Genomic DNA, 57671 nt, shown 5'->3' on the forward strand with positions numbered 1-57671 from the left:
GCCAGATCGGCCATAGGCGGTGCTCCTCCTGGTGCAGTTGTTTCCACAATTCTTTTACCACAGGAGCACCCCCTTTTGTCAAAATCGCCTGTACCACCTGGTAACGATCTGTTGGCGCAAGCGCACTGACTTTGCTTTTGAAGATGATTTGTGCTATACTCGTTCGCTGCATCAATGCGTTTTATCAGTGCTATTACTTTCTGTCCTAAGATAGGGCACGCTCAATAACTTATAAGGGTGCTATACTGTAAAGGGGATATGGTTCAACGTGAAGGCTCGGTTCAAATTGTAGAAAAGGTCTCGATAGCAAGGCAGGGACGATGGCCACGACCTGCTCGACCTCGCGAGACGGTCCAGGTGCGCTTCCCAGATGGGCGCATCTTTGAAGCGCCGGTGGGTACATCTTTGGAATCCTTTATTCGAGCGGCGTACAACGAAGATTCAGTACCTATTGTGGCCGCGGTGGTTGATCGTTACAAACTATGTGAGTTAACTCAGCCGCTAATGCGTGATGCAGAAGTGACTCCTGTTTCCATTGGCGACAGCGATGGCATGCGCATATACCGTCGTTCGCTGACCTTCGTCCTCGTGGTTGCTGCGCATCAGCTATTCCCGGGCGTGCAGGTCTATGTGGATCACTCGCTGACTTTTGGTGGGCTTTTTTGCGAAGTGCAAGGTCGTGCCCCGCTCACACCGCAAGAAGTAGCTCTGCTCGAGCAACGGATGAGGGAAATTGTTGCTGAGGATGTCCCCATCCGCAAACGGCGCGTGCCACTAGAGGAGGCACGTGCTCTGTTCCAATCTCGCGGCCAGGACGATAAAGTGCGCCTGCTGCGCTATCGGCAGAAGGATTACGTTACCCTCTACCGTTTGTACGACGTGGATGATTATTTCCATGGCTACATGGTGCCCTCCACCGGCTATTTGCGCCACTTTGCACTGCAATACTACTCCAATGGCTTTATCCTGCGTTATCCGCGCCATGAGCAACCCACAGTGTTGCAGCCGGTCGTGGATTATCCGAAACTTGTGGCAGTTTTCCGTGAATATGGCCATTGGTTACGTGTGTTAGGCATCAGGGACGTGGGTGAACTAAACGATGCTCTGAGTGCTGGTCGTGCTAGCGAGGTAGCATTGGTTTCGGAAGCCTTGCATGAGCAGCGGATTGCTCAAATTGCCACAGAAATCGCCAAGCGACGAGATACCGTACGCTTGGTGTTGATCGCGGGACCCTCTGCGTCGGGGAAGACCTCGTTTTCCAAGCGCCTGGCTATCCAGTTGTTGGCCAATGGTCTGCGTCCTGTGACCATAGAGTTGGATAACTACTTTGTGGACCGAGTGAACACGCCCCTGGATGAACAGGGCCAGTACGATTTTGAGCATTTGTGGGCGGTGGACTTGGACCTGCTCAACACGCAAATGCTCAAGTTGTTGGCCGGACAGGAAGTACGGCTGCCCCGCTATAATTTTCCGCTTGGCAAGCAGGAAGAAGGCGAATGGTTGAAGCTCAGCGAGGATCACATCATCTTATTGGAGGGCATTCACGGGCTAAATCCCGATTTGGTGCCTGGCGTGCCTAGAGAGCGTATCTACCGTATCTACGTTTCTGCATTGACGCAACTGAACCTAGATCACTATAACCGTGTGCCTACCACAGAAACTCGTCTTATTCGGCGCATCGTGCGCGATGCCCGCGAACGTGGGTACTCTGCATTGGAAACAATCTGTCGCTGGGAAAGCGTGCGCAATGGTGAGAAGCGCTGGATCTTCCCATATCAAGAGCACGCAGATGTGATGTTCAATTCAGCGCTGGCCTACGAGCTATCTGCGCTGAAACCCATGGCAGAGCCATTGCTCTTCCAGATTGATCCCAATGTCCCAGAGTACAGGGAGGCACGTCGTCTGTTGGCTTTGCTACGCTGGTTCCTGCCTTTCCCAACAGAGCTCATCCCATTTAATTCCATCCTACGCGAGTTCATTGGTGGTTCTAGCCTGCGCGATTTCATTGTCTGGCGACAAGGTGCCACGAAAGAGTAGTGACACTGTTAGCTTTATGAAAGAATTTTGGATCAAAGGGGATTCGTTTTATGCGGCCAATGTTCCTGTTCAATGTTGTTCCTTCGTTGCCCCCAGCCCTTAAGGCGCTGAAGGAGTTGGCTTACAATTTATGGTGGACCTGGAATCCAGAGGCGATCGAACTATTCCGCCGTTTGGATCGCGAGGGATGGGAAGCCTCCGGTCACAATCCCGTACGTATGCTGGGAATGATTGACCAAGATCGTCTCAACAGCGCAGCAAGTGACGATGGATTCCTTGCTCATCTGGAGCGCGTTTCCTCTGATTTTCAACACTACCTGACTGCTTCGAATACCTGGTACCGCAAAAATCATGGGCCACCCCCTGATCCCTTTATAGCCTATTTCTGTTTGGAATTTGGATTCACAGAGTGCTTGCCTATTTACTCTGGAGGTATGGGAGTACTGGCTGGTGACTATCTTAAATCAGCCAGCGATTTAGGGCTGCCGTTGGTTGCAGTAGGTTTGCTGTACCAGCAAGGTTATTTTCGGCAGTATCTCAATGCGGATGGCTGGCAAGGCGAACTCTATCCGGACAATGACTTTTACATGATGCCGGTGCAGCTCGAAAAACGCAATGGAGTACCAGTAACGATTGAAGTAGATTACCCTGGGCGACGTGTGAGCGCACAAGTTTGGCGTGTACAAGTAGGCAGGGTAGCACTCTATCTCTTAGATACGAATGTCCCACAGAATCGCGCTGAAGATCGGCGTATCACCCATCAGTTGTACGGTGGTGATGGCGAGATGCGCATCAGCCAGGAGATTATGCTTGGGATAGGGGGACTGAAAGCGTTACAGGCCTTGGGTATCAAGCCCCGTGTCTGTCACATGAACGAAGGACACTCTGCGTTCCTGGCAATCGAGCGCATACGACAGTTGGTGAATGAAAGCGGTCTGACCTTTGCTGAGGCAAAAGAGGTGGTCTGTGCGGGTTGTGTTTTCACTACTCACACCTCGGTACCGGCAGGAATTGATCTCTTTGCTCCCAATCTCATTGATAAGTACCTGGGGTCTTACTACGATGCATTGGGGATTTCACGATCTGACTTCCTAGCGCTGGGACGACTGAATTCTTCAAACCAGGATGAGCCATTGAATATGGCTATCCTTGCTTTGCGTCTAGCAGCGCAAAGCAATGCGGTCAGTCGCTTGCATGGTAGAGTCTCGCGTAGGTTGTGGCAGAATATCTGGCCAGGAGTACCCGAATGGGAAGTGCCTATTATCTCCATTAACAATGGTATTCACACGCGTTCTTGGATTTCGCAAGACATGGCCAGTCTCTTTGACCGTTATTTGGGCCTGAACTGGCGGGAACGACCAGCCGATCAGACCATATGGGAAGCAGTGGAAGAGATCCCCGACGAGGAGCTGTGGCGTCTGCATGAAAGGCGAAGGGTGCGTCTGGTTGCTTTCACCCGTCGTCGGCTGCGTGCACAGTTAGAAGAGCGTGGAGCTTCGCCGGCTGAGGTTGCACGCGCTGCGGAAGTGCTCAATCCAGAGGCATTCACCATCGGCTTTGCGCGTCGCATGGCAGTATACAAACGCCCCACTCTGCTGCTGCGCCATCCTGAGCGGCTAGCGCGAATCCTGGGGGATCAGGAACGTCCCGTGCAAGTCATTTTTGCCGGTAAGGCTCACCCACAAGACAATCCAGCCAAAGAACTGATCCGCCAGTTGATCCACTTAACACGGCGCAATGGATTGACGAATGTTGTTTTCATCGAGGATTATGATCTGAATGTGGCACGTTACCTGCTGCAGGGAGTAGATTTGTGGTTGAACAATCCCCGCCTGATGCAGGAAGCAAGTGGTACAAGTGGCATGAAAGCAGCGGCGAATGGCGTGTTGAACCTCAGTGTGCTGGATGGATGGTGGGCTGAGGCCTATCAGCCAGATATCGGTTGGGCGATCGGACGGGGCGAAGTGTACCAAGACCTGGATTATCAGGACGAAGTAGAGTCGAACGCCATCTACGACCTGCTTGAAAAGGAGATCGTGCCACTATTCTATACTCGTGGGCCGGATGGATTGCCACGTGATTGGATTCGTCGCATGAAGAATGCGATGCGAACTATTATCCCTAAATACAATACAAATCGCATGGCTATGGAGTATATGGAGCAACTCTACCAGCCTGCGGATAGCCGCTATCAGCGCTTAACTGCGGACAAATTCGCCCGTGCCAGGCGTTTAGCAGAATGGAAAGCCTATGTGGTTCAGCATTGGCCAGAGATACGGATTGTGGGCATAGAGACGGATGCTTCTGACGAGATTGCAGTCGGAACTGAGCTGGAAGTGCGTACAAGCGTGAACCTGAGTCACTTGACCCCAGATGATGTTTCAGTAGAGCTGTACGAAGGGGCTCTGAACATGGATCAGGAAATTGGAGAAGGTCAAGCCATTCCCATGTCCTATGTGGGGATGGAAAAGGGCTTGTCCTTATTTGCCGCTAAAGTGCAATTCCGAAGCAGTGGACGACGCGGGTACACTGTACGCGTTTTGCCCCGCCACGGCGATTTGTCCAATCCCTTTGAGCTAAGACTCATCACTTGGGGAGCATAGGGTAAAAGAGTGGATTGCCAAGCAAGTAGGAACCCCGCTTTCTTTGGGAAAGCGGGGTTTTTATCGTTCTTCCGCCACGATTGCTCACGGCACAGCGGGCTGGCTGGCCGGACGATGGAGAATGGCTTCTGCTTGTGCCTGTATGTTCCGCAAACGCTGCGCCGCTTCGGTTCGCTCTTGTGCTTCCAGATCTTCGGCTAGCGCTTGCAGAATCTCCAGGAAATCTGCATCCCATTCTGCTCGGCGCTCTTCCAAAAGCTTCTGCGTTCCCTCTGGGTAGTCTGTCGAAACCAACTCGTTTACCAGCCGCAATTCGGCTGGCAGTGCTTCTTGCAAGATAGTGCGCACGATCTCATTGATTTCTGCCAGGTGTTTTGCTTGCTCCACCGATCCTTCTTGCTGAGCATTGCGCAGAGCTGTACCTAAAATGGCTAGGAAGAGAGCATCAAGCTCTTCTCGTTTCTCGCGCAGAACACTGGCTGGGTCCGGGCTATTCAGAGCCTCCTGAAGCAATTGAATCTTGCTCTCGCGCACTGCTTGCGCTTCTCGATCCAATTGTTCCGTCATTTCGAGCAGTTCATCGCGCAACTTGCGCAATGCCTCGGCCTCGTCTGGAGCAGCCTTTTCGATGCGCCTCGTTAACTCCTGGAAGAAAGCATAGTCCAACAAAGGTCGGTTATACACAACAAGAGCCCACCGGGTTTCTTTATCTTTGGCTGCTACCAGCCTATCTACAACCACTGCTGTGGGTGTATCCATCGGCAAGGGTTCTGGCAGCAGAATTGGTACGCGTTCTAGCAACACATCGCGTAGTTGCAGCAGTTTTTCTGTGACCTGCTGTTGACCGGCCACAGCGCTGCTCTCGGCAGCCGCAGCCAAGATTAGGAGGAATGGATAGTCAATATCCGCTTTGTTCTGCTCAATCAATGCCCGCAATTGTTCTTCATCGTCCAATGCATTCAGTAGGTCCTGCAGGAGACGATTCTTCTTACGCTGCTTCTCGATCATTTCCTTGGTCACGCCGTCGGCCTGGAGAATTTCGTCTATCAAGCCTTGCCTGGTGAGCACAGTGCGTGGGCTCAGGAAGTAGCCCTTGCGCTCTTCTGGCGGAACGGTGCTCATCAGGGCATTTACTAGATTGCCTGTAAGCCGCTCGCGTTCCGCCATAGGTAAGTTCAGTTCTGGCGGGATAAATAGCAGAAGAAGCTCCTTCGCGGGGTCATGGTAGAGCAGAGGAGCGTTCACAACGCCGGGTGTGCCACACGAAGGGCAAATGACTGTGTTCAATTGCCCACGCAGAAGCAAGGCTTTGAGTCGAGGCTCTTGGCCCACATCCACGATGCTTTGTACTTGAGCAACGTATCTTGTGCCACAATTGGGGCAATTTACTTGGATGGGTAAAGTTGGTATCATGTAACTCCTATTCATCAATTAGCTGATATGGAAAAATACTGCAGAACTCTTTTCAGCAAAATAGATACAATATTGTAATACTAAATGCCTAGATTGACAAAGTTAACTAGTCTTTATAGTGTGGTTCTATTCGAGGCTTGCCAGAGATAATAGATTTCTGTCCTTGCTGACAAATCTTGTTCACTAAATCTGGCTTGTTCGGTGAGGAAAGGGATTCCTTACTCGTGGGCAAGTGTTAAACCCCATACGGCGTGCGCATTCCCTCGCAGCAGCGCCTGTGCGCAGGCGCGCAGCGTTGCGCCTGTTGTGAGCACGTCGTCCACGAGCAACACGTTCATCCCATTGAGACTGTCGTTAACACAGCGGAAAGCGTCGCGCACGTTCTCAGCTCTTTGTGCTGCATTCAATCCAACCTGTGGCGGAGTGGGGAGGATGCGCAACAAGGTGCGCTCAGCAACGGGTAATGTGGTATGGCGAGCCAGTTCCCTTGCTAAGAGTGCGGATTGGTTATAGCCACGCTCGCGCAGGCGTTGGGCATGTAAAGGCACCGGCACGATCACATCTACGGGCCATGGCTCTACATTCCAACAGTTATACAGGATTTCGCCCAATGTGTTGGCTAGAACGCGCCAGCCTTTGTACTTGAAGCTATGGATGGCTTCGCGCAGTGGACCGCTCAGTTGGGCAGCTGCTCGTACGCTCTGCATGGGCCGTGTTTCTTCCAGAAAGGCGGGCCAGGGTGGCTCGAAGAACAGGATCTGGTCAATGCAATTAGGACATAGCCAGTACCCATCTTTGCTACAGGCTACACAATGGGGTGGAAAAAGCAGATTGAGCACTGCTTCGATAAATGAAGGGCGTTTTGTCACAAATTGATGAACGATATTCACGTTGCAAACTCGTCTGTCAATGTTGACTCTTATGTTTCACACTTCACTGTTTAGACAAATCCCCCAGTACAAAAGTCACGCTGCCTGACCACGGCAAGAGTCCGCTACGGAAGACCCAACGAATGTGTTGAGCGTTGGCAGGGACCTGGTAGGCAGCAGCTCCATAGACCTTCTGCCCAGCGTCAAACCCGCCTTGGGGGACAAACCAGTTGTGCAAGCGCCCAGCCATCACGCTAGCGCTTGAATCCAAGACATAGGCATGGTTGTTTCTATCGAGCAACATCATCTGTTTCTCAGGCATGATATAACGAATCTGTCGGCTGTTGTTCTGCAACGTTAGCTCAACAGCGCAGAGAACCTGGCTTTCTTGCGGCTGATGCCATTGGTCGGCCGGCAAGATGGAAAAACTGTGCACCGTGACCAACCAGTCATCTATCTCGGCTGTCTGGCCCAGTGTATAGAGATGCTCTGTATCGTACTGCTTCGCGCAGGCCACACTCACGAAGAGGAGAAGCAAGCAGAGCAGTGCGCTTGTTGAGATTCCTCTGGGGGAGGTTAATTGATGGGATTGCTTTATCCATCTGTGCATCAGCGTTGCTCCATTGAGAACTTCTGGTGTATTATGGCATAGAAGGAGCAAGCAGTCAAAATCATTTTGCCAATTTGTCACTGCTGACATATAATCGGCTACGTGCTATATAGCCTTTTTGAGGAGACCAACTTCATGCCGCGATTGCTACTAGTGGTAGGCCTCATTGCTTTGGCCTTGGCTCTTCTTCTAACCGCTGCAGTTTCTGTGCTGCGCGGTGAGACGATCGTAGAAGTCTTTCCGGTGGATCCAGATATTCTGGAATTGCCATTGCCCACTGAGGAACCTTCCATTGCTTATGCCGCTGATGCATCTCCGACTGCGACTTCATATGTTCCAGCAGGCAAGCCCTCTGTTGCTACCCTGCAGCAGGGACTCGATGGCTACACAGGGTGTACAGATACGTATATCTACTATTACCTGCCGGACAGCAATTTCTGTAATACTGCTTCATTATATGTCGCCGCTACCAACAAAGCCGCGACTTTGATCCGGTTTGATCTCACCAAATTACCGGAAACGGTGGTTGGGCTCAATAGCGAATCGCATATTCACGAGGCTACCTTATTCCTCTATTCAATTCAGGGACAAGCTGGTACAGAGATCGGCATTTACCAACCCCGGCGTGAGTGGGATGCCTGTACTGTGACCTGGAATACGCCTTGGCAAGGGCCTGGGGCAGATGGGGCCTTGGACCGCGATGCGGAGCCTCGAGTCGAAGCGAAGGAGAAGGAGGTGCCAGGGTTCCTGGAGATCAATCTCATCGGCATCATCCAGGAATGGCTGCGCGACCCTGATCAGAATTATGGTTTGATCCTCAAGATCTTGGAGTACCAGTGGCCATCGCACCACATCTTCTTTTCCAGCGAGCACTCGACTGTTGATTACCGACCTAGATTGGTCATCAAGTACGAACTTGCCCTACCCACCCCTACGGCAACGGCGACGCCAACACCTAGCGTGACACCCACTCCAACACACACGCCCACAAACACACCTACTGGTACCCCAACTCTTATACCTACGCGCACCGCCAGCCCTACACCGCTTCCCACATTTTCTCCGCGCGTAGTAGAAGTGCACTGGCGTGAGCAGATGGATGTCAACACGCCCTATTCCATCACCGTAGTATTTCGTCCAGCCACAAAAACCGCGGTGATAAATCCCGCACACCTTTATGTGCTGAGCGTGGATGCCCAATTGACCGCACCCACTTTCGAAGTGGTCAACTGTTCCCCACAGGAGCAAATACTGGAGGATCCAGCAGGTTCGCTTGCGTGGTCATGGCAGGTCACGCCTCGAATTGTCGGTCCACAACCTGTATCTATTGATTTGCTTTTCGCCTGGAAGCAGGCTTCAGGGGCGGCTCCGGTCGTTGGCAAGGAACCAGGTGTCTGGTATCGAACCAAGATCATCAAGGTGAGCAAACCCATTGTCCCTTGGTCGTGGTTAGAAATGCTGCGTAACGCAATGACAGTCGTGGGCTTTATTTGTCTCGCTGGCTGGTATGTGCTGAGGAGGCGCAGAGGCTAGGGAATGATTTGGCATTTTATGGTGCATGAGGCATAATAAATTGCCATAGACAGCAAGTTCAAAGGCCATTGTGGACCTAAAGGCGCAAGAGCAACGGTGATCTCAAAGATGGGGTCGCCGTTTCTATTTTTGGGGATGATTGGAGGTAAAATGGACGAACGAGCAAAGGAGATTATGGCTAGGGCAGAGGCAGACCGCGTGTCTTTCATCAGCCTGCAATTTACCGATCTCTTTGGCACGGTCAAGAATGTGACTATTCCGGTGAATAGGTTAGCAGCGGCGCTAGAGCACGGGATCAATTTTGATGGGTCATCTATCGAGGGCTTTGCACGAATCTGCGAAAGCGATATGATCCTTCATCCCGACTTTGGCACCTACAGTGTATTGCCCTGGACTGCTGAGCATGAGCGGACAGCGCGGCTTATTTGCGATGTGTATGACACAGAGGGGCAACCGTTTGCGGGAGATCCTCGCCATATACTCAAACGAGCTTTATCCCAAGCACGAGAGATGGGATTCACATACAATACCGGGCCTGAAGTGGAATTCTTTTTGTTCAAATTGGATGGCAAGCCGAGCCCAGTTCCTCAAGACGTAGGTAGTTATTTCGACTTCTCGCCCCGAGATCTTGCCTCTCAAGTGCGCAATCAGATAGCGTTGGACTTGCAGGCAATGAGCATTGAGGTAGAGGCTACACATCATGAAGTTGCACCAGGACAGCATGAGGTTGATTTCCGTTATACGGATGCCTTGGCAAGCGCTGACGCTGTGGTTACTTTGCGCTACACGATCAAAGCAGTTGCTCAGAGCCAGGGCCTTTATGCCACATTCATGCCCAAACCCCTGTTTGGTGTGAATGGTTCAGGGATGCATACCCATCAGAGCCTATACACCTTGGACGGGCGCAATGCCTTCTATGATCCCGATGACCCCTACTATTTGTCGCGGTTGGCCTACAATTTCATTGCCGGGCAAATGGCACACGCCCGTGCTCTGGCTGCAATCGTGGCACCCACGGTGAATTCATACAAACGGTTAGTTCCAGGTTATGAGGCTCCTGTGTACATCTGCTGGGGACGGATTAACCGCTCGGCGTTGATCCGCATCCCTGCTCCTCTGCCTGGCATGGCGCAGCACTCCGCGCGCTGCGAATTGCGCTGCCCCGATCCCAGCGCTAATCCCTACTTGGCGTTTGCAGCAATGTTGGTGGCTGGTTTGGATGGCATTCGCCGTGACCTGATGCCTCCGCCACCGGTTGAAGAGAATGTCTATGAATTCGATTCACTGCAGTTGCGCTCGCACGAGATCGCTTCGCTGCCGGGCACTTTGGAAGAAGCGCTGCAGGAACTGGAGCGGGATCAAGTCATCGCAGAGGCATTGGGTGAACACACATTCCGCCGTTATCTGGATGTAAAGCGCCTCGAATGGGATGAATATCGCATCCAAGTCACGCCGTGGGAGTTGGACCGCTATTTGGCTTCCCTGTAAGACCTCTGATTGGGATGCGTGCCTGGAGAGCAGCATCTTTTGCAGGCAACTAGGATTTTGTGAGAGATTGAGCCATTTCCAGCAGAGTGAGGAATTCAGCGAGGATCATCGCGGTAGCTCCCCAGACTTTGTATGAAGCAACTTGATAAATGGGGACTTCAAATCTCTGGTTATCGCGAAAGTGCGTTTCCACCCGCCGTGTCGAAGGTTCGAGCAGAAGATCCAGAGGAACCTCGATAACCTCCGTCACTTCGTTTAGGTCAGGCCGCAGGGAGAAGGCTTGCTTGGCATAGCCGACATAAGGGTACACGCAGAAGCGACTGGATGGGATATACAATGGCGTAAGCGCTCCTAACACTTCGATGGCTTGTTCGGGGATGCCCAATTCCTCGCAAGTTTCGCGCAGCGCAGTATCTGCGAAAGTCTCATCCTGAGGTTCGCGCGCACCACCTGGCAGGGAGATCTGCCCTTTGTGCAATTCCACTGTCTGCGTGCGGCAGGTAAGGGGCAGGACAAGACTGCCCTCTTTTTCATACAGCAGCGCCAGGACAGCGCCTTCGCGCGGGCATGGATTGGGCAGGTCTGGCTGATCCCCCGGCCGCGGACGAACGGCCATGGTTTGTTGCGCTGCACGTCCAGGAAGCGGAAGCTGCATTGCCGCGCGGACTGCTTCTATCGCGATGGGTTGTAGCCTCGCCATAAGTAATATTTTACTAGCGATAGGGGATTTGCACAAAACAACTATGGCCCTTGCATGTCATATTCCTGCACGTATGCTATAATCCATGCCGACAGGCTGAACACGGGCTTTCGCACTGAGCTCTATTTGGATGCTCTTGCCCGTCGTATCGGATGAATGACGATGAATTTCATTGGATGGGTAATCGTTTTGGCTGTACTCTGGTTGGTACTGACTGGTGGGCTAGCATATAGCGATGCGCGTCATCTGGGAGTCAACCACACTGCGGCATTCCGTCTGGCTATTGCTGCTCTGTTGCGTCCGCAGGTTTATTGGTATCAGGAACGAGTGCAATACCTACCTTCTGCAGAGCGCTCTCGTTTGCAGATGAAGGAGGCGCGACGGCTTGGCTTGCAAAAAGTGGATAACCTGCGCTGCCCACTTTGTGGGGCGGAAATAGAGCAAGCCTGGGCCCTTGACCCAAGCAGACGCCTGACAGTGCGCAAACGTCCCACTGCTTGCCCAAGATGTGACTTCCGCCTCGATTCCTGTCGTCACTGTCTCCATTTCAAGGCAGATAGTGGCCTGATGCATGGTGATGACTGGACCCAGGGGCGCTGCACAGCTCATAAAGCCGTACAACCTGTTGAGGAATTCTGCCCACCTAGTGTGACTCGAGAATTGCAGAAGCGCGGTTATACCCATTTACCTGCACCAATGCGCATTGTGGATTCCTATGTGCCTTTGGAAAACTGCTCAGCCTTCGTCTTCGATGAGCATCGCCTTAGGGCGAATGGTGTACATTGTCCTGGCCTTAGGCAGCGGGGGCTGTTAGACAGGACTGCAAATGACCCAGTATCGTGCTCTACCAGTGACAATGCTTGGCTGGTGTAAGAGAGGAGCCTCTTGGCATGCGCATTAAATCTTCTCTAGAGGATTTCATCGTCGAGGAAATAATCGTTCTGCCGATTCAACCCGATGGTGTGTATACCTTATATCGTCTGTACAAGCGTGGGATTACCACTCTGCAAGCCCAAACGCAGCTAGCTTCTCTATTGGGGGTGCCTCGTTCAGCTGTAGCGTTTCCGGCGCTGAAGGATAAGAATGCCCAGGCTACACAATATGGCACAGTGAAGGGAAGCCACCCGTCTCAAGTACAAGGAGCGGGATTCCGTGTCGAGCGAGTAGGGATGAGCGTACGTCCTCTTTCACCGCGGGACCTCATCGGCAACCGCTTTACCATTGTCTTGAGGGATTTATCGCCGAAACAGGCTGCGGACATTCCCGGGCGGGTGGCACGTGTGCAGCGCTTTGGTTTCCCCAACTACTTTGATGAGCAACGGTTTGGTTCGTATGCTGCAGGCCAAGATTGGGCAGGCAAACGCATTCTTTTGCGCGACGCAGAAGGCGCATTGCGTGCCCATTTGGCAGAACCGTTTGCGGGAGATCCACCTCAGGTGCGGACGTTCAAGGCAAAAGTGCAGCATCATTGGGGTGAATGGGCAGAACTGCTAAAAGAGGCACCGAAACCTTCCAATTTCCGCAGCGTCTTGACTTTCTTGGTGGATCACCCGCAGGACTATCGCAAGGCGTTGAATTTGGTCACGCCGCGCGTGCTTTCCTTATACCTGGCAGCATACACAAGCCTGCTGTGGAATCGCCTGGCGGCACGCTACTTGTGCGCTCTTCGAGATGAGGGTAACGTACAGCTTAGCGGCCAGTTGAGCGTGGCTGGTGAGCTGTTGCCATTCCATGACGAATTACCAGGGATGTATCTGGAGCAATTGAAGGCAGTACGCGTGCCACTGTTTCATCATCGCATGGTCACAACTGATCCCAAAATAGCAGCCATCAGTGAAGCCATTTTGGCTGAGGAGGGCATCCGTCGTGAGGATCTCAAGTCTCGTCTGCTACATCGAGCATATTTGCCACGCGGTGTCCGTTCATTGTTGGCTTTTCCCAGTGAGGCGACCGTTGGTGAGATGAAGAGCGATGACGCAACACCGAACCGCTACAAGCGGACGATTTCATTCATCCTGCCGCCTGGCAGTTATGCCACCCTAATGCTCAAGGTCTTAGCGAGGGGCGAATCCATCACGGTGTGACTTCAGCATTGCGAAGCAACGAAAAGTATGCTTCTGGCCTATACTGTGGACTAGCACAATAACATACATTGCTCAATATCGAAAGGGGATACCAACTATGCAAGATCTCGATCTAGACCAGCTGTGCATTAACACCATTCGCACTCTGTCCATGGATGCAGTGGAAAAGGCCAAGTCAGGCCATCCAGGCATGCCCATGGGAGCGGCAGCAATGGCTTACGTACTTTGGACGCGCTTTCTCAAGCACAATCCAGCCGATCCAACCTGGCCAGACCGCGACCGTTTTGTGCTCTCAGCAGGTCATGGCTGCATGCTGCTCTATAGCTTGCTGCATCTGACTGGCTATGATTTGCCTCTTGACGAATTGAAACAGTTCCGTCAATGGGGAAGCCGCACGCCCGGACACAGCGAGTACGGCAGGACGCCGGGTGTGGAGACCACCACTGGCCCGCTAGGGCAGGGTTTTGCCACTGGCGTAGGCATGGCCATCGCTGAACGCATGTTGGCAGCACACTTCAATCGCCCAGGGCATACGATCGTAGGCCATTATACCTATGCCATTGTCAGCGATGGCGATTTGATGGAGGGGGTGGCGTCGGAAGCCGCTTCTCTGGCAGGGCATTTGCGTCTGGGCAAATTGATTTACCTCTATGATGACAACAAAATTACTATTGAGGGCTCCACTGATTTGGCTTTTACTGAAAATGTGGCCCGTCGTTTTGAAGCCTATGGATGGCATGTGCAACGGGTAGATGGCAATGACGTGAACGCTTTGGAGGCCGCTTTGCGCGCTGCGCAGGCTGAGCTAGAACGCCCCTCCTTAATCATTGCTCGTACGCATATTGCCTATGGCAGCCCCAACAAGCAGGATACGGCAGAGGCTCACGGCGCACCTCTAGGTGAGGAAGAGATCCGACTGACCAAGAAGGCGCTTGGTTGGCCTACTGATGAGCCTTTCTATATCCCCGAAGCGGCATTGGCTCACTTCCGCCGTGCCTTGGAGACGGGCTCTGCCGCGCAAGCGGCATGGCAGGCTCGGTTTGCTGCCTATGAAAATGCCTATCCAGAGTTGGCTGCAGAGTGGCGGCGCGTTATGCGCGGCGAGCTTCCCGAGGGTTGGGAGAGGCATCTCCCCAACTTTGACCCATCGACAGGACCTGTAGCCACCCGCGAGGCTTCGGGCAAAGTGCTGAATGCTCTGGCCCCACATATCCCGGAATTGGTGGGGGGTTCAGCCGACCTGGCTCCGTCCAATTTGACCTATCTGGCTGGCATGGGAAATTTTCAGGCTGCCAATCGCGGTGGGCGCAATCTGCATTTCGGTGTGCGCGAACACGCCATGGGAGCCATTCTGAGCGGCATGGCTTTGCATGGCGGGCTCAGACCCTATGGAGGCACATTTCTCGTTTTCTCTGATTACATGCGCCCGGCCATACGCCTAGCGGCATTGATGGAATTGCCCGTAATCTATGTCTTCACCCATGACAGCATCGGCTTAGGCGAAGATGGGCCCACGCATCAGCCGGTGGAGCACTTGGCCTCTTTGCGCGCGATGCCCCATCTCACTGTAATCCGCCCAGCGGATGCTACAGAGACTGTCGTGGCCTGGAAAGTGGCATTACAGCATCGCACCGGACCAGTGGCACTTGCTCTGAGTCGGCAGAAATTGCCCATCATAGACCGTAGCACATACGCCGCGGCGGATGGCTTGGCGCTAGGCGCGTATGTTTTGGCTGATGCAGGCTCAGGCAACGTGGATCTCATCCTAATTGCTACGGGCTCTGAGGTCTCGCTGGCACTAGAGGCACAGAAGAGGCTGGAGCAACAGGGTATTGGGACACGGGTTGTGAGCATGCCCAGTTGGGAGTTGTTCGAGGCGCAACCACAGGAGTACCGGGAGGCAGTGCTGCCTCCACACATTACGGCACGGTTGGCGATTGAAGCCGGTGTTGCTCAAGGCTGGTGCCGTTATGTCGGGGAGAGAGGCACCGTGCTGAGCATCGAGTGCTTTGGCGCATCAGCGCCGTACAAGGTGCTGTTCCAGAAGTATGGCTTTACGGTAGAGAACGTGGTGGAACACGCGCTGGATGTGCTGAAAAGAGACTAATCTATTCCCATCGTATGCACCTCACCGCTCTCGAAGTGCAAGGTATGGCTGACTTCATCCCATAACCAATTTGACACAGGCTTGCCATCGGCTAGCACTTGCTTGGGTGGATGAGGCAAGCTGTGAACATGCCATTCCCAGCGGGAGTAGTCAGGGCGGTATAGTCCCTGCACATAGCGGGTGATGCTCAGGGCACCCTCTCTCCTGCGCTGGCATTCAAAAGTGGTTATTCGGTATTCGCCGCGCTGATATGCCAGGCTGTGGCCATCATCCTCGTAGAGCCAGCTCCTCCCGTCACCCGGATAGACGTGCAGGATGAGCTGATCCACAGGGCGTTCGTCCGTATGCTGCATAAGGGGCCAGGTGGGCAGTACGGTACCAGCGCGCACGAACACAGGGATGCGTTCCAGTGGGGCCGAAACAGCCATGGTCTTCGGTCCTCCATGCCGCTCATCGGTCCAGAAGTCAAACCACTCCCCTGCCGGCAAATAGACCTGGCGGGAGGTTGTCTGCGGTATGCAGATAGGGGCGACAAGCAGCGCATCCCCGCAGAGGAATTCATCGTCGAGCGAGTAGGTGCGCGTGTCCTCGGGATAGGACAGCACCAAGGGGCGAGCGATGGGCAATCCGCTTTGTGCGCATTGCCAGGTGGCCGTATATAGATAGGGCAACAAGCGATAGCGCAACTCGATGGCACTGCGGTTCAGGCTCAGGTATGGCTCCCCGTAAGTCCAAGGCTCCTGGGCGCGACTCCAAAGGGAAGCATGGTTGCGGAAAAAGGGCAGAAAGGTGCCCATCTGCATCCAGCGCACGAGCAATTCCGCATCTGCCCCGCCAGAAAATCCCCCAACATCGGCGCCGGTAAAAGCCAACCCAGAGAGTCCTAACCCCATCACCATGGGCATGGTCAGGCGCAAGTGTTCCCAAGTACTTAGGTTGTCACCAGTCCAGGAAAGCGCATAGCGCTGCACCCCAGCCCAACCAGAACGAGTGAGCACAAAGGGGCGCTGGTCGGGCTGCAAACGCTGCAGCCCCTCTGCGGTGGCACGAACCATCTGCATGCCGTATACATTGTGTGCCTGGCGATGATCCGTTCCCTGTCCTTCCCAATCGTGGCGCACGCAGCCAGCTAGGGTATCGCCTTTCGGGCCGGTGATGGTAGGCTCGTTCATATCGTTCCAGATACCATCCACGCCTGCCTGCACTAGTGAAGCATAAAGGTTTCCCCACCACTCGCGGACACGAGGATTGGTGAAATCAGGAAAGTAGGATTCGCCTGGCCATACTGGTCCACCAGCGGGCGAGCCATCTGGATAGGTGCAGAACAAGCCTTTGGCAAGTCCCTCGCTGCATACAGAGTAATGGCGGTCTGCTTTGATGCCACAATCAATGATCACTACCACTTTGAAGCCCTGGTTGTGCAAATCAGCCAGCAGTGCGGAAGGATCTGGGAAACGTACTGGATCCCAGGTGAAGCAGCGATAACCATCCATGTAGTGGATATCTAGGTAGATGGCGTCGCAGGGAATGCGATGCTCCCGACAAAGGCGTGCAATCTCCCGCACTCTTGCATCGGGATAATAACTCCAACGGCTCTGATGATAGCCAAGTGCCCATAGCGGTGGAAGGGACATGCGGCCTGTTAGCTCTGTGTAACGCTCTAGAATAGTAGTGAAAGACGGGCTGAAGAAGAAATAATAGCACAGTTCGCCACCATCTGCCTGATAGATTATCTCATTAGGCTGGCTTTCGCCAACGTCGAAACGTGCACGATAACTGTTGTCGTAGAAAATGCCATAGCCCTGTCCATCTTGCCATCCAATGTAGAATGGGATATTGAGGTAGATAGGCTCATCAGCGGGGCCATAGTTCTGCGGGTCAATGTTCCATATGACATAACTATGTCCGCGTCGGTCTAGTGGAAAGGCTTTCTCTCCCAAGCCATAGATGTGCTCATCGGGTGCAAGCCTAGCAAAGCGAGCGACCTTGCTCCCTTGCCAACCTAGGCCAGCGGTATCCGCGTGGATAAGCTGCCCCTGCGCATCGTAGAAAGATAAGCGGCAGGGTTGTTTCACAATGCGGCATGATATGCGCTCGGTACGTATCTCGATATCTTTCTCTGTCTCCAGCAGCGTGTAGGGGACTGGCAGCCACTCTCTATCTGGTTTCGCCACTGCATACGAGTTGAGCGGTGCAAAGTTGCCGGTTGGGCTCACCCGTACACGTACCAGGTCTGCAGCCAGGATGGTAATCTCGAGCACAGCGTTTTGGCAGTGGATCTGTACCGTTTGCTTTTCCTGGCAGTGGGAGAGGACATCCCCAAGCAGCACGAAATCCTGAGCATGCAATGGCGCTTCTGTAGTTGGCCTACGAAGCGCAGCAATCAAGCCAGCAAGTCCACGCAGCACAGAGCCGCGGTCATCACCCGTGCTGAACTTGGCTTCATAGTAGATGCGGCGCAGTGGATAGAGGGCGGATTGGACAGTCCGTCTAAAGCCAATGGTACGTATGCCCCGAAGGACATGAGCAATAGGGTTCTTTTGTGTTGTCGGCACAGTGTACTGCTCCTTTTGCTGGTATCTGAGAGTGGTGCTTACTTTTTCGTCCCGACTAACTCTCGCAAGTTATTGATTGTTTGACCGTGCATGAATTTGCTGTGCGCTAACGTAGCACTTGCAGTAATGTGCCAAAACCATTCACAATCATGGATACACCGATGGCGAACAGTAGGAGAAATAACAAGGCTTTGCGCATGATCACATACTCCTGAGTCGTAGATGATGTCGTCAGATAGAGGACGTCTCATGCAAAGAGCGAGTTCCCCCAGGATGACTTCAGTGGCGCTTCTTTTCTGCTGCTTTCTTGAATTCGTCGTATACGTGTTCAACGCTGCTTCTAATGCGCCGTTCGATTGCCTCACGACGCGCTGGTGGTATGCTGAAAAAGTCCTGCATCCTAACCCGGTCCACCGTTTCACGCCGGGTATAGCCATTGCGGAAACATTCATGCACTCGTTCGCGCATTTTGACAATATAGTCCGTGAGCACTTCTGTAACTGAGGGCTCGCAAGGCTCGCCAAAGCCAGGCACAATCATCTCCACATTTTCCATTTTGCGTATCATTTCCAAGGCATGCAACCAGTTCATCGTGTCTGCTTGGGCAAGGGACGGATGTTCTCCGTTGACAACCACATCACCAGTGAAAAGGATGCGTTCCTGTGGCAGGTGAACCATGATGCTCGCGGGGGTGTGCCCTCCAGCGTAAATCAAATGAAAAACGCGCTCACCTTTGTATAGAGTCATATCTCTGGTCATGGTGAGTTCGGGTAGTACGATGCGTGCTTTAATCAGGTCAGCTACGGTGCTGAAAGAATGATCTTTCTGGTGAGTGAGGTAACGTTGTAGGAACGCCTCATCATAGCGTTGTACCTCTGCCCAAGTTTGTTGATGAGCGATAGTGACATTGGCTGGGAAGAAGCAATTGCCGAGAATGCGCTCTACTTTGTAGTCTGTGTTGATAAGGAAGGCAACCCCTTTTTTCGTTTTAGAAGCAATCTTCTTCAGCCAGTCCCAGGCATCCTTGGGCAGCATCGGGCAATCAATGAGCACTGCCCCTTCTTCAGTGACCACGCAGCCCACATTGCCTGAACGGTAGCTATCCTCAAAGTATATTCCCTTGGCTATCTCTTGCATGGTGATTCCTTCATCTTGTGATGAAAATCAATTTACAGGCAGAAAACCCAGCAGGTCATGCGATGATAATGACCTCGCTGCCATGGGGGATGAGCTTTTGATAGGTCATCATTCTGAGATTAGAGTCTGATAAGCCCATTCCAAAGCTTCGCCTACTCTATCTCCTGGGAAGCCTCCTCCTTGCGCAATATGCGATTGCCCACCGCCGCTTCCCCTGAAAGAGGCACACGTCTTTTTCAGTAGAATTGCCATATCGGTCGGCAGGTCTTGACTGCGAGCAAAGACCAATCGAGCCTGTTTTCCGGATATGCCCAGCAAAGCGATCTGTTTGTCACCCGCAGTTAGGAGAGAAGCTAGTTTTCGTACTTCCTGAGGCTCGCGCTCTTGAAAGGAGCGTACCACAATAGAGATATCATTCCACGGTGTTGCTTCCGCAAGCAGTTTGGCTGCTTCGGCAGCCAATAATTCCTCCTGCAGGCGATGTAACTCACGGCGGTTCTCGGATGCTTCCTGCATTAGACGGAGCACCGCTGCAGCGAGTTCGCGATCCTTCACGCTGAAAGCCAGCGCCAATTCGTTGACTGTGGCTGTTTTCCAACGGTAATCATGCAAAGCACGCCAACCACAGACAAATTCTACACGGCTTTCCTGACCACGCCGCTCCCACTTGCGGATGGCGATGGGGCCTACTTCGCCTGTGCGGGCGCAGTGTGTGCCGCCACAGGGTGAGCGATCGAATCCCTCTATTTCTACAATGCGAATGTTCGCTTCCACTGCAGGGACTTTGCGCAGTTCAAGCGTGGCCACTTCCTCCGGTGACACGAAACGGGTCAATACGGGTCGGTTAGCAAAAACAATCTCATTCGCCAGGTCCTCGACCTTTTCGGCCTCGTCGGCTTCGAGGATGGCGCGATCCAGGTCAATAGTAGAGATCTCCTCACCGAGGTGAAAGGAGACGGTCTGTGCACCGAGGAGCCTCAAAAAAGCCTGCGACAGGATATGTTGGCCAGTGTGTTGCTGCATGTGGTCGAAGCGGCGTAGCCAAATGATGCGGCCGTGAACGAATGGCTCCGCGATCTCTCCTGCAATCCAGTGCACAATTTCCCCATCTTCTTCAACCACGTCGAAAACAGGTTGAGAGTCCAGCGTGCCATGGTCACATGGCTGTCCGCCGGAAGTGGGGTAGAAACAGGTTTGATCTAGGATGATCCCTGTGGTACCTTTTTTGCCCGGTATGGCACGCATTATCTGTGCATCGAATTCGGTGCGGTAGGCATCGTGGTAGTACAAACGCAATGTCATGGTGATCTTCCTCACTGCCCGATGCGATTTGGTGCTGATATTATATCATTGGGGTTGAGCCAGGTCAACATCCATTGATAGAGCGAAGTCAGTAACAGCGGAATAAAAAGCAAAAGGCTGTCCTCGCAGACAGCCTTCGCTACTTGACTATGTTCGGGGTCTATTCCTCTTCTTCCTCTTCCCCGTATTCCTCTTCGAAGTCTTCGTCCTCGTCCCAATCTTCGATGTATTCTACCTTCTCCCAAGCACCTACTGCGCCACAATCGGGGCATCGGCGCGGAGGATTCTTCCCCTCATGAAGGTATCCACATTCCATACATTCCCATTCCGTATCCATTCCTTGACCTCCAAAATGCTTTGATAATTTGTTCTACTTCTTAAACTAGCTCAAAATAGATAATTGGGTCCCAATATCCATTATTCAGCAGCATAGGAGCCCACCATCACTACCTTTGCAACAACGGACTTGCCTGGTATGCAGTCTCCCTCTCATATCCCGTAGCGGCGCGCAGCTAACTGCAGAATATCGTTGACCAGTTGTGTGTATGACATGCCCTCTGCCCTGGCCATGATGCACAAATCGCTGATCTGCGGGTTCATCCCCGGTAAGGTGTTGATCTCCAGGATATGTGGATGCCCCTGCGAATCCAGGCGGAAATCCACTCGCGCTACGTCCAGAGCATCAATAGCCAAGAAAGCCGCCACTGCCAGCCGTTTCAATTCGCTCTCCAACTCTGGCTCAATGCGCGCAGGGCAGAGATAGTTAATTGCCAACGGCATCTCAGACTTGATGCGATTGGTGTAAATCCCTCCTTCCGACTCTGCAAGCGGGCTGGTGTCAATTTCGAGCACCGGGAACAGATGAAAACCGCGCTCATCATACCAATCTGATAAAGGCTTCTCGTCAGGAGCCAGCGCATTGCCCAATAGCCCCACGGTGAACTCCCGCCCCGGCAAGTAAGTCTCAACCAAAGCCGGCTGGCGATATGCTGAGATCAGCCACTCTACCCGTTGGCGCAGATGCGCTTCGTTATAGATGATGGCATCTGCATCAATGCCTTTGGCTGTTCCTTCGCGCAGGGGTTTGGCGAACAAAGGGTAAGTCAGCATGGGATGCAGTGGTTCATCAGCGTGCTGAAAGACCTGAAAAGCAGCAGTTGGCAGCCCATAGGACATCCAGATCCGTTTGGCCATGGCTTTATCCAGGGACAAAGCATGAGCCAAAATCTTGGACGCAGTATAAGGAATGCCGAGCATCTCTAGCATAGCTGGCACCTGGGACTCACGGCTGTCTCCTTGGTGTCCCTCGCAGATATTGAATGCGATGTCAATTTGCCCGCGTAGGCGTTGCAGTGTTGGATAGAGATGGATATCCCCTTCCAATGGGATTACCTGGTGACCTCCAGCCTCCAGGGCTTCCTGCAACGCCTGTGCGGTTTCTTCCGAATCCAGCTCGGCTGCTGCATCAGCAGGCTCGCCTGCGATGTGAGGAGCATTCTTCTTTAGATTGTAGAGCAAAGCTACTCGGAGCGAGCGCATGCTGACTCCTGCGCGATTACCACAGGCAACTTGATCATCTGTGGCTTGCTTGCGACTTCCTGCCGCTCCACGGTTTGCTCTGTCGGGGTTCCTGCGCGCATGATGATGCCATGCCCATCCATCAGGCCGGCTACACCTACCTCATCCTCTGGCCTTTTGTGATGCTCACAACTGGGCGGGCATTCACCAGTGTATCCGTGAGGCAATGGATAAGCGCTAATAGCCCCTGCATAATTGCGCACCACAGCCACCTTGTCGGACATCGAGATCAGGTACTGAGGCATGATAGGGACTTTCCCCGCACCACCAGGTGCATCCAGCACAAAGGTCGGGATCGCTAGCCCGCTGGTATGTCCGCGTAGATGCTCGATGATCTCAATGCCTTTGCTGATCGAGGTACGGAAATGCGAGATGCCTTGCGATAGGTCGCATTGATACAGGTAGTAAGGGCGTACTCTGATTTTCAGCAGTTCATGCATCAATTTTTTGATAATGTGTGGGCAGTCGTTGATCCCGCGCAATAGCACGGTCTGGCTACCCAACGGAATGCCAACATTGGCAAGCCTTGCACACGCTTCTGCCGTTTCCGGCGTGATTTCTTTTGGATGGTTGAAGTGGATGTTCATCCACAACGGATGGTATTTACTGAGCATGGCTACCAATTCTGGCGTGATCCGTTGCGGTAACAAGACCGGCACACGAGTACCAATGCGAATGATCTCCACATGAGGGATCGCACGCAAAGCCTGCAGCAGAGGTTCGAGAACGCTCTCGCTGAGCAGAAGCGGGTCACCCCCCGAGATCAGCACATCACGCACTTCAGAGTGTTGGGCGATGTACTGGACGGCGCGCCGCATCGTTTCCGGTGGCATCCGTTCTGCCTTGCCCCCCACCAATCGTCGCCTGGTACAATGTCGGCAATACGATGCGCACTGATCCGTAACCAGAAGCAACACCCTATCTGGATAGCGGTGCACAAGGCCCGGCACAGGCGAATCCGCATCCTCGCTCAGCGGGTCGCGCAGCTCATCCTTGCTGACTACCAACTCATCTGTCGTTGGTACAACCTGACGACGGATAGGGCAGTGGGGATCCTTTGCATCCATCAGTGAAGCAAAGTAAGGTGTGATCGCCATCCGCAGTCGCTGGCAAGTTGTCTGTACCCCGGCTTCTTCCTCGGGCGTCATCTCGATGACATTTTTCAGTTGTTCTGGTGCGGTAATGCGATGACGTAGTTGCCACCGCCAATCATTCCAATCTTTATCTGGCACATCACGCCATGGCGGTGCACGGCGAGAGATGAGTTGCGTTCTGTTACTACCAGGAGGCTCCTCGCTGCAACTGGGAGGTTCTTCTACTTCCGTATTCTGTTGTTGTGTGGTCATCTTCCAACTCCTACCATACAGAATGTTTTTGGACTTACATGGCCAAAATCGCAGGCCAATGCCATTTTTCAACGGGCGATTGTATCACACATCCTACAAAGGTATGAACAAAACAAGTGTAATAGAAGAACGATTTTGGTGAAAATTTGGTGCATAACGGGAACGAGATCGAGTAACGAATTTTTGACAATTTTGCTTTTGTGGTTATCATTTTCATTAATCCGTGTAAACACGGAAATTTTTTATTATCCCAAGGGGGGTCTCCCTGTGGATATCTTGATTGTGAATCCGCAGCCCGTTTGGGCTCAACGGATTCAGGCCAGGCTCAAAACTACAGGTGCCAGGGTATCCGTTGCCAGCGATTGGAGCGGTGCCATGACAATTTTGGAGGAAGTTTGGCCTGAGGTCCTTATTATTGAGCATCGTGTCTTGGAAAAGGAAGCAGGGACTCTGTTGGCCACCCTCAGACAAGGAGAGTGGCTACCCATTATTGTCCCAACCGCGCTTGCTCACCTGAGCGTGGATTCTGCGCAGGTTTCGTTGCGTGGCGAAGAAGTGCTGCGTCGCCTAGAGACGGTTATAGTTCGCCTGCAAGGCGTTTTCGAGCCCACGCCGCATCAGCGCATCCGAGTGGGGAAACTAACTATCGATCCAGCGCGCAAAGAGGTAGTCTTTGCAGCCAGGCGTATACCACTGCCTCCTAACCAATTCCGTTTGCTCCTGTATCTGGCGCTCAATGCTGACCGAGTAGTGAACCAGCACGAATTGGCGCGCGAAGTATGGGGACATGTAGGTTCAGAAAGCGAAGTCCGCGAGTTAATCAAGACTTATGTACGTTCTATCCGCAACAAGTTGGGTTGGACAGAGGAAAGCAACAACTACCTGCAATCTGTGCGCGGATTTGGCTATATGCTCACCACTCCCCCACGGGCGAGGAAAACAACGGAACACGGAGCAGAGCGGCCACCCAAGGCCAATGCCGTGGAGAAAGGGAGCGTTGAGAAACTGCCTCAAAATGAGTGAACGGTGTCCCATGGCTGACATTTGGCAGTATAGAGCTTATTTACACTCTTGATTTCTTCTACTGCTCGAGAAAGCAGAGCAGCCCAGCACCAATGCCTATAGCCAGTCTGTCAGGTTCATTGACCAAAATCCACTGGTCAGACAGCATAAACCCCAATTCGATAATCGCGCCGGGTGTGTCTGGGGCAATCTCCATAAAAGCATGATATTCGTGCATGTCTGGGGTAATGCTGAAATCGTGGCGGTGTAACCCTGTAATGCGTTCATACTCCCGATAAAGGCATTCCACCAACTGATCTTCTATATCTGGGATAGCGCTGTGTGAAACACGTGCCACCTTGAAGCCTGTGGCTTCTGGTATGTCGCAGGAGTCAGAATGGATGGACAGAAAAGCATCTGCGCGGTAGCCCTTGAGCCTTTCATCGAATTCCTCGAGCAAGTCAACTTCATGCCCCCTCTTCCTCAAGAGGGACACAACCCTTTCAGCCACAGCCAGGTTGATGTCCACCTCGCGCAATCCATTAGGGCAAACCGCCCCGGGATCGTTCTGCGGCCCAGAATGCCCTGCCAAAATGCCTACATGCTTCGGCTTGGTGGTTGTGCCGGTTGGTAATATAATCGGTGTCAAGGTAGGTTTGGGAGTCGGTGAGGGCATAACCATTGCTCGTGTTCCAATAGCACTAGGAACAGGTGTCACAGTGTTTAGGGTTGGTACCTCCTTGTGCCAGACATTGTAGATGGCTACCACGACGACGGCAACTGCAATGACCACTAGCATCAGTTTTAGGTAACTCGCAGTGCGCCCGATCGTTCTCTTACGCAGAGCCCTTTTCCTTTTGCTCTGGCCAGGCTCGCTCCTCATATTCTTCACCCTTGGCATTATTTGAATAAAATCATATCTGCATTTTCCCTTTGCGTCAACAACTCAGCCCTAGGCTATCGTCAGCATTTGTTCCAGAACCAATTCGAGCTCGAGAGAAACCAACAACCTGATTGTTTGCGCTTTCGTCTAAAATGCATTATGATAGCGCGAGTTAGATTCTACTACGTTCAGATAAATCGGAGCGCATCACGATGTTGAAAGCTTTCTTTACCCCGCAGTCTGTAGCGGTTATTGGCGCCGCGCGTGAGCCCGGCAAATTGGGATACGGCGTGTTGAGCAATATCTTGAAATACGGCTACACCGGTCAGGTTTATCCCATTAACCCTAAGGCGGATGAAATCCTTGGTCTCAAATGCTATCCTTCCATTCTGGATGTCCCCGGACCAGTTGAGCTGGTGGTAATCGTTGTGCCTAACAAGTTCGTGCCGCAGGTCATGGAAGAATGCGGCAGAAAGGGCGTCCAGGGAGCCATCATTATCAGCGCCGGCTTTCGCGAGGCAGGAACGGACGGCATCAAACTAGAGCACCAGGTATTGGATATCGCCAAGCAGTACGGGATTCGCGTTGTCGGCCCGAACTGCCTGGGCATCATCAGCACGCACACTCCGCTCAACGCTTCCTTCGCTGCTGGCATGCCCCCGAAGGGGAGCATCGCTTTCATGTCGCAATCTGGCGCATTGTGCACCGCCATCCTGGACTGGGCTTTGGCCAAAGAAATTGGCTTCTCCTACTTTGTGAGCCTGGGCAACAAAGCCGACGTGAACGAAGTGGATCTGCTGCAAACCTGGAAGGATGATGAATATTCGCGTGTAATCATCGTCTATATGGAAGGCTTGAGCGATGGGCAGAAATTCATGAAGGTAGCACGTCAGGTTACACAACGTACACCAGTCATTGCTGTCAAGTCCGGCAACACTGCTGCTGGCTCGCGAGCCGTTTCTTCGCACACCGGTTCACTAGCTGGCTCGGAGCGGGCTTACCAGGCTGCTTTTGACCAAACAGGCGTCCTTCGCGCAAGTTCGATAGAGCAGTTGTTCGATTACTCGCTGGCTTTTGCCTATCAGCCGCAACTTAAAGGCAGGAGCATCGCCATTGTCACCAACGCTGGTGGCCCCGGCATCATGGCTACAGATGCTCTGGAAAGCAGTGGCATGAAACTGGCTACATTGCAGCCAGAGACGATCGAGACCCTCAGGCAGGGCCTTCCCGCTGCTGCCAATGTGTACAACCCGGTTGATGTCATTGGTGATGCATTAGCCGATCGCTATGAGCACGCGCTGAAAGCGGTGCTGCAAGACGAAAACGTCCATGGCGTTCTGGTCATCCTGACCCCTCAGGTGTACACCCAAATCGAAGAGACGGCTGAAGTTGTCGGTCGCCTGGCTGCGATGCATGGCAAACCGGTGCTGGCCTGTTTCATGGGCGAAGAAAAAGTCGGCCCTGGCATCAGGATCCTCAATCGCTACAACATTCCCAACTACTCCTTTCCAGAGCGGGCAGTAGGCGCTCTACGCGCCATGGCTACCTTTAGCGAATGGCGCCAGCGACCTGCTCCACAGTACGAGCGGTTTGTTGTAGACCACGAACGCGTGAAGCAAATCTTTGCACGAGCACGCAACGAAGGCCGAGTCGCGCTGGGCGATGCGGAATCCCGGGAGATCATGGAAGCATATGGCCTGCGCATTCCCCGCTCCATACTGGCCAGAACTGTGGAAGAAGCAGTGGAAGCTGCTAGCACCATTGGTTACCCGGTAGTGATGAAAATAGCTTCACCAGATATTCTGCACAAATCGGATATCGGCGGCGTGCGCCTGAATGTGACTAATGCAGAGCAGGTACGCGACCTCTTTGACCTGCTCATTTTCCGCGCCCAGCGTTATATGCCCGAGGCACAGATATGGGGGGTGCTCGTACAGGAGATGGTACCAAAGGGCAAGGAAGTAATTATCGGCGTCAACCGTGACCCACAGTTCGGTCCGCTGCTGATGTTTGGTCTAGGTGGGATCTATGTCGAAGTGCTGAAGGATGTCACTTTTCGCATCGCTCCTATTTCGCGCCAGGAAGCGATCGAAATGATTGATGACATTCGATCTTATCACCTGCTGCGCGGCGTGCGCGGCGAAAAGCCTTCCGATTTGGATGCCATTGTGGATGCGATTCTGCGCGTGTCGCAGTTGGTAACAGACTTTCCAGAAATTGTAGAGATGGATATCAATCCCTTGATGGTCCACGAAGCAGGAAAAGGTGCAGTTGCTGTGGACATGAGATTCGTCTTGAAAGAAAAGGAGAGCAAAGAATGATCACATTGTACATCACCTCGACAACTCCCTATGCGGGGAAAAGTGCCCTATGCGTTGGTCTGGGGAAACAATTCCAAAGAAATGGTTATCGCATCGGTTACCTGAAGCCACTAGTGACTACCAAAACGAGCATCGGAGAATGCGTGGTTGATGAGGAGGCGAATCAAATGCGCCAGACACTGAAGCTCATGGACCCTGTGCAAGCGATTTGGCCAGTGTGCTTGGATGCCCCTGCGATAGAAGCAGTGCTGCGTGGCGAAGCCCCAGACTATTCGAGAATAGTCATGGACGCCTTTGCTGAGGTATCCAAAGGCAAAGACATCATGATTTTGGAAGGCGGCACTAGGTGCAGCCAAGGCCTGGGCGTGGGTCTCTCCGCTGACAAAATTGCAGAAATGACGCAAGCAAAAGTGCTGGTGGTAGCGAAATACGACGTCTCCACAGTAATCATCGTGGATGACCTACTGACAGACAAGCTGTGGCTTGGAGACAAGATGCTGGGTGCGGTGCTCAATGGCGTAGACCGTCAGCGATTGGACTTTGTCCAAGAACTTGTCGTCCCATTTCTGGAGAAGCGTGGCATACCAATCTATGGCGTACTGCCTATGGAGCGCATTTTTGCCTCCGTCTCCATCGGAGAATTGGCAGAGGCCGTGCAGGGTGAGATCATCTGCCGCCCAGACCTAATGAATGAATTGGTAGAAAACCTCATGGTTGGTGCCATGAGCGTGGATGCGGCATTGACCTACTTCCGCCGCAAGTTGAACAAAGCCGTTATCACCGGTGGTGACCGCCCCGATATTCAACTGGCAGCTCTGGAAACCTCCACCAAGTGTCTGATCCTGACCGGCAACCTTCGCCCTAATCCCTTGATCGTTAACCGTGCGGAGGAGGCTGGCGTAGCCATTATGATGGTAAAGCATGATACCATGACCACGGTGCAGTTGGCTGAACAGGCTTTTGGCAAGACGCGCTTTCATCAGGAGAAGAAGATCGCGCGCTTTGAGAATATGCTTGCAGAGCGCTTTGATTTCGCTCGTTTCTACAAGGATTTAGGCCTGCATAAGGCCTGAAAAATGCTGGCGTTGGGAGATCCCCAAAGCCTTTCCCTGGAGGTGATACGATGACAACTTTCATTGAGGATATCATGGCCCGTGAAATCCTGGATTCACGTGGCAATCCGACTGTCGAAGTCGAGGTAACTCTGTCTGGGGGAGCGGTAGGGCGTGCTGCGGTTCCTTCTGGAGCCTCCACCGGCATGCACGAAGCCTTGGAACTGCGCGATGGAGACAAGTCGCGCTTTAGTGGCAAAGGCGTGCTCAAGGCAATACAGAATGTGAACGAGACCCTCGCCATCGAGCTGGCTGGCTGGGATGCTCTGGATCAGGTGGGCATTGACCAGTTCATGTGCGGATTGGATGGCACGCCCAACAAGAGCAACCTGGGGGCCAATGCCATCCTCGGCGTGTCCCTGGCTGTGGCCAAGGCTGCCGCAGCAGCGCTAGACTTGCCTCTCTACCGCTACCTGGGAGGAGTCGCTGCCAGGGTGATGCCCGTGCCGATGATGAACATCCTCAATGGTGGCAAACACGCTGAGGATAGCACCGATCTGCAGGAGTTCATGATTGTGCCTGCGGGCGCCCCATCTTTTAGCGAGGCTCTGCGCTGGAGCAGTGAGGTATATCATCAATTGAAAAAAGTGCTGCAAGGCAAAAAATATAATACCAATGTCGGGGATGAGGGCGGTTTTGCACCATCGCTCAGTGCCAATCACGAGGCAATTGAACTCATCCTAGAGGCGATTAAAAGGGCAGGCTTTAAGGCAGGCAAGGACATCTACATCGCCTTAGACCCCGCCGCCAGCGAACTATATCAGGGTGGCATGTATGTGCTGAAGAAAGAGGGTCGCAAGCTCAGTGGTGCAGAGATGGTAGATTTCTACGCAGACTGGGTGGCTAAATACCCCATTATCTCCATCGAGGACGGCCTGGCACAGGATGACTGGGAAAACTGGCAACTGCTCTGCCAGCGCCTTGGCGACCGCGTGCAAATCATGGGCGATGACCTACTGGTGACGAATGTTGAGCGTTTGGCCATAGGCATCGAGCGTAGGGCAGCCAACTCTATTTTGATCAAATTGAACCAAATTGGCACGCTCACCGAGACCATCGCTGCCGTAGAAATGGCCAAATGCGCCGCATGGACAGCGGTGATTTCCCACCGCAGTGGCGAAACAGAAGATACGACTATTGCTGACTTGGCCGTGGCTCTGAACACCGGGCAGATCAAGACCGGAGCACCCTGTCGCTCAGAACGTGTGGCGAAGTACAACCGGTTGCTGCGCATCGAGGAGGAGCTTGCGGACACCGCCATCTATCCCGGCCTAGATGCATTCTACAATATCCAACGCTAGCTAATATCACAGGAAAACCGTTCGTAGTGAGCGCTTGAGTACGTTCTCGGCAGGAAAGCGCTCACCACAAACGCCTACGGCGCAAATTGACGGGAGCGTGAACTGTGGCTATCATCATCAAGACCCGCGAAGAAATTGCGGTGATGCGCGAGGCAGGGCGGATTACAGCCAAGGCACTGGAAGCGATGTGCAAAGCAGTGCGGCCGGGCATTACCACGGCTGAACTAGATGCCATTGCCAGGGACATTTTTCGTGCACATCATGCGATTCCTGCATTTTTGGGTTACCCCAATCCCAATTATGCCAATCGCCCCTATCCGGCTGTTATCACGGCCAGCATCAACGATGAATTGGTGCATGGCATCCCTGGCCGGCGGGTGTTGAAGGAAGGTGACATCATCAGCCTGGATTGTGGCTGCATCTACAATGGCTTTGTGGGAGACGCGGCGGTAACTGTGGGCGTGGGATGCATTTCTGCCGAAGCAGCGCGTTTACTCCGTGTCACGGAAGAGGCACTGTACAAAGCCATTGAGACCTCGCGAGTGGGCAAGCGCCTGGGGGATGTATCCGCAGCGATCCAGGAACATGCCGAGCGCCATGGCTACAACGTGGTGCGCGAGTACACGGGTCATGGTGTGGGACGTGAGATGCACGAAGATCCGCAAATTCCCAACTGGGGCAAGCCAGGTAGCGGTATCCCACTGCGTGCCGGCATGACCTATGCACTCGAACCAATGATCATCGCCGGACAACCTGAAGTTTACGTCAAAGGCGACGCGTGGACCGTAGCCACTAAGGATCATAGCCTCTGCGCTCACTTCGAGCACACTATCGCTGTCACAGATGGAGATCCAGAAATATTGACCCTGCCCTAGCAGGAATTATGAACCTGACAGCGGTCGTCGTCGGCTCTCCTCGTGCTTAGCAATGTAGCCTGTGCCGCTCCCAGATTTTTATTACTTCTATGCTTGCTTCTCTCACCGCCTTGCCTTGTGCCATGCATAAAGTGCTGCTCCCAGAGCACCCACTGTCTGCGGATCGGAGGGCACACTGATAGAGTAGGCAGATTGCCTGGCCAACGCCGTTACTACCCCAACGTTGAGTGCTACTCCTCCAGTAAGCATGACTTCCGCTTCGAGGCCAACCCGTACTGCTAATCCCAGCACCCGGCTGGCAATCGCTTGATGCAATCCTGCCGCGACGTCCTGTTTGGCTGCCCCACGCGCTATATGGGAAATCGCCTCTGATTCAGCGAAGACCGTACAAGTGCTACTAATGACTAACGGATGCTCGGATTGAAGTGCAAAGGATCCAAACTGCTCGATGGGCACATCCAAGGCTGCTGCCATCACTTCCAAGAAACGGCCGGTGCCTGCCGCACATTTGTCATTCATAGCAAAATCAACCACTCTCCCTTGCGCATCCAAGCGGATTGCTTTGCTATCCTGTCCTCCAATGTCAATCACCGTGCGCACAGCAGGGCACAAGTGAAAAGCCCCCCGAGCATGACATGAAATCTCAGAGACCTCTTCATCTGCTGCCGTAAAGCGCACGCGTCCATAGCCAGTGACCACGGTATAGGCGATCTCAGCGAGCGTCAGACTATGTTCGGTCAACAATCGTGCGACCAGCGCTTCAGCCGCTTCCTGGCCACCGTAGCCAGCGGGCATTATTCTCTTCGCCAGCACATGTTGGTCAGCGTCAAGCAGCACAGCCTTGACCGTAAGCGATCCAATATCCACACCTAAAAAACATGGTCTGGTCATTTTCTCTCTGCTAAAGTTTCCATGAAAGCCTGAATTCTTGTCCTCACCGCTTCGGCGGCAAAAGCCCGCGTATCGCACATATCAGATTCGATGATCAAGCCTGGCGTGCCAGTGCGTGCGGTAACAAGGCGCTTGATAGCGTACTGTCCCAGGGAATATGGTTTGCAACTGCGATTGCAGTGCATCACAAACCCATCTACGTTGTACTCTTGAATCAACTGCTCCATCAATCGGCTCCGATACTCCAGGCTTTGATTGAGGAACACAGTAGCATAGGCTATGGCAATGCCTTCCATTATTCCCATTGTTTCTTCAGGAATTGTCTGTGACCAACCACCCGTGTATGTGTCCACCACAAAGCATGCACCGTGATCAACGAAGTAGTTATAAAAGCGATAGAGGTGATGCCAGACAGCAATATTATCCCAAAGCAGTCGATACTTCTCCTCTGGAATAGCTCCTACACCGTTCTTCACGCGCATCTCTACCTCAGCCTTGAGATGACGGTAAAAGCGCACTGCTTCTTCGGTACCCCGCAAGACAACAATCGGAGCCATGTTCACAAATAAATCAGGCGCATTCAGTGGCGAAGGCCGTGCTTTGCACAAAGTACGTATCTCGCTCCATAGCCGCACTGTTTCGTTCGCCAAGCGGGCAGTCCTCTCCAAACGCTGGTTGCCCAATCGGCGTCTGGTCGTCCTCTCCACAAAGCGGATCATCTCTTCCAGTTGAGTAACTATATAGGACAGCATCTGTGGCTCAAAACCATCGTGGATAAAAGGGGTGTCGAGGATAAAAAGCGGCACCTGGTAATGCGCGGAAACTGCTTCATACCACTTGATTACAGTGCCACAGATATTGTTGCAGGCAATGAGCAAATCCGGCCGTGGCAGTCCTCCCATCGGCGCGCGTTCGCTTTGAAACATAGAGCCTAAACTGGTGCGCGCATAAGAGCAGAGATCAGGCGAGTATCCTTGCGCCTCCGCTGCTTCACACAGAGGAACCGCTTCCCGGCGTGCACCGCAAAGAGCGCCATAGTTCTCCGGATACGCCACCATCACGCCCATAGCGCGCAAGATCTCCACTGGCGCACCACTTGTCACCCAGGCCAAGGGCCTGCCCAGCCGCGGGAGACGCATCCTAGTATAGTGCCACTGCATAAGGCGCTGTAGCTCCGCCGCTGTCTTCAGTTTCTTGTACCTTTTCTCAGCCATTCCCCGACCTTGTCACGAAGAACTAGTCGTTCTTAGGCACTGCGCAACATTTCGATGAATGCTTGGATGCGGGTGCGCAACTGACCACTGGGCATAGTGAGGTCGGTTTCAATCAGCAAATGCGGCACTCCGGCACCTGTGAGCGCTTTGGAGAGCAATACGTAGTCGAAAGCATGGGGTTCGCAGAATTTGGGCAACGCAAGGATTACGCCCTGGGCTCCTGTACTGTGCACTAAGTCTAGTAGACGTCTGGCACGGGAATTTGTGTCATCGTGCTTGGCCGGGCAGGGCACACGCCGTAAATAACGCTCCGTCAGCGATTCAAATGGCTCTTTCGCTTCGTCAACCAGCACATCAAAATAACGGCTGCCAGTGCACAAATCGTCCCATACCAACTGCCCGCCCAGTTCGTCGATCAACTGGGGAACGGTGGGGTCATCGAGGATAGCGCCAACCAGAATCACCGTCGGCCTCTTAGGGCTGGCGCCCTTCTCTTCCCTTACTCCCCTCAAAAACGAGTGCAACAAGATATTGTACTCCTCCACAGGCATTACCATACCTGCTAGGGTGAGAGACCAAAATTGATCCACTGTGAAAGCCCACCGCTGTTGATAGAGCGCGGCCATAAGGCGGCGCTGCTCATTATACAAGGCAATACTGTCGCGCAGTGCATTTTCTGTTATTGGTGAACCACATTCTGACCCCAAAACAGCTGCCAAACGGTGCAGTTCTTTTAGCCAATAGTCCCGTGCACCAGGGTTGCTCAGCACAGTGGGCAAAGAGAAATGGATTACCTTGAACCGTGGACTTGCCATGCGCCAGATGTCGGTGACACATTGCATCGTGTCGCAAGTGTGCACCAATAAAAGCCCAAAGAGGCAATCAAGTTCTCCACTTAGCAACCGCTCCGTTACCATCCGAACTAGTGCGCAGGAAAAGGATGGCAGGTGCGCATTGGCTAGCGCCACTGGCCCAGACCCCTGCAGCAAACGCACTGGCACAAACCCCGCCGCATGCAACAGCTCAACTGGAGCATAGGTGCACAAGTAACCAAAAGCTCGCTTGGTAGGATAACGCACCTGCCACTCCTTACACGGGTGCATCAAGAAGTTCACCAAATCCCAGTCGACTTGGTTACTCAGCGAGGGTTCCACCAAATGAATGCACACATCCTGAGCCATAAGGCATCATCCATATTCTAGAGCAGCTTGAGCACATCTTCCACAGTAGGCGGACAGCCACATGCCAAAGGTAACCCATGCTCCTCGGCAAACTGGCGCGCACAATCGCCCATGCAAATGACCTTGCCGTGCCCTGACGGCAACTGGCTGGCGTGACCCATCACAATATCCAAACGTCGCCACACCCCACGGTATAAGAACTTGATCCGACGCCAACGGCTGCTCTTCATTGCCTTGAAGGCATAATACAATACCCAATTGCAGCCACTGCACGAGTCGTTGATATGCTCGTAAACATTTTTGTATACGAAATAGCCCTTATAATCAAAGGCAAAAGTCCTCTGGGCTTCTGCAATGCTCACACCCACCGTTTCCACTGTCGGAAGAAATGGGACGTGTGGCGCATGTTCCGGAGGAAAGCCCATCAATTGCCGGCAGACATTGTCCACCTCAATGAGATCCGTACCGGCTACCAGCACGTTCATTGCCACTGGTCGTCCGTACCGCCATGGCCCATTGCCCTCTAGGGCTACAATGCCATCCACAATCGTCAGCGCAGGTTGCGCGATATCCGCTAAAGCCCGAATGCATGCGTTTAGGCCAAGGCGGTGGAAGCGGCGCTTGTCGGCAGAAGTAAGCAAGCCCTTCTGGTTCTTCATGCCCAATGTCACACCAGTCTGGACGTGCGTCTTCATCTTGGCAATATTGATGTACTCGTGAGTCAGCAAGTAGTTTGGCAATTTGAGCAGGCCATGAGGCCAAGGGATACTAAATCGCTCTGCGTGTTCCAGATTGACCAGCGTAGCTCCATAGCGCTCAGCTACGGATGCGTATCCATTCTTGCGCAAAGCAATCTCGGCATCGCGACCGACAATACCTCCTTCGCCAATGACCACGGGTCTACCTGGAAACAACTTCAAGAAAGCATCAACGACAGCGGGATCGGTGTACAACCCTTGTCCTGGCGACCCTGAATCAGGAACGTTGGGTTTGATAAATAATGCCTCGCGTTGAGGGCGGTAGCCAATTAAGCGAAGCAATTCAGCCATGCTCTGGTCTATGTCGTTTAGCGTGGCCCGCACAATCCCAACAGTCATATGCCCCTGCTTCCCTTTGCTGAGGACCCACGCAGATAGGCTTGGATGAGATACGACCTGCGGAAATGCCCCTGCGTGAGGTACGTGATGCTTGGCATACCTCCCAGCAAGCGTCTCTGGATCTCCTGGACGCTATACCCTTGCCGGTATAGTGCTTGCACTTTTGCCCCCAATTCCTCCAAATAGGTGATTTTCTGCTGGATCTCAGCAACAGGATTATTCACTCGGACTGAGCCGCTCCCCGGGAACAGCGCGGTCAATTCCAACGCTGCAAGCCTTTTGAGCGAAGCAATCACTTCATAGATATCATAGTCAGGCCTGGCAGCACGATCTCGGCCACCAATATACGCATCGCCGGTAAAGAGCCACCCCAAATTGGGTTCATAGAGGCAGACATGGTCCGGGCTGTGCCCTGGTGTGTGAAGCACTTGAAAACGGCAATGCGCTGTCTCCACCCATTCGCCCAGAGGCTGGCCCTGAGAGGGTTGCGGCCTTCCCCAGAAAAATCGGCGATAGGGTTGTAGATATTGTAACTTGGGATTGGCCAAAATGGGCAAAGTCAAGGGATGCGCCAAGACAGGAATGCCATAGGCCTGCTGTAACAGCCCATTGCCCCCGATATGATCCTCATGGCAATGGGTATTGACAATTTGCTCCACAGCAAGACCCCGTGTGGATAGAGCGTCCAGCAATTCTCGGGCAGTATAGGCGCAGGTAGTATCAACTAGCAGACCGTCTATCCAGTAAGCTGCCGTGTGATAAAAAGCGTGCCCTAAGACGCTGCGAGCGGCGCGAAATAAAACCACCGGGGCATATTCCCTCACCTCAAGCATGGAGCGCCTCCTATGCAGCCATCATGTCATTGTTCATCTTGTCGACCTAATGCAGCGCATAGGGCTTCGCGTACTTCGAGTGGCAACCGAATCGGTCTCAGATCGCGCAGCTCAACCAGTACTTGCACCGTGCGCCCATTGGCTAGCAACCGTCCATCTTCAGCGTTCGCAATCTCATATGCCAGTGCGAAACTGGAGCGACGCACTTCTTCTACCCAAGTGTGGATAATCAAGCGGTCGTCAAAATATGCCGGGGCATGGTAACGACAGGATGCCTCCACAATGACAAGACCTAGTCCGCTTTGCTGCCAGATGCGGCGATCCAGACCCAAGGCTCGTAAGTAGTTAACGCGTCCTACTTCCATGTAAATAAAGTAGTTGGCGTAGTAAACCACGCCTTCTGCATCCGTTTCAGCATAGCGCACGCGGACTTCGGATTCGACAATGCGCGGCTTTGTCACAGTTTATCTTCCTAGCACTCCTTTAGCTTCATCTTGCAAATAGCAGGGCAAGTTCCTTGCGAAACACTCTCATCTTCATGAGGGACATGCCCTGCTATTCGGCTGCTTTTACACGTTTGGGGAGAAAGCCCTTTTCTCACTCACGCTCTTATCCCTCCCCTCTGCATACAAGTGAGAGGGACGCAAAGAACGTTTTTCTATATCTTGCTTCCAGCTCCCACGGCTTTCAGTTGCTTGATGATTTCTGGGATCACCTTGTACAGATCGCCCACAATGCCCACGTCAGCGATCTGGAAAATTGGGGCGGCGGGGTCCTTGTTGATGGCGACAATAAACTTGGACTCCTTCATCCCCGCCTGGTGCTGTATTGCTCCGGAGATACCACAAGCTATATAGAGATCAGGGTGTACGGTTTTCCCTGTCTGTCCCACCTGATGATCGTGGTCAATCCAGCCAGCATCTACGGCAGCGCGTGAAGCACCGACCTCTCCGCCTAGAGCTTCAGCCAACTCCTCGATGAGTTTGAAACCTTCAGGACCTCCCAAACCACGTCCACCGGACACGATGATCTTGGCGTCCTCCAGGTTGACGCGGCGTCGTGCCTCCTTAACCACCCGCAGGATGTTGATGTTTAAATCTTCCTCGCCGATGTTCACTGGGAAACGCTCGATCTCACCCTGTCGCGATGGATCAGGCTGTGGCGCACGCATAACGCCCGGACGCACAGTGGCCATCTGGGGCCTATGGCGTGGACAAACAATGGTCGCCATGATATTGCCACCGAAAGCAGGGCGAGTCTGCAGGAGGAGACGCTCGCTTTCGTCAATATCCAGCCCCGTGCAATCAGCGGTCAAACCAGTGTAAATGCGCTGTGAGATACGCGGTGCTAGATCCCGGCCAACCGTCGTCGCACCGAAGAGCACGATCTCAGGCTTCTTGCTCTGGATCAAATCCGCCAGCACCTTGGCATAGGCATCCGTACGATAGTGCTCCAACAGAGGGTCGTCAGCTAGATAGACTGTGTCCGCACCATCGGCTATGAGTTCCTGTGCCAGATGCTCCACGTTATAGCCAAGCAGAACCGCTTCCGCTTTAGCCCCCAGCGTATCTGCTAACTCACGCGCCTTGCCCATCAACTGGTGCGCTACTTTGGTCAGCACGCCTTCCCGCTGCTCGGCAAATACCCACACGTTGCGATATTCTTGAACCCTAACCTCGCCAGCTACTCGTACGCCGATGAACAGCGCTCCTTCGGGGCACTGGTCCACGCACGCACCACAATCCACACAACTCTCGTAGACCTTGGCTTTCCCGTTTACCACTTCTATCGCCCCAAAGGGACAGGCAAAGACGCAGTTACCGCACCCTGTACACTTTTCTAGATCTACTTTTAACTCCATGTGTTGCCCTCCTTCAATAATGTAGATTGCTGTCAGCTACATCGTTCTCACGTATTCTTCGTACCTTTGAACTGAGCCAAACAAGGGATTCCCTTGCAGATGCGCGAAATGAGCCTGCGTTGTGCGCTTATGCCTTCGCACATAGGGCAAGTTGTCTCTCAATTGCTTTCCCTAACCTCTTAATACCCTCCTCAATCATCTCTGGGCTAGCGGTTGAAAAGGTCAAGCGCAGTGTGTTTTGCCCGCTCACTCCATCCGGATAGAAAGCAGTGCCTGGTATAAAAGCAACCTTCTCCTCCAGTGCAGCCTTTAATAACTCCATCGAATTCGTGCCTTCAGGCAGCATCACCCACAGGAAAAGACCCCCTTGAGGCCGAGTCCAACGCACACCAGGCGGGAAATACTTCTCCATAGCGGAAAGCATAACCGCACAGCGTTCTCTGTACAGATTCCGGATGTTTTTGACATGCTGTCGCAAGAAGCCCCGTTGGCAGATGTCATTGGCGATCATCTGGTCAAAAATGCTGGTGTGCAAGTCGGCTGCCTGCTTGGCCTGCACCAGCCTGCCCAGTACTCTAGCTGGGGCCACAATCCATCCTAGACGGATGCCTGGCGCGAGGGTCTTGGAAAAAGTGCTCAAATAGATAGTGTTTTCCTTGTGCAGGACGATGATGGGGGTGAGATCCTCCCCCTCGAAACGCAATTCGCCATAAGGGTCGTCCTCAACGATGAACACGCCATGCCGCGCAGCCAGTTCCACTAGTCTGTGCCGACGCTCCAAAGAGAGCGTCACGCCAGCCGGGTTGTGGAAATTAGGCAGCGAATAAATAAATTTGACTCGCTCCCGTTTCAGTATGTCTTCTATCAGATCAACCTGCGTCCCGTCATCATCCAATGGAACGGTTACGAAACGCGCCTCATATGAGCTCCAGGCTTGGATTGCCCCTAGATAGGTGGGACGGTCCGTGAGAATCGTATCGCCCGGATTGAGAAAGACCTTGCCAATCAGATCAAGGGCCTGCTGTGAGCCATTCACGATCAAAATGTTCTCTTCTTCAGCAGGGACGCCATACTTCTGCATCTTGGCTACCAGATACCTCTTCAGGGGAGGATACCCCTCCGTCACGCTGTACTGCAAGGCCTGTGCCCCTTCGTGTTCGAGGATATAACGACAGGCCTCCTGAAATTCCCGGATGGGGAACAACTCTGGCGCCGGCATGCCTCCTCCAAGGGAAATGATCCCCGGTGTGGACATCAGTTTCAACGTCTCACGGATGATGGAACTGGTCATGCGCTCCGTGCGTTTAGCAAGGGCTCCTTCCCAATCTGTAGTCCATTTGCCATCCCAATTGACAACGCTGTCAGTCATGGCTTTTTCCTCCATAATCTTTATCCCGGGCTTCATCGCCCTGTATCTGCTCTAACGAATGAAACATGGTCGCTGTCCTGTTTCCTATGCTACTTCCGTCTCCCGCAGCATGATCTGGCGGGCCACGGCGAGGCTCTCCTCAATACGGGTTATGGCCCAATCCACACCATTCACCTCCTGTGCAGATCCCACAAACACGGTAACCATACCCAACTCTGACGCTACGCGTAGATTGGGCAAGGAATCATCGAACACAATGCATTCCTCAGCCCGGACTCCAAGCGCATCGAGCAGGCTTTGATAGGTGGAAAGATGCGGCTTGCCAATATACCCGCTATCTTTGATGTCAAATATGCGCTCAAAATGATGCGCTACTCCCAAGGCTTTCAAAACTTGCTGTGCGTGCTCCTTGGGCGAATTGGTGAAGATCACCTTGCGCCATGGCAAACAGGCTAGTACTCGATTCAACTCCTCGTTTGGTGCCAGAAATTCCTCTACTGAGAAATCATGGACATAGACGAGATAATCTTCTGGATCGATCTGAAATTCTACTACGAGGCCGCGCATTGTCGAGCCGTATTCGCGCCAGTAGCGCGGCCGAAGACTGTTGATTAGCGCATCATCCATGCCCAGGCGTGTAGCCATGTATTCGTTGATGCGTTGGCTCACCATCTCCATCACTCCTATCCTCTTGGGATATAGAGTGTCATCCAGGTCAAATAGTGCGTATTGCAACCTGAGCTCTCTCACACCACGCCCCCTATCACCTTGAAGTGCGATCCCAGAAACACTCCGGCTGCTATGATGAGCCATAGGCCCCCTCTAATGAGACACAGCAGTTCTTCACGGTTTTGCCACAAGGCGAAAGGCGTCAGGATAATAGATGCCCGTGTCAAGCGATACGCTTCTGTGACCAAGGCTGGAGCAGCCACGAGACGGATAAGGATAGCCCCGCAGGAAACTGCCAATACTCCCAGTGCCAGCACCAAGTATGGCAGCCAATAATGCTTGTTAGCCTGTGCCATGCAGCCCACTCGAAAGATGTCGCAGCATAGGATTTACTCATCAACCAAGGCGGCTAGTCCTACCATAGCTCGCCAAGCACGGTAGAGCGTAGGCATGTCATCATGTATAAACTCAACAGTACGGCCATCCAAGCGACGGCTGCCAGGTATCAGCTCTGCCATTTCAGCATGAACGCTCTGCTGAAAACTCACGGTCAGGGTAAGCGGGGGCGAGACGACAAAGGGAAGGCCGCCTTTTTGCACTGCCCGCCTCGCCGCTTCCTTAATCAAGTTATGTACCCTGCTCGGAGCCAAGCAGCGTGCAGCGCGCATTCCGTAGGCACGCTTGACCGCTACCGTCTCAATGTCCCCCAAAAGCGAGCGTGCTTCTTCAACCAGTGACTCGTCACCAGTTACCAGGATTACAGGGACGCCAAAATGGCCTGCTAAAGCAGCATTAAGCCCAAGCTCCCCAACTAGCCTGCCATTCAGCGCCACACTGTGCACTCGCCCACTGTACACGTGGTTTAACACCCCATACATGGCACCTGCCTGGGCGTGGTAGCCAATGAAGAAAGCAGCGTCGCAACCTTCATCCACTCCTTGCATCATTGAGAGTGGCTTGGGCGAGCCACTGATCAATTGGGCAACTGGATTCAGTTTCTCGTGCAAGATATTGCGCATTGACCCATGCGCGTCGTTGACCAAGACCTCAGTCACTCCTGCCGCCAGAGCTCCCTCGATAGCCGCATTGACTTCATCGGCCATCAAGTTGCAGGCACGCTCATATTCCTTTTCCTTGCTACTGGTCTGAGCAAAATTCACAACACCTGACACGCCTTCCATGTCAGCCGATATGTAAATCTTTTTCATCGTACCTCTTAGAGTAATTGCCCTTCACCTACAAGGTGGCAGGGCTAGCTAAATGATATTCTTCTGGCGAAGTATCGCTACCAATTCTTTGGCTGCCTCCGAGGGCCCACTCTTGATGATCTGCCCTGGTTCCTTCGGCGGTGGAGAGAAACTCCGTTTCACTTGAGTCGGGGAACCCTGCAGACCAACCTGCTCTGGGTTTGCGTCCACATCCTTCACGCCCCAGAAGGTCACTTTTCGCTCACGATAGGCAGTCATAATCGCTCCCGCATGTGGATAGCGTGGCGAATTTGCTTCTTTCGTGATAGTCAAAAGCGCAGGCAACTGGGCTTCGATTTCCTCATAGCCATCCTCAATCGCCCTTTTTACCCTCACCCTGCCGTTTTCTATAACTAACTCGCGCACGTAAGTGATCTGTGGGATCTTGAGGTACTCAGCCACTTGTGGTCCAACTTGAGCTGTATCGCCGTCAATTGCCTGCCGCCCTGCCAATACTAGATCGAAATCGCCAATCTTTTTCAAAGCGAGTCCCAAAGTGGTTGCTGTCGCCCAGGTGTCTGCACCAGCAAAGGCGCGGTCGGTCAACAGGATGGCCTCATCTACACCCATCGCCAGGGCTTCCCGCAGCGCATCCTCTGCCTGGGGTGGCCCCATAGAGATAGCAATAACCTGGCCTCCCATTTGCTCCTTTAACTTTAGCGCCTCTTCAAGGGCATTTTTGTCCTCGGGATTGATGATGCTAGGCACGCCCTCGCGAATCAGGGTGCCTGTTCTGGGGTCAAGTTTGACTTCAGTAGTGTCCGGAACCTGCTTAATCAATACGACAATCTTCATGGGTAGCTTTTCCTCCCTCTCCGTGATCAATGGCGTAGGCAATTATCTGAGCCGCAGTCCAATGTTGCGGAACAAGTTGCGGGCAATGATCTCGCGTTGTATCTCGTTGGTTCCCTCAAAGATACGCGTGATGCGTACATCACGGTACATGCGCTCAATGGGATACTTCTTCATATAACCCATTCCACCGTGAATCTGCACGGCCACATCAGCGGCGCGGCAGGCCACCTCTGAACCGAAAACTTTGCACATGGCTGCCATTGTACTGAATTCGCGTCCCATATTTCCGCTATCCATCATCCAGGCTGTACGATAGACCAGGGAACGCAACGCCTCTATCTCGATTGCCATATCCGCAATCATCCATTGAATAGCTTGCTTGGCCGCGATTGGCGCCCCAAACTGATAGCGACTCTTGGCAAATTCCATACTCATTTTCAACGCCTGCTGTGCCGCTCCGAGACATCCTGCGGCAAGGCTAATGCGACCTACATCCAGAGTTTTCATAAACGTGAGGAATCCAGCACCGAACTGGCCCAATACGTTTTCCGCGGGGACCCGGCAGTCTTCGAAGAACAACTCCGCTGTAGGGGAGCCGCGGATGCCCATTTTCTCTTCCCTGCGTCCTACTTTGAACCCTGGGAAGTCTTTCTCCACGATAAAGGCTGTCACTCCACCCCTTGCACCCAAAGCTGGGTCGGTGACTGCCAAGACACTAATGACATCGGCAATGTCTCCGTTCGTAATCCACAGTTTCGAGCCATTTAGGATGAAGTAATTGCCATCACGAATTGCTCTTGTTTGAATCGCCGCGGCGTCCGAACCAGCATTGGGTTCTGTCAGGGCAAATGCCGCGATCTTTTCGCCGCGGGCCAGAGGGACGAGGTACTTCTGCTTCTGCTCCTCAGTGCCATCCAAATAGATGGCCATAGCCCCAATGCCGGTGTGCGCACCAATAATGGTCGCCGTGGAGCCACATACCTTATTCATTTCCTCCATGAGAATGCAATAGCCAATCTCACCTGCACCTGCCCCACCGTATTTCTGCGGAAATGGAACTCCCATAAGTCCCAGCTTGGCTGCCTTCTTGATGATTTCGAACGGAACCCGTTCATCACGATCGATCTCTTCAGCGAGAGGCGCCACCTCTTTCTCCGCAAATTCCCTGATCATACGGCGGAGCAATTCATACTCCTTGGGGAACGTAAAGTCCATTGCTTCCTCCTTCATTCGATTCTTTACTATTCTTTTAGTTGCCTTTTGATGACCTTGCCAGCAGCATCTTTGGGCAACTCAGTGCGGAATTCGATATACCGCGGATATTTGTATGCTGCCATCTGCCCGCGTGCATATTCGATGATTTCCTCAGCATCTACTGCTTCGTCCGGCTCGAGCACTACAAAAGCCTTGATTTCCTCTCCCATGACTTCATCGGGAATGCCAACGACAGCAACCTCAGCGATCGCCGGGTGAGCAAGCAGCACGTCCTCTACTTCACGGGGATAGATATTGAGTCCACCGCGCTTGATTAGATCCTTCTTTCGGCCTACTATGTGGAAGTAACCATCTTCATCCCTACGTCCCAGATCACCGGTATGAAACCACCCACCGCGCATAGCTTCTGCGGTCAGCCCTGGCCGTTTGTAATAGCCCTTCATTACGTTGTGTCCACGGATCACGATTTCCCCCACTGTACCCGGTGGTACTTCGTGGTCATTTTCATCCACGATCCTCATCTGTACACCATAGATGGGTTGCCCGATAGAGCCAGGACGTGGGGGCTTATCCGTGGGATTAAACGACGCGACGGGCGAGGTTTCTGATAGACCATAGCCTTCGAAAATCGGCAAGCCGTATCTCTCCCCAAATGCGCGCATCAAATCCACCGGCAATGCTGCCCCACCTGAGCAGCAGAGACGCAATGAGCTCCAATCGTATCTCTCAGCCCTCGGATAGTGTTGCAGATACCAGTACATAGTCGGTACACCCAACAGTAGGGTGACACGGTCGCGCTGGATAGTCTGCAAAACCTTGTCCGTATCGAAGCGAGCCAGCAGAGTGAGCGTGCCACCTGCATACAATGTGGCGTTCATCACACAGGTTTGCCCAAAGGCGTGGAATAGGGGCAGCACTGCCAGTGAGATATCCTGTGGAGTGATCTTGCACAGCCGATCCGCAGTGAGCGCAGCGTTATAGAACATGTTAAAGTGGGTTAGTTCTGCACCTCTGGGATATCCCATAGCTCCTGCGGTGTACAGGATAACCGCAGTGTCATCTGACCTTGTCTGGACCGTATCGAAGTCAGGCTGGCCGCTCTCCAATAGATCGGCAAAGCGTTTCCAGCCAGGCGGCGCCTGCTTGCCCACAACGATCAAATGGCGGCAGGCTTCTACTCGCTTAAGCGCCTGTTGAGCTTCTGGCAACAATGTTTCTTCTACGATCAACGCCACCGCGTCGGAATCTTCCAACTGATAGGCAATTTCAGCCGCTTTGAACAGGGTGTTCAAAGGGACGACACAGCCACCAGTTTTCAATGCCCCGAAGTAGGCTATGATGAACTCAGGGACATTTGGTAGCATAATAGCTACCTTATCCCCTGGACGCACCCCGAGCTGTGCCAGTCCAGCAGCACAACGATTCGCCGCTTCGTTGAGCTGCCCGTAGCTCATGCGGTAGCCATTGGAAATGAGCGCAGTATGTTGAGGCCGGCTGAAAGCCCCAGTCTCGAGCACAGTTGTCAGATTTAGACTCATATCATAATCTAGTAGCGAATGATAAGTGACAAGTAGGAGTGACGAGAACGAGTGCAGCAGAGAGTCGCTAACAGCGGGCAAGCACGCGGATCACTCGTTGCTCGTCACTCGTTACACATCAATTTATCTATCTTGGAACCTGGGTTGCCGTTTTTCCAGGAATGCGGTGACTCCTTCGTAGCCATCATGGGTGGCGCACAATGCTACGAACTTCTCCTCCTCCATCTTGAGGGCCTCAAGCAGGCTTACCTCCATGCCATGGTTAATGGCTTCCAAGATGGCCGCAGTAGCCAGCCCGCTCTTGGAGATGATCTTTTTGGCCAAATCCTGGGCTGTCTTGACCACCTGGCCGGCAGGTACTACTTTGTTCACTAAGCCGAGGCGTGCTGCTTCTTGAGCGGGGATCATATCGCCCGTCAGAATCAACTCGATTGCCTTGCCTCTGCCAACTAGGCGCGGGAGCCTTGCTGTCCCACCCCAGGCGGGCAGTAACCCCAGGTTGACCTCTGGCTGGCCAAAGCGCGCCGTATCGGATGCGATGCGCATGTGGCAGGCCATGGCCAATTCCATGCCTCCGCCAAGGCAGACGGCGTTGATAGCAGCGATGACGGGCTTGGTGCTCTTCTCAATGCGGTTGAAGAGTTGCTGCCCCTTGACTATCAAATCCCTCTTCACTTCATGCCCTGCCCGGGCCAGATCGATTTGTGCTTTGATCTCGTTGATATCTGCCCCGGCCACGAAGGCGAACTGCCCGGCGCCCGTAATAATGATGGCCTTGACCTCGGGATTGTTGTAAACCTCCTCGAAAGCACTAGCCAGATCATTCACGGTCTGCTCATTGAAAGCATTCGCCGGAGGATGATCAATGGTGAGGGTAGCAATGCGCTCCTCTACCGAAACCTTGACATACTGGCGATCTGCCATTTGACATACTCCTTTCTTCAGTGATTTGAATTGCGATAGGAGCGGAGGGGCACGAGAAACGATCGCATGCCCTTCTCCGCTCACTGCTATGTTGTATACTCGAAGAACCCCTTGCCGACTTTCTTGCCGAGATGTCCGGCCCGTACTTTCGTCTTGAGCAAACGCGCTGGGCGGAAACGATTGCCAAACTTTTCCTGTAGCCTCTGCAATTCGGAAAGCACCACATCTAGCCCCAACACATCCGCGAGCTGCAAAGGTCCCATGCGCTCTTCGCCGTACTTCATGCCCGTGCCGGCAATCATGGCCATGTCGATCTTGTCAGGTGGAGCGATATTCTCGGTCACACATTGCACTGCTTCATTAATCAGTGGCATCATCAGACGCTGCCAACTGAATTCAGTGCCTTTCTGTACTTTGCCCTCATCCTGCAGTTTCTTGATCATGGCCCTGACTGGTTCATCCGTTTGGTCTCCGTATCCGTAGAAGCCGGCGCCTGCTTTCTCCCCGAGCCGACCAGCTTCGAACATCATCTGGAATAGCGGTGGTATCTCTACACCGTATTCCTCGCCCAGGTACCTGGCCGTATGGTAGACCACGTCAATGCCCAACATGTCCATCAGAGTAAAGGGCCCCATTGGCCAGCCAAACTGAACCATAGTCTCGTCAATCTCGCGTGCTGTCGCAGCTCCTTCCTGAAGCGCGAACGTAGCCTCACCAAGATAGGGCATCAGCAGACGATTTACCAAAAAACCAGGGCACTCCTGCACCACCACTGGGATCTTGCGCAGCGACTCGGTGAACATGACCACATCGTCAATCGTTTCCTGTGAGGTATCCAGTCCCGGGATGATCTCGACCAGTTTCATCACATGCGCTGGGCTGAAAAAGTGCATCCCGATCATCTTCTGTGGCCGTTTGGTCGCGGCACCCATCTCAGAAATGGACAGGGCAGAGGTATTCGAGGCAAAGATTGTATGTTCGGGACAGACCGCATCCAACTCAGCCCAGACCTTCTTCTTAAGGCTCATGACCTCGGGCACGGCCTCGATAACGATGTCTACATCGGAGAATTCATCATACGAGAGCGTAGGGGTTACCAGGCTGACTTTCTCCTGCATCTCGCCTGCACTCATCTTACCACTGTCCACGCGTCGTTGATAGATGCTCCGCAATTGCTCCATACCCTTATCCAGCATCTTCTGGTCCACATCTTTCAATACCACTGGCAGGCCAGAATAGGTGATGACTTGAGCAATGCCAGCACCCATGAAACCTGCCCCAACCACTGCAGCTTTAAAAATATACATTGGCTCTCCTCCTTTCAAGTTATTCTGAAAAAGCCAGGTGCGTACGAGAAACGCCCTGTTTTGGCTTCTTTGTTCACTTCCTCTCTAGCACAATGGCAGCACCTTGCCCGCCACCAACGCACTCTGTGGCCAGACCCAATGACAAGCCGCGTTTCTGCATTTCATACAACAAGGTGACCACAATGCGCGTTCCAGAGCAGCCGACCGGGTGACCGAGGGCGATAGCCCCGCCATTGACGTTCACCTTATCCCAATTCCAACCATATTGGGCCAATTCTTTTCCCACTGACAGGACTTGGGCGGCGAAAGCTTCGTTCAGTTCAATTAGCTCCATGTCTGTCAGTTTCAGACCTGCTTTCTTCAATGCCTTGGGCACAGCGTATGCCGGCCCGATGCCCATGATAGCCGGATCTACGCCAGCATAGGCATAACCCCGAATATAGGCCATGGGCTCCAGTCCCAACTCCTTCGCCTTATCCGCGGTCATCACGAGACAAGCCGCAGCCCCATCAGAAATGGGACAAGCATTGGCTGGAGTTACTGTGCCTCCCTCTTTAAATACCGCAGGGTACAAAGCAGCCTTTTGTACTGTGAGCCCAGGATTGATGCATTCATCTTGGGTAATCAGCTCAGAAGCCACTTCCTGTCCTGCAACCTTCTTTTTCACCTCTACCGGCACGATCTCATCTTTGAACCTGCCCGTGCGCGTGGCCATGAAAGCCTTTTTGTGCGACTGGACCGCGTATTCGTCTTGCTCCTGGCGGGAGATATGATACATTTCGGCCAGGTTCTCAGCGGTGCGGCCCATGATCTGGTTACAGATGGGATCCGTAAGCCCCTCCCACAAGGAATCGATGAATGTGGTATGACGCAGTTTAAGTCCCCAGCGTGCACCCCGTACCATGTACGGAGCATTGGACATGCTCTCAGTACCACCACACATGAAAATCTCGCCGTCTTCGGCTTGAATAGCCTGAAATGCATTAGTGATTGCTACTTGTCCCGAAGCACAGTTACGCTGCACGGTGTAGCCAGGCACTTCTTTGGGAATGCCAGCCATCAACGCTGCTACCCGCCCTAGATTGGGTGCGTCGCTGAGCTGACCACAACAGCCAAAGATCACGTCATCAATCAGCGCAGGATCGAGCTTGGTTCGATTCAGCACCTCCTTGATCACTCGAGCAGCCAGATCTTGGGCGGTGATGTCTTTGAGCCCACCGCCGTGTCGTCCAATGGGTGTCCGTACTCCTCCGACAATGACAACTTCTTTCATCTAACCCTCCTTGGCATAGTTTTTTGGCTTTGTCTTATATTAACTGAGCACTGGCGACTTAAAAACAACCGGCAAGAGCCCCGCATGGGAAATGATTCCCGTGACGGATTCTTGCCGGTCATTGGGTAGATGCGATAAACTAAAACAAGGAGAAGTACTAAAGTGCACCTTCCTCCTTTCAAGCATCGTTGCTCATCTCCTCAGCTTTGCTCATCATTGTGGCATGACACGTTTGGAAAGCAGCAGTATTCTACAACAAATTCGTGAAAAAGGCAACTTGGTGATAGAATTCACAATCTCCCCCGGTGGGCTCTTTTGCTCACGCTTTCGCTGCGGTTACTTGCATCTATGCAAATGGAATCGGGCAAGAGCCAGCGCCTTGGCTGCTTTTGAGAATTATCTGTCATATGGTACAATGTAACATCCTCCACAGAAATTAGTGTGGCCGAAAGCAGGTTTTGAGTGTTTCTGGAGCACATATTATGCCTATCCGAATATTGCCACCCCAGGTAGCGAGCAAGATCGCAGCTGGGGAAGTGGTAGAGCGACCAGCCTCTGTGGTCAAAGAACTAGTCGAAAATGCCATTGATGCTGGCGCGACCGATATTCGCATTGAGCTAAGAAATGGCGGGCGCCGTCTTATTCGCGTCAATGACAACGGTTGTGGCATTCCCGAAGATGAGGCAGCTTTGGCTTTTGCACGGCATGCAACAAGCAAGATCTCCAGTGAACAAGACCTCTTGCGCATCCAAACTCTGGGCTTCCGTGGCGAGGCCCTAGCCAGCATAGCGGCTGTATCTCAAGTAACTATGCTCACCTCCGTACGAGATGGGGGAGCAGGCATCTTATTGCGTTTAGAGGGCGGCGAACTCGTACAAAGAGAAAAACATGCCAGTCGCCCAGGAACTGTGGTCACCGTGGAGAATCTTTTCTACAACACCCCTGCCAGGCTCAAATTCCTGCGTTCAGAAGCCACAGAAAGCAGCCATATTATCAAACTCGTCGGCGCTTATGCCATTGCCTACCCTGAATTACGCTTTACTCTGATCGAGAATGGCAAGCTAGTCCTGCAAACATCCGGCACCGGCAAATTGTACGATGTGCTGGTCAAAGTCTTTGGATTGGAGATAGCCCAGCAGATGCTGGAGATTCAACCGGAGGAGAGTGTGCCAAACCACGATCTCCCACCCCAACCTAGCAGCGAAGTGCGCGTGCAGGGGTATATTGGAAGCCCCAGCCTACATCGGGCTACACGGGATTACCAACTCTTTTTCGTCAACCGTCGCTGGATAAAGGATCGTTCGCTCAGCTATGCAGTCGAGGAAGCCTACCGTACCATTTTGCCAACTGGACGTTATCCCGTAGCCATTTTGAACATTACGATGCCACCAGCCGATGTGGATGTCAATGTGCATCCGACCAAGCGTGAGGTACGTTTCCGCGAGCCAAGAGGGGTCTTTGCCGCTGTCCAGCGTGCAGTGCGCTACACTGTGTTGCAACAATCTCCCGTGGCTACAGCGACTGGCCGACCTGCAGCAATGCTACCTCGCGAATGGGAGAGGTATCAACCACAACTTCTCAAGCCTCTTGCCTCGGAAGCAGGCCTTACCCCTGCACAGATGGCATTGGAGATACAACGCACTGCCGATGTAGAGCCAGCCATGATCAGCAGCGTTCCCATGTTGGAGCGGCTGCCTATGCTTCGTGTGCTTGGACAGGTTCGGCAAACGTACATCATCGCCGAAGGGCCAGATGGTCTCTACCTGATTGACCAGCACGCTGCTCATGAACGGGTCCTTTTTGAACAATTGCAAGCGGAGCATGCCAGCATGACTGCATCTGCACAGAATCTACTGCAGCCATTGCCCATTGAATTGCCACCTCACCAACGCAGCTTGCTGGATGCCATTTTGGAACCCCTGAGCGCGCTTGGTTTTGACATTGCACCTTTTGGTGGTGACACCTATCTGGTTCGTGCTATCCCCTCAACTTTACAACCAGCGGATGTGCCAGACGTGATCGCCGAACTGCTCGATGTGGCCAGCGAGGGACGTGACACAACTCTATCGGCCGAGCGTCTGTTGACCATCATTGCTTGCCACGGCGCAGTACGTGCTGGTCAGACCCTTACGCTAGATGAAGCGCGTGAACTGGTCCGGCTATTGGAAAAAACCACTTCCCCTTACACCTGTCCACATGGGCGGCCTACCATGATCCACCTGAGCTCAGCGCAACTAGAACGAAGCTTCAATCGGCGATAGGGTGAGCTGCTAGACACAGGTTTGACTAGAGCATGCCCTTATAAGAGGAGGGCTATATGGAGGATACTTTCTATCGAGATAGGAGCAAAGGGATCATTGCGGGCGTGTGCGCTGGCCTGGCAGAGTATTTCGGTGTCAGCCCAGTATTATTGCGCCTTATCTTCATTCTGGTCGCTTTGGCAAACGGACCGGCAGTATTATCTTATATCGTTTTGTGGATTATTTTGCCAGAAAGGTCAACCATTGGCTCTCCACAGCGGGAGACAGTGCGCGATAATGTGCGCGAGATGGGTGCGGAGGCACGCAGCCTGGGTCGAGAGCTGCAGGCAATGTTTGGCGGCGAGAGCCAAGCAGTTGGCTCAAGCAACCGCGTTATCTGGCTGGGCGCCCTGCTCATCCTTATTGGCGTGGCCTTTCTAGTGGACAGCCTTCACTTATTTAGCTGGTTCCGCCTAGATCAGTTATGGGCAATCGCCTTGATTCTAGCAGGTATAGTGCTGTTGAGTCGGGCACTGCGCAATATAAGAAAGGAATAGAGATTTATGGAAGAAAGACGATATCGTCCTAGCATCGTTGGCCCTCTGCTTTTGATCGCCGCAGGCGTTCTGCTTTTGCTCAACCAGATGGGTAAGCTCCCCTGGAGTGTATGGGGAACCCTGTGGCGCTTTTGGCCGGTTATCCTGATCTTGATCGGCCTGGAAATTTTGATCAGCATGGGTCGCTCAATCATCTGGTACATCGTAGGCTTGCTCATCGCGCTTGTAGTCCTGGCCGGCGTGATTGGTTACGCAGTGTATCAAGGGGAGAAAGTCGCTGTTACATCGCCCGTGACCCGGACGGAAACGATATCGGAGGCAATGCAAGATGCAGACACCGGCCACATCACATTGAAATTTGGAGCCGGAAGAGTCGACATTGGCGTTTTGGCTGATTCGCCGAAATTCATGGAAGGCGAGCTGGTATACGCCCGGTATTTATTGCAAGCGGAGAGGACTTTTCGCATCCAGAATGGTCGTGCCGAGTTTTCCCTGTTTGCCCGAAGTCAACCGATTCCTTTCTGGATACCTGGAGATGTCGCGGGCGAGCATTGGGTTCTCCGATTCACTCCGCGCATTCCTCTCGAAATGGATGTGAGCACAGGCGTGGGCGAAGTGGATATGGATTTGAGTGGTCTTAGGGTTACTCGCCTCGACATTCGTACTGGCGTTGGCGAGACAGTCATTACTTTTCCCGCCGCTGCCGGACTGACCCAAGCCTCCATTGAAGCTGGCGTTGGGGCCATCACAGTGCAGATACCCAAGACCGTGGGAGCGAGGATCCATGTATCCAAAGGTTTGGGCTCGGTGCAGGTTGGCAAACCGCGTTTCATTCGCACGGACGGTGTATATCTGAGCACAGACTACACGACAGCGGAAAACAAACTAGAATTGGAGATCAGAGGAGGATTAGGGGCTATCACGATCAGATAGATCTCTAGAAAAAGTGTCTCCAATCCTATTGCTCGCAAGGATGGGAGACACTTTTGCTGCTTATCAGACAAGGAGACTGTAACGAAATAGCTCAGTCTAGCTAACTGATGACCTAGATTTCTTCCTCTGCTTTAGTAAGCGCTCGCTCAAAAATCTCCAATCCCTCATCTACTAGGTCTGCCGTAACGTTCAACGCAGGCATAAACCGCACAGTGCTCATTCCGCAACCCAGGATCAGCAGTCCCATTTGGAAGCAATTTTGCACGATGGCATCGCGCAGTTCTACCGCGGGTTCCTTCGTATCCTTATCCTTGACCAACTCAACGCCGATCATCAATCCCAGGCCCCGCACATCACCTATAGAGGAGTGTTTACCCTGCATGTGTTTGAGTTTTTCTATTAACCTCTCACCCATCCGGGCAGCGTTTTGCATATAGCCTCCCTCGATGAGACGAATCGTTGCCAATGCCGCTGCACACGAGATGGGGTTGCCTCCAAAAGTATTGCCGTGTGCACCAGAAGGCCACGTCATTTGACGCTTGCTTGCCACCATGGCTCCCAATGGCATCCCTGAGGCGATGCCCTTTGCAATGCAAACGATATCCGGCTCCACGCCCCAGTGCTCAATGGCGAACATTTTGCCCGTGCGCCCCATGCCGGCTTGTATCTCGTCGTCAACGAGCAAAATGTCGTACTTATCAGTCAGTTCGCGCAGCCGCTGATGATAGAGAGGCGGAGGAACCACATACCCACCTTCGCCTTGGATTGGTTCAACAAAGATGGCAGCTACCTCTTCAGGAGAAACAAGCCTCCTGAAAAGAGTATCCTCAATGTATTTCACACAATAGACATCGCAAGAGGGGTATTCGAGATTGTAAGCACAGCGGTAACAGTAGCCATAGGGCACGTGTGTCACCCCTGGCACCAGAGGCGAAAAACCTGCCCGATGCACATACTTAGATGCTGTCAATGACAGGGCACCCATACTGCGTCCGTGAAATGCTCCGAGAAAAGCAATCATCCGTGTGCACCCTGTGGAATAGCGCGCTAGCTTGAACGCCGCTTCGACCGCTTCCGTACCGGAATTGGTGAAAAAGACTTGTTTTTGCTCTCGTCCTGGCACAATGGCATTGAGTTTCTCAGCCAACTCTATCTGCACCTTGTAGTAAAAATCGGTCCCAGACATGTGGATGAACCTGTCCGCCTGGTCCTTGATTGCCTGTACTACTTCGGGATGGCAATGTCCGGTAGCGTTGACCGCAATGCCTGCAGTAAAGTCGATGAATTGGTTTCCATCTATATCCCATACCAGAGAGCCTCTGCCATGATCCATCACGAAAGGATACGATCTTGTATACGATGGCGAAATGACCTCGGCATCCCTCTTTACATACTGCTGAGCCAGAGGCCCAGGAATTTCCCGCTTTGTTTCTGACATAATTCGCTATCCTCCTTGATATGTGGTTATGCGCTATTATAACCTCCAAAAACGGTATTCTCCAAAAGAGCAAGGCATGTTGGTAACGTCGGCCTAGACTTTGACATCCCCTGCTTTTGCATTAGAATCAAAACAATGAGGTAAGGCTCATGAAACTTGCGCAACAACCTGTTGCATTCGAACTTGACTTGCCAGGCACAGCAACCGAGCATGTAGTGGCCATCATGGAGGCAGCGCTTCTGGCAGCAGACCCAGTCGAAGCAGTGAAACGCAATGTCGGCCTGCAGGGAAATACTCTGCGTGTTGGCACTGCATCTTATGAACTGCACAGGTACGAGCACATCTACGTCGTGGGAGCAGGCAAGGCAAGTGCCGCCATGGCCTTGGCCTTGGAGGACATCCTGGGCGAGCGCATCACGGCAGGCTGGATAAATGTCAAGGATGGCTACACAGCACCGACGCGTCGGATTACTATCCATGAAGCTGGCCACCCGCTTCCTGATGTGCGCAGCGTAGAGGGTACCCGCCAAACGGTCTCCTTGCTGAAGCAGGCAGAGGCAACAGATTTGGTATTCTGTCTCATTTCTGGCGGTGGTTCTGCCTTGATGACATTGCCTGTGGATGGCATCTCTCTCAGTGATATCGAGCTCTTGACTCAGGCTCTGTTGCGCAGTGGTGCTACCATCACCGAAATGAACACCGTTCGGAAACACCTGTCTCAGGTCAAGGGCGGTCAGCTTGCCAGACTCGCTTATCCGGCACAAGTCATTTCCCTGATCCTCTCTGATGTCATTGGCAGTCCTTTGGATGTCATCGCTTCAGGGCCGACAAGCCCTGACCCCACGACATTCGCCCAGGCTTATGAGGTGTTACAGAAATACCACTTGCTCCAGGACGTGCCTGATTCAATTGTGCGTCATCTTCAGCAAGGCATGGAAGGACAGATCCCTGAAACACCCAAAGCGCAGGATGAAGCCTTTGGTCGCGTACAGAACCTAGTCATCGCCAGCAACGAACACGCCGCTCACGCAGCTCTGGACAGGGCACGCCAGGTCGGCCTGAACAGCCTGCTTCTGTCAACGTTTGTCGAGGGTGAAGCACGAGAGGTGGCCAAGGTCTTTGCTGCCATAGCCAGAGAGATTGTTCACTCCGGCCAGCCAGTATCCCGCCCCGCTTGCATAATTGCTGGAGGGGAGACCACGGTTTCTGTGCGTGGTCAAGGCCTTGGCGGACGGAATCAGGAATTGGCCTTGGCAGCAACACCGCTCATCGCTGGTTTGGACAAGGTGGCCATTATTTCACTGGGTACGGATGGTACGGATGGACCAACCGATGCTGCCGGTGCAATCGCTACAGGCAGCACAATCAGCCGGGCGGCTCAAAAAGGACTATCAGTTGCCAGCTATCTAGCTAATAACGATGCCTATCACTTTTTCCAGATTCTGGGAGATTTGTTTATTACCGGTCCCACCAATACGAACGTAAATGATCTTATCTTTGTCTTTGCATTTTAGAAATGAGCAAAGTCAGCGAAGGGAACAACTCCGCCGAATATCAGGCACGGAATCTCGATCAGCTTGTAGCATGGGGAGATAGCGTAGAGAGGCGTGCTTATGCTGCGCACTAAAATTGTATGTACTATTGGTCCTGCCAGCCGCTCACCAGAGATGCTCAGGGAGATGATTGCCAGCGGCATGAATGTAGCACGCCTCAATTTCTCCCATGGGGATCAGGATTACCATGCAGAGAACATAGCGAGGATCCGCAAGGCATCAGAGGAAGTGGGAAAACCAGTAGCCATCCTCACCGATCTACAAGGTCCAAAGCTGCGCGTTGGCGAGATGGAAGGCGAGGGTATCCTGCTAAGCGAAGGTGAAGAGGTCATCCTAACCATAAGGCCTATCGCGGGGCACGCGGGAGAAATCCCCGTACAGTACAGTGCATTGCCCAGACTCGTTCAGCCAGGCGATCGCATCTTGATGGATGACGGGCTTTTGGAGGTAGTGGTCCTCAGTTCTACAGAGACGGATATTCGCTGCAAGGTCATCACTGGAGGGCTGCTACAGAGCAACAAGGGCATGAATTTACCCCGTGCCCATACTAGCATCCCGGCTATCACGGAGAAGGACAAAAAAGACCTCGCCTTTGCGTTAGAACACCACGTGGATTGGATCGCATTATCCTTCGTGCGGAACGCGAATGAAGTGATAGCCTTACAAGAGCTCATCCAGCGTCAATGCGCTTTTGGACGCCCTACGCCTGTCATTGCCAAAATCGAAAAACCCGAAGCAATGAAGAATATCGATGCTATCATTGCAGCAGCAGATGGCATCATGGTCGCGCGGGGAGATCTGGGTATAGAGGCCTCGCCAGAAGAAGTCCCAATGATGCAGAAAGAAATCATCAAAAAGTGCAACGAAGCAGGAGTGCCGGTTATCACCGCTACGCAGATGCTCGAATCCATGATCCACAATCCGCGTCCCACGCGTGCTGAAGCCAGCGATGTGGCCAATGCTATACTGGATGGTACGGATGCTATCATGCTCTCCGGTGAAACAGCCATAGGGCGCTATCCATTGGAAGCCCTGCACATCATGGTGAAAATTGCCCAACGCACTGAAGCCGAGATATTACGAACGGCCAAGTTTTTCTCGGTGCCACCGCCAAAGACAAAAAGTATTGCAGAAGCAGTGAGCCATGCTACTTGCGAGACAGCTCGAGATTTGGATGCGGCGGCGATTATTACCCCTACGGTATCCGGATACACCGCCCATATGGTAGCGAAATACCGGCCCCACATGCCTATTGTTGCAGTTACGCCCAGCCCTATGGTGCAAAGACAACTCTGTCTGTATTGGGGTGTTTATCCCTTACTGGCGCCCAGGACAGCGAATACCGATCAGATGCTTGCTGATGCTATTCATGCAGCAAGAGAGCATGGATATGTCCAACCTGGTGAACTCATCGTGGCTACAGGAGGAGCAGCAGGCAGTGCTCCAGGTACCACAAATCTGATTAAGGTCCAGGAGGTAGAACGCATCCTGGCCACCGGTGTGGGAATCGGGAGCAGTAGAGTCCAGGGACAGCTCAAGTTGATTAGGGATATTCTGCCTAATCCCCAGGATATAACCTCTTCGGACATCCTGGTTGTGCGACGCACCACGCGGGAACACGTTCCTCTGGCACGTCGCGCAGGAGGACTGATCGTAGAGGAAGGCGGAATGGATTCACACGCAGCGCAGATGGCCCTGGAGCTGGGTTTGACCGCGATCATCGGTGCGCAGGGCGCTCTGTCCTCGCTGCAGGATGGCCAAATCGTCACATTGGACCCGATCCATGGCAGAGTTTACGAAGGTCGTATGGAAATGTAGTAAAGACTCTCCAACGGGCTTGAAGGCTAGGCCCTGTCGAAGCAGAATACTAGGAACAAGGAGGAAAAAGTGAACAAGAAGACAATTCGAGATATCGAGGTTGCAGGAAAACGTGTTCTGGTCCGTGTGGATTTCAATGTGCCTCTGGACAAAGACGGCCAGATTACAGATGACACCCGCATTCGGGCTGCTTTGCCCACGATAGAATACCTACGTGACAAGGGTGCCAAAGTTATCGTCTGCTCACATCTTGGCCGTCCAAAGGGCAAGGTGGCTGAGGAATTCCGTTTGACCCCAGTCGCCAGGCGTCTCTCGGAGTTGCTAGGAACGACTGTGCAGAAAACGGATGACTGCATTGGCCCGGAAGTCGAAAAGGCCGTGGCAGCGCTGAAGCCGGGCGACGTGCTGTTGCTGGAGAACCTGCGCTTCCATGCGGAAGAAGAAGCAAACGATCCTGAGTTCGCCCGGCAATTGGCAGCACTCGCAGACATCTATGTCAACGATGCCTTTGGTGCTGCCCATCGTGCCCATGCCTCTACCGAAGGAATAGCCCATTTCCTGCCTGCTGTGGCTGGTTTCCTCATGGAGCGCGAGCTCACCTTCCTGGGCAAAGCTCTAGCTGAGCCAGCGCGCCCCTTTGTCGCGATCCTGGGCGGCGCCAAAGTTTCAGACAAGATCGGCGTAATCGAGAATCTGCTGCCCAAGGTGGATTGGCTCATCGTTGGCGGTGGCATGGCCAATACTTTTCTGAAAGCTCTAGGGTATGAGGTGGGGGCATCCCTGGTAGAAGACGACAAGGTGGAACTGGCTAAGGATCTGCTCAAACGTGCGGGCAATAAGCTCATGCTCCCCATTGACGTCG

Annotated in this window: 47 protein-coding genes (1 of these 47 running past the window's edge); 18 read left to right on the forward strand and 29 right to left on the reverse strand. The window is 53.1% G+C overall.

Annotation, left to right across the window (positions count from 1 at the left end):
- Positions 1–258: 258 nt before the first annotated feature.
- Together H5T67_07275 and glgP are read left to right on the forward strand one after the other, a co-directional pair.
- A complete protein-coding gene (locus H5T67_07275; protein ID MBC7245121.1) occupies positions 259–2037 on the forward strand; it encodes a nucleoside kinase in 1779 nt (592 codons plus the stop codon).
- A 50-nt stretch (positions 2038–2087) separates the two neighbouring features.
- The gene (gene glgP, locus H5T67_07280; GenBank protein ID MBC7245122.1) at positions 2088–4640 is read left to right on the forward strand and encodes an alpha-glucan family phosphorylase; all 2553 of its coding nucleotides are present in this window, start codon (positions 2088–2090) and stop codon (positions 4638–4640) included.
- Between the two features lie 84 nt (positions 4641–4724).
- Here the strand turns inward: glgP and H5T67_07285 are convergent, their stop codons facing one another.
- From H5T67_07285 to H5T67_07295, 3 genes are all read right to left on the reverse strand, one after another.
- On the reverse strand, positions 4725–6053 hold the full coding sequence (locus H5T67_07285) for a hypothetical protein (protein ID MBC7245123.1): 1329 nt from the start codon (positions 6051–6053) through the stop codon (positions 4725–4727).
- A gap of 218 nt (positions 6054–6271) precedes the next feature.
- Positions 6272–6943, reverse strand: coding sequence for a ComF family protein (locus tag H5T67_07290; protein MBC7245124.1), 672 nt, complete (start codon positions 6941–6943; stop codon positions 6272–6274).
- Between the two features lie 43 nt (positions 6944–6986).
- Positions 6987–7532 (reverse strand): DUF4352 domain-containing protein, encoded by a 546-nt coding sequence (locus H5T67_07295; protein ID MBC7245125.1) that lies wholly within the window; start codon positions 7530–7532, stop codon positions 6987–6989.
- A 135-nt stretch (positions 7533–7667) separates the two neighbouring features.
- Here H5T67_07295 and H5T67_07300 point away from each other — a divergent pair, with 135 nt between their 5' ends.
- Both H5T67_07300 and H5T67_07305 read left to right on the forward strand, forming a co-directional pair.
- Positions 7668–9065: a DNRLRE domain-containing protein gene (locus tag H5T67_07300; GenBank protein MBC7245126.1), complete on the forward strand. Its 1398-nt coding sequence runs from the start codon at positions 7668–7670 to the stop codon at positions 9063–9065.
- 150 nt (positions 9066–9215) lie between these two features.
- The gene (locus H5T67_07305; protein MBC7245127.1) at positions 9216–10553 is read left to right on the forward strand and encodes a glutamine synthetase; all 1338 of its coding nucleotides are present in this window, start codon (positions 9216–9218) and stop codon (positions 10551–10553) included.
- A 49-nt stretch (positions 10554–10602) separates the two neighbouring features.
- Here H5T67_07305 and H5T67_07310 read toward each other — a convergent pair whose 3' ends face one another.
- Positions 10603–11253 carry a CoA pyrophosphatase gene (locus H5T67_07310; GenBank protein MBC7245128.1) on the reverse strand — a complete coding sequence of 217 codons (651 nt, stop codon included), beginning with the start codon at positions 11251–11253 and terminating at the stop codon, positions 10603–10605.
- 162 nt (positions 11254–11415) lie between these two features.
- Between H5T67_07310 and H5T67_07315 the strand changes: the two genes are divergently transcribed.
- The 3 genes from H5T67_07315 (at position 11416) to tkt (ending at position 15444) form a co-directional block, all read left to right on the forward strand.
- Positions 11416–12126 (forward strand): hypothetical protein, encoded by a 711-nt coding sequence (locus H5T67_07315; protein MBC7245129.1) that lies wholly within the window; start codon positions 11416–11418, stop codon positions 12124–12126.
- 17 nt (positions 12127–12143) lie between these two features.
- The gene (gene truD / locus H5T67_07320) at positions 12144–13337 is read left to right on the forward strand and encodes a tRNA pseudouridine(13) synthase TruD (protein MBC7245130.1); all 1194 of its coding nucleotides are present in this window, start codon (positions 12144–12146) and stop codon (positions 13335–13337) included.
- 97 nt (positions 13338–13434) lie between these two features.
- Entirely contained in the window at positions 13435–15444 is a 2010-nt protein-coding gene (gene tkt / locus H5T67_07325; protein ID MBC7245131.1) for a transketolase, read from the forward strand.
- Here tkt and H5T67_07330 read toward each other — a convergent pair.
- The 6 genes from H5T67_07330 to ablA all read right to left on the reverse strand — a co-directional run bounded on the left by H5T67_07330 (position 15441) and on the right by ablA (position 23362).
- Positions 15441–17999: a DUF4968 domain-containing protein gene (locus H5T67_07330; protein ID MBC7245132.1), complete on the reverse strand. Its 2559-nt coding sequence runs from the start codon at positions 17997–17999 to the stop codon at positions 15441–15443. The two genes, tkt and H5T67_07330, sit on opposite strands and share 4 nt — an antisense overlap.
- A 279-nt stretch (positions 18000–18278) precedes the next feature.
- Complete coding sequence (locus H5T67_07335; GenBank protein MBC7245133.1) at positions 18279–19136, reverse strand: MBL fold metallo-hydrolase; 858 nt, start codon at positions 19134–19136, stop codon at positions 18279–18281.
- Positions 19137–19244: 108 nt separating this feature from the next.
- Entirely contained in the window at positions 19245–20438 is a 1194-nt protein-coding gene (locus H5T67_07340) for an alanyl-tRNA editing protein (GenBank protein ID MBC7245134.1), read from the reverse strand.
- 160 nt (positions 20439–20598) lie between these two features.
- Positions 20599–20775 (reverse strand): hypothetical protein, encoded by a 177-nt coding sequence (locus H5T67_07345; GenBank protein MBC7245135.1) that lies wholly within the window; start codon positions 20773–20775, stop codon positions 20599–20601.
- Positions 20776–20927: 152 nt separating this feature from the next.
- Positions 20928–21977 (reverse strand): hypothetical protein, encoded by a 1050-nt coding sequence (locus H5T67_07350; protein MBC7245136.1) that lies wholly within the window; start codon positions 21975–21977, stop codon positions 20928–20930.
- Positions 21959–23362 (reverse strand): lysine 2,3-aminomutase, encoded by a 1404-nt coding sequence (gene ablA / locus H5T67_07355; GenBank protein ID MBC7245137.1) that lies wholly within the window; start codon positions 23360–23362, stop codon positions 21959–21961. Before ablA ends, H5T67_07350 begins: the two co-directional genes overlap by 19 nt.
- A 267-nt stretch (positions 23363–23629) precedes the next feature.
- On the opposite strand from ablA, the gene H5T67_07360 reads away from it, so the two are divergent.
- Positions 23630–24385 (forward strand): response regulator transcription factor, encoded by a 756-nt coding sequence (locus H5T67_07360; protein MBC7245138.1) that lies wholly within the window; start codon positions 23630–23632, stop codon positions 24383–24385.
- A 58-nt stretch (positions 24386–24443) separates the two neighbouring features.
- On the opposite strand, the gene H5T67_07365 is transcribed toward H5T67_07360, so the two are convergent.
- Positions 24444–25247, reverse strand: coding sequence for an N-acetylmuramoyl-L-alanine amidase (locus tag H5T67_07365; GenBank protein ID MBC7245139.1), 804 nt, complete (start codon positions 25245–25247; stop codon positions 24444–24446).
- A 212-nt stretch (positions 25248–25459) separates the two neighbouring features.
- Between H5T67_07365 and H5T67_07370 the strand changes: the two genes are divergently transcribed.
- The 4 genes from H5T67_07370 to map all read left to right on the forward strand — a co-directional run bounded on the left by H5T67_07370 (position 25460) and on the right by map (position 30856).
- The gene (locus H5T67_07370; protein MBC7245140.1) at positions 25460–27568 is read left to right on the forward strand and encodes an acetate--CoA ligase; all 2109 of its coding nucleotides are present in this window, start codon (positions 25460–25462) and stop codon (positions 27566–27568) included.
- Complete coding sequence (locus tag H5T67_07375; GenBank protein ID MBC7245141.1) at positions 27565–28641, forward strand: phosphotransacetylase family protein; 1077 nt, start codon at positions 27565–27567, stop codon at positions 28639–28641. Before H5T67_07370 ends, H5T67_07375 begins: the two co-directional genes overlap by 4 nt.
- 50 nt (positions 28642–28691) lie before the next feature.
- Entirely contained in the window at positions 28692–29981 is a 1290-nt protein-coding gene (gene eno / locus H5T67_07380) for a phosphopyruvate hydratase (protein MBC7245142.1), read from the forward strand.
- 104 nt (positions 29982–30085) lie between these two features.
- Positions 30086–30856, forward strand: a complete 771-nt coding sequence (map, locus tag H5T67_07385; GenBank protein MBC7245143.1) for a type I methionyl aminopeptidase — start codon at positions 30086–30088, stop codon at positions 30854–30856.
- A gap of 102 nt (positions 30857–30958) precedes the next feature.
- On the opposite strand, the gene H5T67_07390 is transcribed toward map, so the two are convergent.
- The 17 genes from H5T67_07390 to H5T67_07470 form a co-directional block, all read right to left on the reverse strand.
- Positions 30959–31747, reverse strand: a complete 789-nt coding sequence (locus H5T67_07390) for a 2-hydroxyglutaryl-CoA dehydratase (protein MBC7245144.1) — start codon at positions 31745–31747, stop codon at positions 30959–30961.
- Entirely contained in the window at positions 31744–32961 is a 1218-nt protein-coding gene (locus H5T67_07395) for a 2-hydroxyacyl-CoA dehydratase (protein MBC7245145.1), read from the reverse strand. Before H5T67_07395 ends, H5T67_07390 begins: the two co-directional genes overlap by 4 nt.
- A gap of 32 nt (positions 32962–32993) precedes the next feature.
- On the reverse strand, positions 32994–34142 hold the full coding sequence (locus H5T67_07400) for a 2-hydroxyacyl-CoA dehydratase (protein MBC7245146.1): 1149 nt from the start codon (positions 34140–34142) through the stop codon (positions 32994–32996).
- A 17-nt stretch (positions 34143–34159) separates the two neighbouring features.
- Positions 34160–35239: a DUF362 domain-containing protein gene (locus tag H5T67_07405; GenBank protein ID MBC7245147.1), complete on the reverse strand. Its 1080-nt coding sequence runs from the start codon at positions 35237–35239 to the stop codon at positions 34160–34162.
- Complete coding sequence (locus H5T67_07410; protein ID MBC7245148.1) at positions 35236–36072, reverse strand: MBL fold metallo-hydrolase; 837 nt, start codon at positions 36070–36072, stop codon at positions 35236–35238. Before H5T67_07410 ends, H5T67_07405 begins: the two co-directional genes overlap by 4 nt.
- Positions 36073–36098: 26 nt before the next feature.
- Positions 36099–36533 (reverse strand): acyl-CoA thioesterase, encoded by a 435-nt coding sequence (locus H5T67_07415; GenBank protein ID MBC7245149.1) that lies wholly within the window; start codon positions 36531–36533, stop codon positions 36099–36101.
- Between the two features lie 197 nt (positions 36534–36730).
- Positions 36731–37933: an electron transfer flavoprotein subunit alpha gene (locus H5T67_07420; protein MBC7245150.1), complete on the reverse strand. Its 1203-nt coding sequence runs from the start codon at positions 37931–37933 to the stop codon at positions 36731–36733.
- A gap of 127 nt (positions 37934–38060) precedes the next feature.
- Complete coding sequence (locus H5T67_07425) at positions 38061–39302, reverse strand: PLP-dependent aminotransferase family protein (GenBank protein MBC7245151.1); 1242 nt, start codon at positions 39300–39302, stop codon at positions 38061–38063.
- A gap of 84 nt (positions 39303–39386) precedes the next feature.
- Positions 39387–40052, reverse strand: coding sequence for a pyrimidine 5'-nucleotidase (locus tag H5T67_07430; protein ID MBC7245152.1), 666 nt, complete (start codon positions 40050–40052; stop codon positions 39387–39389).
- Complete coding sequence (locus H5T67_07435) at positions 40049–40327, reverse strand: hypothetical protein (protein ID MBC7245153.1); 279 nt, start codon at positions 40325–40327, stop codon at positions 40049–40051. The genes H5T67_07430 and H5T67_07435 overlap by 4 nt, the downstream gene beginning before the upstream one ends.
- A 33-nt stretch (positions 40328–40360) precedes the next feature.
- Positions 40361–41179 carry a M55 family metallopeptidase gene (locus H5T67_07440; GenBank protein MBC7245154.1) on the reverse strand — a complete coding sequence of 273 codons (819 nt, stop codon included), beginning with the start codon at positions 41177–41179 and terminating at the stop codon, positions 40361–40363.
- A gap of 48 nt (positions 41180–41227) precedes the next feature.
- Positions 41228–42013: an electron transfer flavoprotein subunit beta/FixA family protein gene (locus H5T67_07445; protein ID MBC7245155.1), complete on the reverse strand. Its 786-nt coding sequence runs from the start codon at positions 42011–42013 to the stop codon at positions 41228–41230.
- Between the two features lie 42 nt (positions 42014–42055).
- Complete coding sequence (locus tag H5T67_07450) at positions 42056–43228, reverse strand: acyl-CoA dehydrogenase family protein (GenBank protein ID MBC7245156.1); 1173 nt, start codon at positions 43226–43228, stop codon at positions 42056–42058.
- 26 nt (positions 43229–43254) lie between these two features.
- Complete coding sequence (locus H5T67_07455; GenBank protein MBC7245157.1) at positions 43255–44766, reverse strand: long-chain fatty acid--CoA ligase; 1512 nt, start codon at positions 44764–44766, stop codon at positions 43255–43257.
- 123 nt (positions 44767–44889) lie between these two features.
- Positions 44890–45690 (reverse strand): enoyl-CoA hydratase/isomerase family protein, encoded by an 801-nt coding sequence (locus H5T67_07460; GenBank protein MBC7245158.1) that lies wholly within the window; start codon positions 45688–45690, stop codon positions 44890–44892.
- An 86-nt stretch (positions 45691–45776) separates the two neighbouring features.
- Positions 45777–46997, reverse strand: a complete 1221-nt coding sequence (locus tag H5T67_07465; GenBank protein ID MBC7245159.1) for a 3-hydroxyacyl-CoA dehydrogenase — start codon at positions 46995–46997, stop codon at positions 45777–45779.
- 73 nt (positions 46998–47070) lie between these two features.
- The gene (locus H5T67_07470; protein ID MBC7245160.1) at positions 47071–48270 is read right to left on the reverse strand and encodes a thiolase family protein; all 1200 of its coding nucleotides are present in this window, start codon (positions 48268–48270) and stop codon (positions 47071–47073) included.
- 482 nt (positions 48271–48752) lie between these two features.
- On the opposite strand from H5T67_07470, the gene mutL reads away from it, so the two are divergent.
- Genes mutL through H5T67_07485 form a run of 3 tightly spaced genes read left to right on the forward strand, consistent with a single transcriptional unit; the run spans position 48753 to position 52000 of the window.
- The gene (gene mutL / locus H5T67_07475) at positions 48753–50531 is read left to right on the forward strand and encodes a DNA mismatch repair endonuclease MutL (protein MBC7245161.1); all 1779 of its coding nucleotides are present in this window, start codon (positions 48753–48755) and stop codon (positions 50529–50531) included.
- Between the two features lie 56 nt (positions 50532–50587).
- Positions 50588–51067 (forward strand): PspC domain-containing protein, encoded by a 480-nt coding sequence (locus tag H5T67_07480; GenBank protein MBC7245162.1) that lies wholly within the window; start codon positions 50588–50590, stop codon positions 51065–51067.
- A gap of 6 nt (positions 51068–51073) precedes the next feature.
- On the forward strand, positions 51074–52000 hold the full coding sequence (locus H5T67_07485; GenBank protein MBC7245163.1) for a hypothetical protein: 927 nt from the start codon (positions 51074–51076) through the stop codon (positions 51998–52000).
- 112 nt (positions 52001–52112) lie between these two features.
- On the opposite strand, the gene H5T67_07490 is transcribed toward H5T67_07485, so the two are convergent.
- Entirely contained in the window at positions 52113–53438 is a 1326-nt protein-coding gene (locus tag H5T67_07490; protein MBC7245164.1) for an acetyl ornithine aminotransferase family protein, read from the reverse strand.
- A 149-nt stretch (positions 53439–53587) separates the two neighbouring features.
- Here H5T67_07490 and H5T67_07495 point away from each other — a divergent pair, with 149 nt between their 5' ends.
- From H5T67_07495 to H5T67_07505, 3 genes are all read left to right on the forward strand, one after another.
- Entirely contained in the window at positions 53588–54952 is a 1365-nt protein-coding gene (locus tag H5T67_07495) for a glycerate kinase (protein ID MBC7245165.1), read from the forward strand.
- Between the two features lie 99 nt (positions 54953–55051).
- On the forward strand, positions 55052–56809 hold the full coding sequence (gene pyk, locus H5T67_07500; protein MBC7245166.1) for a pyruvate kinase: 1758 nt from the start codon (positions 55052–55054) through the stop codon (positions 56807–56809).
- 69 nt (positions 56810–56878) lie between these two features.
- Positions 56879–57671: the 5' portion of a phosphoglycerate kinase gene (locus H5T67_07505; GenBank protein ID MBC7245167.1), read on the forward strand. It continues 383 nt past the right edge of the window; only the first 793 of its 1176 coding nucleotides appear in the window; its start codon is at positions 56879–56881; its stop codon lies off the right edge, out of view.

The sequence above is a fragment of the Chloroflexota bacterium genome, assembly GCA_014360905.1.
GTDB lineage: Bacteria > Chloroflexota > Anaerolineae > UBA2200 > UBA2200 > JACIWX01.

Excerpts from the sequence above, each read along its gene's own strand:
- ablA (MBC7245137.1), bottom strand. The coding sequence starts at position 23,362 with ATGACCACACAACAACAGAATACGGAAGTAGAAGAACCTCCCAGTTGC.
- mutL (MBC7245161.1), top strand. The coding sequence starts at position 48,753 with ATGCCTATCCGAATATTGCCACCCCAGGTAGCGAGCAAGATCGCAGCT.
- H5T67_07305 (MBC7245127.1), top strand. The coding sequence starts at position 9,216 with ATGGACGAACGAGCAAAGGAGATTATGGCTAGGGCAGAGGCAGACCGC.
- H5T67_07470 (MBC7245160.1), bottom strand. The coding sequence starts at position 48,270 with ATGAAAGAAGTTGTCATTGTCGGAGGAGTACGGACACCCATTGGACGA.
- truD (MBC7245130.1), top strand. The coding sequence starts at position 12,144 with ATGCGCATTAAATCTTCTCTAGAGGATTTCATCGTCGAGGAAATAATC.
- glgP (MBC7245122.1), top strand. The coding sequence starts at position 2,088 with ATGCGGCCAATGTTCCTGTTCAATGTTGTTCCTTCGTTGCCCCCAGCC.
- H5T67_07350 (MBC7245136.1), bottom strand. The coding sequence starts at position 21,977 with ATGCGCTCGCTCCGAGTAGCTTTGCTCTACAATCTAAAGAAGAATGCT.
- H5T67_07460 (MBC7245158.1), bottom strand. The coding sequence starts at position 45,690 with ATGGCAGATCGCCAGTATGTCAAGGTTTCGGTAGAGGAGCGCATTGCT.
- H5T67_07390 (MBC7245144.1), bottom strand. The coding sequence starts at position 31,747 with ATGACCAGACCATGTTTTTTAGGTGTGGATATTGGATCGCTTACGGTC.
- H5T67_07300 (MBC7245126.1), top strand. The coding sequence starts at position 7,668 with ATGCCGCGATTGCTACTAGTGGTAGGCCTCATTGCTTTGGCCTTGGCT.
- H5T67_07450 (MBC7245156.1), bottom strand. The coding sequence starts at position 43,228 with ATGGACTTTACGTTCCCCAAGGAGTATGAATTGCTCCGCCGTATGATC.
- pyk (MBC7245166.1), top strand. The coding sequence starts at position 55,052 with ATGCTGCGCACTAAAATTGTATGTACTATTGGTCCTGCCAGCCGCTCA.
- H5T67_07405 (MBC7245147.1), bottom strand. The coding sequence starts at position 35,239 with ATGACTGTTGGGATTGTGCGGGCCACGCTAAACGACATAGACCAGAGC.
- H5T67_07465 (MBC7245159.1), bottom strand. The coding sequence starts at position 46,997 with ATGTATATTTTTAAAGCTGCAGTGGTTGGGGCAGGTTTCATGGGTGCT.
- H5T67_07490 (MBC7245164.1), bottom strand. The coding sequence starts at position 53,438 with ATGTCAGAAACAAAGCGGGAAATTCCTGGGCCTCTGGCTCAGCAGTAT.
- H5T67_07365 (MBC7245139.1), bottom strand. The coding sequence starts at position 25,247 with ATGAGGAGCGAGCCTGGCCAGAGCAAAAGGAAAAGGGCTCTGCGTAAG.
- H5T67_07345 (MBC7245135.1), bottom strand. The coding sequence starts at position 20,775 with ATGGATACGGAATGGGAATGTATGGAATGTGGATACCTTCATGAGGGG.
- H5T67_07440 (MBC7245154.1), bottom strand. The coding sequence starts at position 41,179 with ATGAAAAAGATTTACATATCGGCTGACATGGAAGGCGTGTCAGGTGTT.
- H5T67_07425 (MBC7245151.1), bottom strand. The coding sequence starts at position 39,302 with ATGACTGACAGCGTTGTCAATTGGGATGGCAAATGGACTACAGATTGG.
- H5T67_07375 (MBC7245141.1), top strand. The coding sequence starts at position 27,565 with ATGATCACATTGTACATCACCTCGACAACTCCCTATGCGGGGAAAAGT.
- H5T67_07495 (MBC7245165.1), top strand. The coding sequence starts at position 53,588 with ATGAAACTTGCGCAACAACCTGTTGCATTCGAACTTGACTTGCCAGGC.
- H5T67_07275 (MBC7245121.1), top strand. The coding sequence starts at position 259 with ATGGTTCAACGTGAAGGCTCGGTTCAAATTGTAGAAAAGGTCTCGATA.
- H5T67_07285 (MBC7245123.1), bottom strand. The coding sequence starts at position 6,053 with ATGATACCAACTTTACCCATCCAAGTAAATTGCCCCAATTGTGGCACA.
- H5T67_07420 (MBC7245150.1), bottom strand. The coding sequence starts at position 37,933 with ATGGAGTTAAAAGTAGATCTAGAAAAGTGTACAGGGTGCGGTAACTGC.
- H5T67_07435 (MBC7245153.1), bottom strand. The coding sequence starts at position 40,327 with ATGGCACAGGCTAACAAGCATTATTGGCTGCCATACTTGGTGCTGGCA.
- H5T67_07370 (MBC7245140.1), top strand. The coding sequence starts at position 25,460 with ATGTTGAAAGCTTTCTTTACCCCGCAGTCTGTAGCGGTTATTGGCGCC.
- H5T67_07295 (MBC7245125.1), bottom strand. The coding sequence starts at position 7,532 with ATGCACAGATGGATAAAGCAATCCCATCAATTAACCTCCCCCAGAGGA.
- H5T67_07445 (MBC7245155.1), bottom strand. The coding sequence starts at position 42,013 with ATGAAGATTGTCGTATTGATTAAGCAGGTTCCGGACACTACTGAAGTC.
- eno (MBC7245142.1), top strand. The coding sequence starts at position 28,692 with ATGACAACTTTCATTGAGGATATCATGGCCCGTGAAATCCTGGATTCA.
- H5T67_07315 (MBC7245129.1), top strand. The coding sequence starts at position 11,416 with ATGAATTTCATTGGATGGGTAATCGTTTTGGCTGTACTCTGGTTGGTA.
- H5T67_07410 (MBC7245148.1), bottom strand. The coding sequence starts at position 36,072 with ATGCTTGAGGTGAGGGAATATGCCCCGGTGGTTTTATTTCGCGCCGCT.
- tkt (MBC7245131.1), top strand. The coding sequence starts at position 13,435 with ATGCAAGATCTCGATCTAGACCAGCTGTGCATTAACACCATTCGCACT.
- H5T67_07485 (MBC7245163.1), top strand. The coding sequence starts at position 51,074 with ATGGAAGAAAGACGATATCGTCCTAGCATCGTTGGCCCTCTGCTTTTG.
- H5T67_07400 (MBC7245146.1), bottom strand. The coding sequence starts at position 34,142 with ATGGCTCAGGATGTGTGCATTCATTTGGTGGAACCCTCGCTGAGTAAC.
- H5T67_07455 (MBC7245157.1), bottom strand. The coding sequence starts at position 44,766 with ATGAGTCTAAATCTGACAACTGTGCTCGAGACTGGGGCTTTCAGCCGG.
- H5T67_07310 (MBC7245128.1), bottom strand. The coding sequence starts at position 11,253 with ATGGCGAGGCTACAACCCATCGCGATAGAAGCAGTCCGCGCGGCAATG.
- H5T67_07335 (MBC7245133.1), bottom strand. The coding sequence starts at position 19,136 with ATGCAAGAGATAGCCAAGGGAATATACTTTGAGGATAGCTACCGTTCA.
- H5T67_07480 (MBC7245162.1), top strand. The coding sequence starts at position 50,588 with ATGGAGGATACTTTCTATCGAGATAGGAGCAAAGGGATCATTGCGGGC.
- H5T67_07340 (MBC7245134.1), bottom strand. The coding sequence starts at position 20,438 with ATGACATTGCGTTTGTACTACCACGATGCCTACCGCACCGAATTCGAT.
- H5T67_07395 (MBC7245145.1), bottom strand. The coding sequence starts at position 32,961 with ATGGCTGAGAAAAGGTACAAGAAACTGAAGACAGCGGCGGAGCTACAG.